The following is a 55,454-nucleotide window of genomic DNA, read 5'->3' as shown; positions in this document are numbered from 1 at the left end:
ACCGACGAGGAGCTGGCACGCGACCGCGAGGCGCTGTGGGCGGGGTTCTTCGCCAAGCCCCAGGCGTGCATGCGGGCGTCCAGCCTGCCCAAGAGGTTCGGATGGGGCGTGCATTTCGACAAGGAGGGCAAGGTCGCGATCTACCCCGTGGAATCCGCCGAGTACGCCGAGCTGGCCACCAGCGGGGAGGTCAAGGTTGTGAAGGGGATGCGGTCGCGACGCGCCTGAAGCCGGGCGTACGGCGCCTGCCCGCCGGCCCTCAGGCGCCGGGAGCGAGAGCGACGTCGAACTCCACGCCGACCTCGTCGCTGAGCCTCAGCGTGCCGAAGAACGCCGAGTAGGGCCGGATCCCCCACCTGCTCTGCACCACGGTCGTAGAACCGCGCACCCGCCCGTCGGCCGCCCGGCCCTCCATGGTGACGGTACGGGTGACCCCAGCGATGGTGAGGTCGCCCTCGACGTGGAACGACTCGACGGTGCCGTCGACCCGTGACGACCGGAACGTGATCGTCGGGTGTTCCCGCGCGTTCAGAACCTTGTCCCGCAGGTTCCGCACGATGTCCGCGCGGTCGGAGTCGCTGAGCGGCTTGATGCCGCCGGTTCCCTCTCTGACCTCGATCGACTCGACATCGACCTCCACCGTGACCGAGGAGCTGGCCGGGTCCGCCACGGTCGCCTCTCCGCGCCATCGCGTGGGCTCAAGGGTGAGATCGTGGCCGGCCTTCGCGCCCAGCCCGGCGCGGGTCGTCCTGATGAGGAGCCGCCCGGACTCGGGACCGATCGTGTAGACACCAGGCTCGATACCCATATATCCACACTAGTCGTTGGGCGTCAGCCGCCGCCGGTCTCCTCGGCGCGGGAGGACACGTAGGCCCCCTGGTCGGCGAGGATGTAGACGAGACCCTCGTCGCTGAGCTCCTGGATCGCCCGGCGCGCGTCCTCAGGCCGCACGCCGTACGACCGCTGGAGGCTCTCCACCGAGGGAAGCGGGCAATCCGGTTCGATGTGGCCGCTCAGGATCTGGTCGCGGAGGATGCCCGCGAGCTGCCGGTGCACGGGCACGGGGCCCTCGTGCTCGATCCTCGTGGCCACGACCCGTAGATGTCCGCCCCGGACGCGTTCCCACGTCCGAAGCGGCAAATATCCGGCAATGTTCTGATACGTCCCGACTCAGCCCTGTCCGCGAAGAACGTATCTTCCACATCTTCGCCTCTCCCGGCCGCTTCGCCGGGCCGGGAGAGCGCATCCCTCGATCGGGTAGGGCGAGCCGTCATGTGCCTCAGGAGGCGGAACCGTTCGCCTTCCCGTTGCCGCCGCCGTTCCCCTTGTCTCCGCCGTTCCCGTTCCCGTTCCCGTTGCCTTGCCCGTTCCCGTTGCCACCGCTGTTGCCGTCGTTCGCACCCGAGGGGGTGATCTTGATGGCGACATGCTGGACGGCGGCCGGATCGACGCCGTTCGTGGCGGTCACGGTGAAGGCGGCCTGCCCCGGCTTCGCCGGCGTGCCCGAGAGCACCCCGATCGCGCCGTCAAGCGTGAGCCCCTCGGGCAGCCTGCCCGCGGTTACCTCGAAGGTCGCCTTCGGGAACGCCGAGGCGGTGAAGGTGTGGGCGTACGCCCGGCCGACCTTGCCTCCTGCGGGAGCCGGGGAGGTGATGGCCGGCGCGCGGTGGAGTTCGCTCTCGTCGCTCACCGGCACGAACGGCGTCTCGCTGTCGCCGGTCCACCGGTGGAGCGTGATGTCGGCGGTCTGCTTCCCATTCTGCGAGCCGTTGCGCGCGAGGTAGAAGAGCCCGTCACCGAGCGACTCCATCCCCACATCCGCCTTCTGGACCCAGCCGCGGATGCCGGTGGGCTCGTGGGTCCGCCCGTCCTCCGCCAGCGCGATCAGGAGGCCCCGGTCTCCACCGGTGCCGACGAGTTCACCCAGCACGGGTTTCGTCGTGGCGTCCACCGCGAAGAGCGTGTAGTTCGGGAAGGCCGGCTTCGCCCCCGCGTACACGCCCATGAACCAGCGCCCCAGGAAGTCGTCGTACTCCAGGTTCTGCACGCCGTAGGTGGTGTTCCCGGTGCGCACGAAGTACTTCCCCGACACGCTCTCCGGGCCGCTGTGGTGGGGAGCCGTCTCGACGAGCGGCTTCTCGTAGCGGGCCCAGTCACTGATGTCGTACTGCAACAGCACCTGGTGGTCGTTGTCCGTGCGATTGAGGTTGGAGTAGACGCCGTAGGCCACCGTCAGGTATCGCGTGCCGTCGGTCCTGCCGAACTTCGGGCCGAAGCTGACGCCGTCGATGCCGCTGCTGCCGTAGCGGTGGTCCGGGGTGTTCGCGGTGTCCCCGTCGAAGACGCCGTTGCCGTCCATGTCGGCGGTGAAGTCGGCGACCACCTCGTCGAGGTAGACGGTCCGCACGATGTCGGAGTTCTGCGCCTGCATCCCGATCTCGTCAATCGCGTCGACGTCGATGACCGCGATGTAGAACGCCTTCTGCGCCTTGTATTCGAGCGAGCCGTAGACGCGGCCGTCGGCCTCGTTGAAGTCGAGGTCGCCGAGGTGCCCCGTGAACCCGCCCACGGTGCCGATGACGTTGCCCTCGAGGTCGGTCTTCACGAGCAGAGTGGTGAACGAGTAGTAGATGTAGCCGTTCGCCTGGTCAACCGCGATGCCCTGCACGTGCCCGGCGTTCCAGGCGCCGCCGCTGAGCGTCCTGCTGAAGCCCTTGATCTTGGGCACGCCCGGTGACGCGTTCACGCTCGCGGGCTCGCCCTTCTTGCCCTCGCTGTTGACGGCGCGCACCCACAACGCGTACGCGCCGGGCGTGAGGCCCGTGAACGTGTGCGAGGTTCCGGCCGCCGGAGACCACGTCAGGCCGTCGGCGGGGGCCCCGGCCGCGCCGACCGCGACCTCGTATCCCGTCACGGTCGCGGGCGCCCCGCCCGGCGTCCTGCCCGCGTCGGCGGGTTCGGACCAGGTCAGCGTGGCCTGGCCGTCCTTCTGCGAGACGCGCAGTCCCCTCGGCGCGCCCGGCGCGGTCGCCTCGGGGGCGAGCTTGGTCACCTTGATGTCGTCGAAGGCGACTGTCGCGTTGTTGATGACGAGGCCGAGGGTCCCGTTCGTACGGAACAGATCGTTCGTGGACAGGTACGCGACGCCGTCGATCGACAGCGTGGCCCGGGTTCCGCGTACTTCGAGCGACAGCGCGTGCGTCTCGTTCGTGTTGAGCGCGATGCCCGCGGCGGCGGTGACCGGCGACGTGTACGATCCTCCGGCCGACTTGTTCACCGCGTATTCGAGACCGTTGCTCAGCTTGGTGTTGCTGCGCACCACGAACACCGAACCGTAGTCCGCGGCACCGTGGAAGTCGGCTGCCAGGTTGAGCCAGCGGGAGCTGTCCGTCACCCGCAGGAAGTTCGCCGTGGCCTCGAGCCGGTAGTTGTCGTAGCTCGTCCCGAACGTGACGCGAGCACGCTGGCCGTTCACGGACGTGCCTTCGAGACGGCCATCCCTGACCTGCCAGGCGCCGAGGTGGCTGGTCCACCCCGCGGGAAGTTCCCCTGACGAGAAGTCTTCGCTGAGGACCACCGTGTCGGCCTGATCGGCGTCGGCCGCCAGGACCGGCGCGACGCCGAACCCCAGTGTCGAGGCGACGACGATCGCCATCGCCGCCACTCCCCCAAGACGGCGCGCCGTCGTATTGCTACACACGCAGAACTCCTTCGGAACCTCGCCCGGACCGTGGCCAGGGCGCTGGGCCACCGTGACCGCAGGCGGTTGATCAACCGCCTGCGCCACAGTGCCCGGGTCGGCTGAACGCGAGCCGTCGCCACAGCGACCGCCCACCGACGAAGCCGACAAGATCCGATGTGATGCGAGCCGTTCAGGGCCTGCACCAAAGTTGGTCAGAGCCATTCGTTGATGACGGCGAGGTCTCCGCCTCACCGCCGACGACCTGGCAGAGCTGTCGGGCCGGTCGCGGGGCCGGAGCGTGGCCACCGAACGGCTCGGCTGACGCACAGCATGAAGCAGCGCTTTCAACCACAGGGTTGACGGATGGTGACCTACGGCCTACAGTCCTTTCAGCCATTGAGTTGAAACCGGAGGGGGCGATGACCGCGGACGCGCTTTCCCGAGTCTTCGCCGCCCTCGCGGATCCGACCCGGCGCGACATGGTGGCCCGGCTCTCGGAGGGCGACGCGACCGTGAGCCAGCTGGCCGAGCCGTACCGGATGACGCTGCAGGCCGTCTACAAGCACTTGCGGGTGCTCGAGGACGCCGGGCTCGTCAGCCGACCGCGAGGGCCGCAGCCCCGGCCGGTGCGCCTGGAGGTCCAGGCCTTCGACCTGATGGACACCTGGATCGAGCGCCACCGGGGCCGCGTCGAGCAGCGCTACCGCCGCCTTGACGCCGTCCTGGCGGAGATGAAGGGAGACGAGCATGAACAGGATCACGGAGACGATCATCGAAGCCGACCCGAGGCTGCCGATCATCCGGACGACTCGTGACTTCGCGGCAACACCCGAGCAGCTGTTGCGCGCCCACACCGATCCCGCGTTGTTCGCCCAGTGGGTGGGCCCCAACGCCCCGGCCACCCGGATCGACCATTGGAACGCGTGTACCGGCGGCAGCTGGCGGTACGTCTCGGTGCACGACGGCACGGAGTACGGGTTCCACGGCTGCTTCCACGAGGTACGGCCGGACCGCATCGTGCAGACCTTCACGTTCGAGGGCGATCCCGACGGAGTCGCGCTGGAGACGTTGTGGTTCGAGGACCTGGGCGACGGCCGTACGCGGCTGCGGACGCAGTCGCTGGTCGACAGCTTCGAAGGCCGCGACGCGTGGCTGCGCAGCGGCATGGAGGTCGGTGTCGACGAGGGTTACGCCAAACTGGACAGGATGCTCATCGATGGCGCTGTCTGACCGCCCCGCCGAGCGGCATCGGCAGGTTGAAAGGCCCGCCGGAATGACCAGCGGGCCTTTCTCAATGATCGCGGTGAACGCCTGTCACTGGATGGCGGTCACCCGGTCGAGTGCGGGCGGCGCGACCGTCTCGCTCTCCGCCAGATAGGCGCGGAACGCCTCGTAGTCGCGGGAGCCGCGCACCGGATCGGTGAACCCGGTGAGCGCGCTGAAGCCGTCCGCCCCGATCAGGGTGTAGGCGAGCCCCGCCACCCGGTAGGTCCGCCCGGTGTCGAGAGGAACGCCGTCGATCAGCACGTCGGCGGGGTTCACCCGGTCGCCCACCGGCTTGGATGCGTCGTAGGAGTAGCGGACGTTGCCGGAAACGGCGAGCGGGCTGAACCGCACCGTTCCGTCGGCCTGGGTCTGCCACTGCTGCTCCAGCGCCTGCTCGATCTGGAGCCCGGTGAGCGACACGGTGAGCACCGGGTTGGCGTATCCGTAGGCGGCGCGGGCCTCACCGAACAGGACGGTTCCGTCGCTGTCCGCCGGATTGGTGCCCTTGGCGAAGCGCAGGTCGCCACGCAGGCTGTTCGAGCCCTTCAGCGGCGCCGTGGCCACCAGCGCCAGGTCCGCGCCCCCGCCGGTCCGCTTGGCGTCCGCGTATTCGACGTCGGCGATGAGGTTGCCCAGGGTGCTCTCACCGTTAGCCGCACGTGCCCGGGTGATGTCTCCGCTGATCTTGCCGACGGGACGGGCGGACGTCTGGTCGGTCCGGGCCATCCAGTAGTCGACGAGCTTCACCATCGCGGGGTCGGCCGTGACATCCCGGGTGACCGGGTGGTTCACCGAGGTGATGGAGGGGCGGATCACGTCACCGGTCTTCGGGTCGATCTTGAGGTTGATCTCGTTGATCAGACGCCCGTGGTTGGCCGCTTCCACCACCAGCCGGGGGTTGCCCTCCGGGTCGGGGATCATGCAGTTGTTGAACAGCGCGTGCCAGTGCCCGGTGACGATCGCGTCGATCTCGGGTGAGGCCTCCCTGGCGAAGTCGAAGACCGGGCCGAACGGCTTGTCGTTGCACCGGTCGTAGATGTCGCCCGCGGACCCGCCTTCGTGCACGTTGGCGATGATCGCCTTGACACCCCGGCGCTTCAGCTCCGCCGCGTACTTGTTGGCGGTCTCCACGAGCGGCAGGTTGTCCAGCTCGGGCTGGTAGGACGTCGAACCGTCAACCGTGGTCGGCGTGGTCAGGTTGATGAAGCCGATCGGGACGCGCTTCTTGCCGGCGTTGACGTACTTGATCACGTAGGGCTTGAGCACCGGCTTGGTGTCACCCTTACGGGTGATGTTCGCCGAGGAGATCGTGTAGTCGGCGCCGTGGAACTTGCGGCCGGTGGAATCGGTGAAGCAGCTGTCCACGTCGACCTGGCCGAAGCAGATGCCCCTGCCCATGTGCTTCTGCAGGAAGTCGAGCGAGATGTCCAGTTCGTGGTTGCCCACCGCCGTGAACTCCACGCCGATCGCGTTGAGGAACTCGACGGTCGGCTCGTCCATGTGGAAGGAGACCTCGTTGGGCCAGCCGCTGAAGTCGTCGCCGGTCGTGAACGTGATGGAGTTCTGGTGGCCCTCCCTCAGGTTCTTCAGGTGCGTGGCGATGTACGGGGCGCCACCCACCACGATGGTCTTGCCCTGAGCATCCTTGACGGTGCCGTTCGCCGCGTCGTTGTGCGGCCGCAGGTAGCCGTGGAGGTCGGTGATGGAGAGGAGCTGGACGTCGATGGGAGGCCCTTGCGCATCGGCGGTGGCCGCCGGCACGCCCGAAAGTGCGGTGAAGGCCATGGCCGCTGTGGCTACCGCCCAACGCCTGAAGCTGGTCTGCACGCTCTTTTCCTTTGCTGATCCGTGCTTGGTCCTGGGGGATTCGATCAGCGTCGGGTGACTTCCAGCAGGCGAATGATCGCCTTGCAGGTGACGATCAGGAGGCCAGGCATGCCTGTGCCCCGGGTGCCTCCAGCCGGGAGGCACCCGAGTCAGGTGGAAGGCGAGCGAGCCGTACGCGAGGCGAACCTCGGTTCGGAGATCACGAAGCTACGGCGAGCCGCAAAGTAGGCACATCAGCGATATCGGCGGGTGGGCCGTGACCGGCGTATCCGGCCGATGTCGGATGGAGAGGCGTGGTCAGCGAGCGCGACGGCGGGCCACTGGGTCGTGCTCGGCGGTGGTGCGGACGGGATTTTTGCCCCTTTACGCCGGCGACCCTAATGAGGGTCGGGGCGTTCGCCAGTGAGGTAGTTCTGGATGGTCGGAGACAGCCAGGCGATGACCTCGTCGTCGGACATGGCCACCGCCGGTGGGAATCTCAGAATGTAGCGGCACAGCGCCATCCCGAGCATCTGGGAGGCCACCAGCGCCGCCCGGGTCTGCGCCTGGCCAGGGTCGCCGACCAGATGGATGATGAGCGGTCCGAGCTGGGCGGCGAAGACGACACGGGTCCTCTCGGCTGCAGCTTCATTGGTCACTCCGGTGCGCAGGAGAATCTGCAGGGCGTCGTCGACTTGCCAGCGAGTGAGGAAATGCCTGACCAGGGCGGTGCCCACCTGGTCTCGCGGAGTCGCGTTCAGATCGGGCAGGTCCAGGTCGAACTCGGCCGCGGCGGCGAAGAGCCTGTCCTTGTTGCCGAAGTAGCGCATCACCATCGAGGGATCGATGTTGGCGTCGGCGGCGATGGCTCTGATGGTGGCCTTCTCATACCCGTCGGTGGCGAAGCGCTCGCGGGCGGCGGCCAGGATGGCCGCCTTGGTGACTTCTGCCGGTCTCCTCATGCCTACAAGTGTAGGCCAACATCTGTTGACTTCGGGATACCGGTCAGCGATAGTTATGCCAACGGCTGTTGGCAATGCTATCGAAGGGGCCAAAGATGTCCAAGACTGTGCTGGTCACCGGCGCCTCCACCGGAATCGGCCGGGCCACCGCCCTGCTGTTGGCGCGCAAGGGGTTCACCATCTACGCCGGAGTGCGCAAGGACGCCGACGGGGAAGCGCTCGGCCCCACCGTTACCCCGATCACGCTCGATGTCACCAACCCTGACCAGATCGCCGACGCCGTCGAGCGCATCGGCCACCTGGACGCGCTGGTGAACAACGCCGGCATCGGCGTCACCGGACCGATGGAGTTCGCCTCACTGGACGCGCTGCGTTGGCAGTACGAGGTCAACGTGTTCGGCCAGGTAGCGGTCACCCAGGCCATGCTGCCCCTGCTGCGCGCCTCGCGCGGCCGCGTGGTCACCGTCGGCTCGGTGGGCAGCTGGATCACCCTGCCCTTCGGCGGCCCGCTGTGCTCCTCCAAGCACGCCATCCGCTCGCTCAATGACGCGCTGCGCATGGAGGTCAAGCCGTGGGGGATCGAGGCGATCCTCATCGAGCCCGGCTCCATCCACACCGACGCCGTCGACAAGCTCGAAGGCGAGGTCGAGCCGCGCCTGGCCTCGCTCGGCGAGCAGGGCAGGCGACTGTACGGCGATGCCTACCGGACCATGGTCGCCGCCGGCCTCAAGCAGGAGCGCGCCGGCTCCAGCCCCGACGTGGTCGCTCGCGCCGTCCTGCACGCCCTGACCGCACGCCGCCCCCGCGTCCGCTACCCCGTGGGCAAGGGCTCCCGGCTGATGAGCGCCCTCGGCCGTTGGCTGCCCCAGCGCGCACTCGACACCCTGCGCATGCGCGCACTCGGCCTGTCTTGAACACCCAGCGCTTCCTGAGGAGACCACAATGACGCAGCAGCAGCTCGCCGGAGCCGACGGCCTCGCGCAACTCGACCCCGTCTTCGCGCAGATGGCCCTGAGTGCGGGCCACAACCTGTGGGGCCTGCCGAACCTGACCACGCGCGAGAAGGCCTTCATCTGTGCCGCAGATCGGCCTTGACCCGCCATAGCAGTTGCGCCCCCGATGCCGACGCGTCCCGCCAGTCGTCGAAGGAGTAGAAGTTGCGATCCGCGACCAGCAGCATGTCCTCATCGAGGTCGTCCCACAACTGGCGGGCCAGCGACTGCTCACCCGAGCCCTTACCGGTGCCGACACCGCCGATCGCTGCGGCGAAGTAGGCGTGTGAGGCGCACTCGGCCAGGGCGACCACGCGGACCTTGGGAAACGCCGACCGCTTGTCACCCGAGCCGGCGTACCCGAAGAACACGGCGTTCTCCCTGCTGTCGGGGATGTCCCATTCCATCCCGTCGATGGTCACCAGCCGCCAGGTCCCCAGGAACGCCCCCGGTGTCAGCATGTCCGCGACAGGCTGGGCGACCTGCGCAAACAGCTGTTTCATTGGCTCGGAGCCGAGACGTTGCCGGGCCTGGGTGATGCCACTCGATCCGGGGCCTCCCAGGCGGTGTCCCAGCAGTCGGTCCAAGAAGCGAGCGTGTCGGTCAGCTGGGCCAGGACCTCTTCGTAAGCCGGGAGGCACCCGGGCCAGGTACTCCTACTGCTGCTGATCGCGCGGCGGGGAGCCTTCTGTCAGCACGTCACCGTGGCCGCGGTGGAGAGCACGCTGTCGGTGAAGTAGCGGTTGATGTGGTCGCGGGCGCAGGAGTTGACACCGTAGAGCGTGTGGCCGGGGCCCTCGTGGCGAACGGTGACGCTGCCCGGCACCTGCTTGAGCACGCGCTGGACCGCGTCGGACTCGCCCCAGGCGCCCGCGCCGAGTATCGGCGGAATGCCCTTGGGCAGCGGGGCGGGCGGGTCGGTGACCGGCACCGGCCAGCCGACGCAGCCGAGGGTCCCGGTCGCCATCGTGTTGGCTGTCCCCGCGTCGGGCGCGACCTTGCGCACCCGGGCGATCAGCGACTCCAACCCGGCGCGGCTGGAAGGACGGGGCCAGTCGAGGCATTCGGTGACGCCGGTCGACTGGTCGGGGTAGCGGAGGCCGCGCTCGGGGATGAATCCGGAGGCGTCACCGGCGGCGGCCGCGCGGATGTCCCGCGCCAGCTTCGGCCATGCCTCGGCGCCCTGCCTGGCGGAACCGACCGCGAAGGCCTGGAGGTCGCGGCCGTCGTACGCGATGCTGGACTTCTTGGCCGGGATCGGCCTGCGGTCGGCCTCGGCGATCAACTTGCGCCACTTCCCGGGCACGTCGCGGCACTTGCCGGCGGCGGCACACCAGTCGAAGAACCGCTCGATGGCCTGCTGGTTGCTCCTGGCCATCTCCTCCAGCTCGCCGGCCCAGTCGGCGGTGCTGTGGTGCCATGTGCCGTCGAGCACCATCGTGCGCACCTGGCCGGGGAAGAGCCGGGCGTAGTCCTGCCCGTAGAACCCGGCGTAGGAGGCGCCGTAGAAGTTGAGCTTGGCGCCACCGAGCGCCTTCCTGATGGCCTCCATGTCCCTGGCATTGTCGGCCGAGCTCATGTTGGCGAAGAGCTCGGGATCCTTGGCGCGGCAGGCCTCGGCGTAGCCGCGGTTGGCGTCGGCGAGCCGACCGAAGTCGGCGTCGTCTTCGGGGAACTTCGGAAGCGGGAGACGGGTCCAGGTGCACGGCAGGCCTGTGCCGAGGCCACCGAACTGCTCGCCGTAGCCCCGGGTGTCCCAGGTGACGATGTCCATGCGCTCACGGAGCCCGGCCCACCAGTCGACGGACTGGGTGAGGGCGATCCCCGGCGCGCCCGGCCCGCCGTACGCCACCAGGACGGAGCCCTTGGAGACTCCGGTGGCCTTGAGCCGGCCCAGCTTCAGCATGATCGTGCGGCCGTCGGCCTTCTGCCAGTCGACCGGGACTCTGAGGTCGGCGCACTCCATCCCTACCTTGTCGCCCGGGCAGGGATTCCATTCGAGCGGATCGGCGGCCTGCGACGCGTGCGCGCCCGAACCCAGCAGGGTCAGGGCGATGGCGATTGACTTCAGCATGCCGATCACGATCTCCGAACCGGCGCCCCGGCCGCGTCAGACCGTGGTCTGGTTCGGGAGACGGCGGATCAGACCAGGGGATGTCATCCCACCGCGCCTCATCCTCGCCGTCATCCGCGATCCCCGCGGGCCGCGGAACACCGTGCGCGGGGTCTGGATCGCGGACCCCGCGCGGGTCACTTCGAGCAGTCCTGCGGCGTCGTGAGCACCTGCTCCCCGTCAGGGGACGCGGCACGCATGACGACGTATCCGTCCCTGGCGAAAACCGTCATGTATCCGCATCGCCGCAGCGCTTCGACGTCGGCCGCCTGTTCCTGGAGCGACGCGAATATCGGCTGCGGGTTCACGACGTCCGCGATGACCCAGGGAGCGCGTCTCGGCATGTCCCGCCAGATCACCACACCGGCCCGGCCGGTGATGTTCGGTCCGAGCGCGTTGGCCACTTCCACCAGCGCGCCGTCCGGGACGCGCGCGAGGGCGGCTTCGGCGGCCTCCTGACGGGGCGACGGCGAATAGAAGGCCGGTGTGAAGAGCTGGGCGAGCGCGAAGAACGGGATCGAGACCAGGCCCACGGCCAGCGTGCCCCACGACCATACGCGCGGGAAATCGAGGTTCTTCGCGCGAAGCCGGCGCGTCACCGCCTCACTCTCCGCGATTCTCCGGGCACCGTCGACCCCGGCGGCGAATATCGCCATGACGACGGCGGAGTTGTAGTGGAAGCCGGTGCTCCACCAATTGGGGAGATCGGTCGCCAGCATCCGCATCGCCAGCATCGGCAGAAATGTCAGCGCGAAGGGCGAAGCGAACGCCGTGAGCAGGGGAAGCACGGCCAGCCACAGAAGAGTCCCGACCTTCGCGACCGGGCTGACGAAGACGCCGGCCGTCTCCAGCGGATGGAGCAGCATGTGTTGAAGAGCGTCCGGCACGTTCGCGCCGATCTTGCTGTACGCCCAGTATCGATGGGAACTGCCACCGGCCGCGGGAATCACGACCTGCGTCGCGACGGCCGTGTAGAGCGCGCCGAGGACGGCGAGCAGCGATCCCATTCGCCGCCATTCGCGATAGAACAGCAGCGCCAGCCCGAATCCCGCCACCAGGAGCCCGACGTCTTCTTTGACGCACAGGAGTAGAAACGCGACCAGGAGCACGTGCTTCTTGCTGCCCGCCTGCCACCGTTCGAAGAGAGGGCGACAAGAAGCGGCATGAACGCGAATTCATGGAAATGGAACGACGCGGCCTCGGCGATCGGCCACGAGACGAGGTAGGCCGTCGACACCGCGTAGGCCGCCACCGCTCCCATCTGGCGCCGTACGAATACCCACAGCGGGATGGCGGCGGCGGAGAACAGCGCCGCCTGCGCGACGAGGAGCGTCTCCGGGCCGTCGTGGATCCAGTAGAGAGGCGACAGCAGCGCCAGGATCGGCGACACATGGTCATTGAAGATCGAGAGTGGCTCCCCCAGATCGTTCCACTGGCCCTTGACCAGGGATCCCGGTGCCCGGAAGCGCGAGTAGTCCCGCACGACCTGATCAAAGATCACCAGGTCGTAGATCCCCGTGCGGAACCTCGCGAATTTAACGATCCCCAGCACCGAATAGGCGACCGTCGAGAACAGGGCGATCAGGGAAATCGATAATATCCGGCCTTTTCCCACCACGTGACCCCCAGTTACAAGAAAACGCGCACACCCCTCGAGAGAAAACGAGGGACGCACCGCGCTCCGCTACCCGACGCCGCGAGGCTTGTCGCGACCGGCATCACCGCGGAAGCCACCAGGGCTGCTTTCATGCGCATGCGGTGCGCACCACAGGACATGGAAATGCCAAGATTTCCGGTCACGGCGCGCCCTGAACGGACTCTGACGATCCTCTCTGACATCACGCAATCCTTGAGACGATCACGCATATCCGTTATCCACGCGTTACAGCACCATGATCACTGATCGCATCGGGAGCGATTCATTCCGCGATATAAGCCGATTGTCACGGAATACGCGTCATCGTGTTCACCATGTCGAATTCGCCGTCCCACCCGGCGCCCGCAGGGGCGAATCCGCAATCCAGGCGCATCGATGCGCTCCCCGGCGGTCACTCGCACCGCGATTCGTTCCTGGTTCCGAGTCCTGAATCCCGAGTCCCAGATTCCGGATGATCAGGAACCGCCCAGGAATCCGGCCGCGTACGCGTCGAGCACCGGCAGCACGCTCTCCGCCGGCGCGGAGGGACGCCGTACTCGGCGACGGCCTGGAACAGCTTCGGCCCGGACGCGCCGCCGATGAACACCGGAGGCCCCGGACACTGGACCGGCTTGGGCCACGACCAGCTCGGGCCGAACCGGACGAACTCTCCGGCGAAGCAGGCGACGTCGTCCCTCCACAGCGCGCGCATGGCGAGGACGTGCTCCCGCGTGATGTCACGCCGACGCGGCACGTCCACGCCGTGGTTCTCCATCTCGTCGTGGTTCCATCCGAACCCGATGCCGAGGGAGACCCGGCCGCCGGACAGGTGGTCGAGGAGCCGACGACCACAACGACGGCCTATCCCTTGTAGTTGAAGATCTGCCGGAGGGTGTGCTCGACCTCGACGAGGTCCCGCTGATCCTCCATCACCTGATCGATCGACTTGTACGCCTCGGGATGCTCGTCCACGAGCGCCGTCGCGCGGTCGGCGTTCCACGTCCGGCCGGCCATCGCCTCGGCGAGCGACTCCGCCGAGAGCCTCCGTCGCGCCTCGGTCCGCGACATGCGGCGGCCCGCGCCGTGGGAGCACGAGTTGTACGACGACGGGTTGCCGAGGCCGCGCACGACGTACGAGCGGGTCCCCATCGAGCCCGGGATCACACCGTGGTCACCGGTGTCGGCCTTGATGGCGCCCTTGCGGGTGATCCACAGCTCCTTGTTGCGGTGGCTCTCCTGCTGCGTGAAATTGTGATGGCAGTTGATCGTTCGCACCCGGTCGCCCGTGCCGACCACGGAGAACAGCGCCGCGGAGAGCACCGCGTCCATCCGCGCGCGCGAGGCCATCGCGTACCGCTGGGCCCACAGCATGTCCCGGATGTAGGCCGTGAACTCCGGGGTGCCCTGCACGAGGTAGGCGAGATCCGGGTCCTCCAGGGTGATGAAATAACGCGCCATCAGCTTCTTGGCCTCGGCGATGTGCCGGGTCGCGAGCTGGTTGCCGATCCCGCGCGACCCCGAGTGCAGCACCGTCCAGACGCGATCGCGCTCGTCCAGGCACACCTCGACGAAGTGGTTGCCGGACCCGAGGGTGCCGAACTGGCAGGCCGTCGTCTTCTCCTGCTTGGTGGAGAGCTCGGTGTGCGGGCGGCCGATCGCGTCGAGCGCGTCGTCGATCGCGGGATCCTCGTGGCCCTTGCCGACACCGGCGGGGATGCGCCGCTCGACCAGCGGCATCAGCGCGGCCAGGCTGTCGGGCAGGTCGGAGGCGGTCAGGGTCGTCTCGGTCGCGACCATGCCGCAGCCGATGTCGACGCCCACCGCGGAGGGGATGACGGCGCCCTGGGTCGGGATGACGGAGCCGACGGTGGCGCCCAGCCCGACGTGCGCGTCCGGCATCAGCGCGACATGGCCCGGGACGAACGGGAGACGCGCGGCCCGGGCGGCCTGCTCGATCGTGCTCGGTTCGATGTCGGTGGCCCACGAGAGCAGGTTCGGGGCGACCCGGTTCGGCATGATTGATCTCCTTTGCGTCACCGCCCAGTCTGCACCGGCTCCGGAGGAAAGATCGACCCGTTTTCAGCGGTGGCGGAGCCGGGCCGCGCGCCCGGTCCAACCCGCACCCTCACCTGAGGCCGGAGAATCCTCATTTTTCCGGGAACTAACTCGCCCGCCCCAACGACATGTCTTTGTGGGGGTCTTTCATCATCCGCGTATCCGGGACCGGTCGCGCGACGGGAGGGGCCGGATGTCGGAGGCAAGGGCGTCGGCATCACGCGGAGACGACGTGCCGACGGCGGTCGCGACCGCGCCCACGTGCCCGGGAACGCACACTCGGTGCCGAAGCGCTGCCACCGCTTCGGCACTCAAACATTGAGGACCCGACAGATGTCAGAGACGGAATTCCCTCTCGTGCAGTTCATGCGGGAGGGCATGGACCCGGTGCCGGAGCTCGGCCGGATCCGGGCCGAGCAGCCGGTTCATCCGCTGCCCATGCCGGACGGCTCCACGGTGTGGCTGGTCACCAGATATGAGGACGTGCGCGCCGTACTCGGCGACCACGGCAGGTTCAGCAACGACTTCGGCAACGTGATCGCCGCCGGCTCCCAGCAGGAGGACCCGGGCGGGCTCGGCTTCCGCGACCCGCCCGAGCACACCAGGCTGCGCAAGTTCCTCACCCCGGAGTTCACGGTACGGCGGCTGCGCCGGCTGGAGCCCCGGATCGAGGCCATCGTGGCCGAGCGTCTCGACGCCATGGAGGCGGCCGGGGCCCCTGCGGACCTGGTCCAGACCTTCGCCCTGCCCATTCCCTCGCTGGTGGTCTGCGAGTTGCTTGGCGTGCCGTACGAGGAGCAGGCCGACTTCCTGCGTCTGAGCACGGGCCGCTTCGACTTCTCGGCCGGGCCGGAGGCGTCGCTCCAGGCGATCAACGACTCGATGGCCTACCTGCGGAAGCTGGTGGCGCGCGAGCGGGAGAACCCCGGCGACGGCCTGCTCGGCATGCTGCTGCGCGAGCACGGCGACGAGATCAGCGACGAGGAGTTGGCCAGCCTCGCCGACGGTCTGCTGACCGGCGGCCATGACACCAGCACGAGCATGCTCGCCCTGGGCACCCTGTGGCTGCTGCAGCACCCCGACCACCTCGCGCTCGTGCGGGACGGCGACGAGGAGCAGGTCGGCCGGGTGGTGGAGGAGCTGCTGCGCTACCTCACGGTCGTGCAGGTCGCCTTCCCGCGCTTCGCCCGCGAGGACCTCGTCCTGGCTGGGCAGCCCATCGCGAAGGGCCAGATGGTCCTCTGCTCGCTGGCCGCCGCCAACCGCGACCCGAACCTCGGCGCCGACATGGAGACCGTCGTCCCGGACCGTGACGCGTCCTCGCATCTGGCTTTCGGGCACGGCATCCACCGCTGCGTCGGCGCGCCGCTGGCGCGGATGGAGATGCGCATCGCCTACCCGGCGCTGCTGCGGCGCTTCCCCGGGCTGCGCCTCGCCGTGCCGGACGAGGAGGTGGAGTTCAGGAAGATCGCCATCGTCTACGGGCTCGACTCCCTGCCCGTCGCGTGGTGACTGGCCCGGGTTCGCCGTCCCGGGCAGGCGCCCGGGGATGAGGACCGCCCGGGGCCGGAGCATCTCCGGCCCCGGCGTCCCACCGCTCGGGCAGGCCGCCCCGTGTCACTCGGGCAGCGTCGTTCGGGCAGCGTCGTCGGAGTCCGCTCGCGCGCTTCGCGTGACCGTCCCCGCTCGCGTCCCGCTTGTTCAGGCCGCCTGTTCGGCCTCCGCCAGCGAGGTGATGAGCTGGCTGCGTGCCCGCGCCACGCGCGAGCGCACCGTGCCCACGGGGCACCCGATCAGCTCCGCCGCCTCGGCGTACGGCAGGCCCATGAGCTGGGTGAGCACGAAGGCGTCGCGCCGTTCGCGCGGCACCTCGGCGAGCAGCCCGGCCAGCGCCACGGCGTCGTCCGGACCGGGCGTTTCGAACGGCTGGCGCCGTTCGGCGGCGGCCCGCCAGTCGGGCACGTCGGCGATCATGGGGCGCACGGCCGCCGAGCGGAACCGGTCGACGACGACCCGGCGGGCGATGGACAGCAGCCATGTGCGGGCGGAGGCCCGCCCGGCGAACCTGGGCAGGCTGCCGAGGGCCCGCACGAACGTCTCCTGGGTGAGGTCCTCCGCCGACTGGGGGTCGGTCAGATGGACGAGGAACCGGCGCACGTCCGGGTAGACGGCGCGGGCGAAGGCCTCGACGTCCGCGGGGGCTCCCGCGCGTGCCGCCAGGGCGAGCACCGTCAGCCGTTCGTCGTCGGCCGCTCGGTGATCGGAAACAGACCTCATGATGATCTTTCTGCTCGGCTCGATCTCCTCGGCGCCGGAGCCGGGGCGTACGCGGCGGGAGGGCCGGGGTGGGAGCGGGAGACGATCCACGCCCCGGCGGCCGGCATCACGATGCCGCGGACGGTGCGCGGCGAAGACGCACGTCAGCGGCGCGAGCTCCGCGCGGAGGAATCCCGGCCATGCTGGGCGACGGTCGGAACGGCGCGTCCGCGCGGTGCGGAGCGCCGGAACACTCGGGCACACCGGCCACCGGAGCGCTGCTGCCTCCTTCAGCCGGCGTGACACGGCACGGGCGGACCGCGCCTGGGGATCGCCGGCGCGATCTCGTGACCGCGGTGCGGCTCCGCCTCGGAGGGCGGCACGGCCTGCCGTAGTGGACGGTGGCTCTCCTCCGGGACGGCGCGGAGCCGCCGCGGCAGGGGGAAGGGCGGCGCGCCCCACAGGCGGAGCATGAGCCAGACCGCGTCCTCGCCCCGGCACAGCCACCAGCCGCTGACCAGCGCCACCAGGAGGTGGACCAGCAGCATGCCGACGCCGAGGTGTCCGTGCGCGGAATGGACCGCCGGAGCCGACGCCGACCAGGTGAAGAGCTCGTGGAGGAGGTCCTGCGCGGCGACCGTCGCCGCCATGACGGCCTCGGGGCCTCGCTCGCGCCCGTTGAGGACGTAGGCGAGCGTCAACGCCCCGAGCGCGCCCGCCGCCAGGACGCCGGGCGCGACGGGACCGCCTCCGGCGAAGAAGTGCCCGGCCGCGGAGACGAGGACGCACACCGTCGCGAAGACGGCGGCTCGTGCCAGGCGCAGGCCCGGCTCCTCGGGGGACACGACCCTCATCCTCGCAGCCAGAGGGGTCGGTGCGGAGATCGCCCCAGCTGGATCATGGGGTCGCCGCGGCGCCGATCACTTTCCCGGTGCTCGGACGGCTCCCTGGACGAAGGCGATGACGGTCCGCTCCGCGTCTTCCAGCGTCACCGCGCCGCCGACGAGGGGGATCCGCTCCGCCCCGATGACGGCCAGGACGCTGCGGGCGGCGGCGTCCACGTCGAGCGGGCGGAACTCCCCCGACTCGATCCCGCCGGCGAGGATCTCGCACAAGATCTTGTGCATGGGCGCCACATGGCCCGCGAGCGCCTGGTACGCGTCGGGTCCCAGCGCCGCGGTGATCTCGGCGGCGCCCGGGTGGGGGTGGGCGACGAGGCCCTTCAGCTGGAGCCGGACGAAAGACTCAAGACGCGAGCCGGCGCTGGCACCCTCGGGCAGGTCCTGCTCGAAGAGGTCGACGAAGTAGTCGGTCACCCGCTGGCTGAACGCGAGCAGCAGCGCGGCCTTGTCCGGGAAGTAGTTGTAGAGGACGGTCCGCGCCACGCCGGCCTCCGCCGCGACGTCGGTCATGGAGATCGCGTCGATGCCTCGATCCTTGGAGAGCCGGGCCACCGCGTCGATGATCCGGTTCACTGTCTGCGCGCGGTGCTCTCGCAGGTTCGGGGCAGAAATCCTAGGCATATCGGCATTTTCGCACGCAGCGGGCATGCCGTCAGCGTTCCCGCCTTTCACAGCGGCCGGGAAACGTCGTTTCGCTCTGTTGTTTTGACGACAGTTTGTCGTTATCTTTAAGGCAACTCGTCGTAAAACGGAGGACAGGCGTGAACACGAACACCGCCCAGGACCGCGAGCCGCTGTCCAAGCTGCTCTACCACGGGACGTCCGAGGCGCACCGCGAGGCCGAGAACACTCCCTACATGCTCGCCCTGTTCCAGGGCAGGCTGACCAAGGACGCCTACAGCGCGTGGCTGGTCCGGTTTCACGCTGTGTACTCCGCCCTGGAGCGGACGGCGGAGGCCCTGCGGGAGGACCCCGCCGTCGGCGCCCTGTACCTGCCCCAGCTCAACCGCGCGGAGGCCATCGAGCGCGACCTCGCGTACTTCCACGGCCGCGACTGGCGGGACTCCCTGCGCACCTCTCCGGCCACCGACGCGTACGTGGCGCGGCTGCACCGCGTCCGCGACGAGTGGCCACTCGGCCTGGTCCCCCACCACTGGATCCGCTACGCCGGTTACCTGCACGGCGGGGCGACGCTCGCCAAGCTGCTCACCACGACGTACGGCCTGAGCGACGGCGCCGGCGTGGCGTTCTACGACTTCGCGGAGATCGAGGACAACCGCGCCTTCATCTCCGACTATCACGCGCGGATGAACGCGGTGCCTGTCACCGAGGAGGACCTCGAGCCGCTGGTGGAGGAGGGCAGTCACGCCTTCCGCGGCAACGCCGCGATCACCGTCGAGCTGGGCGAGGAGTTCGGCGTGGCCTGACAGAGAGGGCACGCAGGGACGGCACACAGGGACGGCACGCGGCAGGCGCCCGGAACACGAAAGACACGAGGAAGCGCGAACGAACGCGAAGGCCGCCCTCCTGGAGAGGGCGGCCTCGTCACACCGTCCTGATGGCCTGCAACGGACACGCCTCGACGGCGGCCTCGGCGCCCGCCATGTGCTCCGGCGGGACCTCATCCACCAGAACCTTGCCGTAACCCCACTCGTCCAGCCCGAACACCTCCGGAGCGAAACGCTTGCAGTACCCCTTGCCGTCGCACACGGCGGCGTCGATCACAACCTTCATGGTTCCTCCAGAGAGATGCGAAACTTCGTGTCCGCGGTGACAGGGGAGACGGCGCACCGCTCGCACTCCGCGTCCACGTGCGCGCCGACGAGATCGCGGTGATGCAGGAAGAGCGAGCCGACCAGGACCGTCACGGCGTCCGGCGTCGCGCAGTTGCCCCGCCCGGCCAGCGCCTGCCCCCACCGTTCCAGCCGCGCGACGTCGCTCCACGTCGCGGAGCGTACGGTCAGCCCGGCGAGCACGTCCGCCACGCCCGCCGTGCCCGTGACGCACGGCCCGCACTGCCGCGCGTTCTCCCGGTCGAAGAAGGCCGCCACGTCGGCGGCCACCCCCACCGGGCACTCCCCGGCGAGCAGGACGAAGGCGCCGCAGCCGAGCGTGCTGCCCGCAGCGGCCAGCGCGGCGTGGGTGAGCGGAAGGTCCAGGGCCGAAGGAGGAAGCAGTCCTCCCGCGAAGCCACCGGCCAGCATCCCGGTCACCCCGGCGGCCGTTCCCCGGTGGGTGGTCACCAGCTCACGCAGCGGGACACCGTACGGGACCTCGTACAGGACGGGGGCCTGACCCGCGCCCGACAGCGTCACCAGGAACGTGCCTCCGGACTCCGGGGTGCCGAGCCGGCGGTAGGTCTCCGGTCCGAGCCGGACGGCGAGGGCGAGCTGGGCGAGCGTCTCGGCGTTACTCACCAGGGTGGGCGCTCCCCCCAGGCCCGCCTGCCAGGGCCGGGGCGGTTTCGCCGTGGGCAGGGCCGGTCCGCCGCCGACGGCGCGGACGACCGCGGTCTCCTCCCCCGCCACGTATCCGGGCGTCACCCGCACGACGTCGACGAGGTCGCCGCCGCGTGCCCCGGCGAGGCGGCGGGCGGCGGCCGGATCGCTGACATACGCGTAGGAGCGGTCGGCTCCCACGGCCCGGGCGGCCAGCGCGAGACCGCGGAGCACGAGCTCCGGACGCTCGCGGAGCAGGAACCGGTCCTTGACGGAGGCGGGCTCGCCCTCCTCCCCGTTGGCGATCACGAAGCGGGTGGAGCCGGCCGCCGATGCGACCGAGCGGAGCTTTTTGGCCAGCGGGAAGCCCGCGCCGCCGCGCCCGCGCACGCCCGCCGCCTCGGCGATCTCGATGATCTCCGGCCCCGAGGGGTCTGGGCCGCGCGGCGCCCCGTCCGGCTCCGGAGCGAGCAGGCGCGCGTCCCGGAGCGGGCGGACCGGCAGGGGAAAGCTCATGCCACCAGGTACTCGGGCAGCCGCTTGCCGATCTCGACGATGACCTCGGTGTTGAGCTGGTAGGCCAGCACGGTCTCGCCGATGATCCTCCTGGCCTCCACCTCGTCCGGGTTCAGCGCGTTGAGCCGGTCCCGGTAGTCGACCTTGAACGCCTTGAGGTCCGGGATGCCGGGGAAGAGGTAGAACCGCACTCCCGCCGCGGCGCCGAACTGGTACGTGCGCTCGGCGACCTTGCGGATCACCTGCCCGCCGGAGAGGTCGCCGAGGTAGCGGGTGTAGTGGTGGGCGATGAACCCGCCCGGCCAGTCGGCGATCTGGTTGATCCGCGCGACATAGGTCAACGTGGGCTTGGACGGCGTGATCTTGTCGCGCCAGTCCTTTCCGTACAGCTCCTCCAGGTCGGCCTCCAAGGCGGGCAGGCGCTCAAGCTCCGGGCTGACGAACGGGCCCGCGACCGGGTCGTCGGCGAGGGCGCGTCCCGCCTCCTCCAGGGCCACGTAGGCGAAGTAGTGCTGGGCCACCATCTCGGCGTACCCCTCCCGGGAGACGCGCCCACCCATGAGCGCTTCGAGGAAGGCGGTGTGCTCCGCATCCTCGTGGTCGCTCCAGGTCGCCTTCTTGAGCTGCTCGGCGAAGCTCTCGGTTGCAGTCATGCCTGGACTCCATTGCGTCGGAATGCCTTTTAACGACAGAGTGTCAGCAAGAGCGATGATGGTCAATACTTTTACGACACATCGTCGCGAACTTCGCTGCGCCGCGCAACGCGACCGCCCCGGCCCGGCCGGCCACCACCGCCGCCACCACCGCCGCCACCATGGCCGCCGCCATCGCCGCCACCATGGCTGCCGGCCGCCGGCCGCCGAGGGCCCGGCCTGCCCGCGGGCGCGCACCAGGCAATCCATCGTTCGGATGATGACGATCTGTCGCCAAAACCCTTCCCGTCACAGGAAGGGCGATCTACTATTCCGTGCACATATACACAATTCCGGATAGCGGAACACTGAGAGAGGTGGTTCGCCATCGTCTCCTATCTCCTCCGGCGTCTGATCGCACTCGTGACCACCGTCTTCGCGGTGATCTCGCTGGTGTTCGTCCTCCTCCGGTTGTCACCGGGCAGCCCGCTGTACACCCTGCTGGGATTCAGCTACAGCGAGGAGGGCAGGGCCGCGGTCGCCGCGCGGCTCGGCCTGAACGCCTCCATCCCCGAGCAGTACGCGCGCTACCTCCGGCAACTGGTCGGCGGGGATCTCGGCACCTCGGTGTTCTCCGGGCAGTCGGTCGGGGAGCTCATCTCCCAGCGGCTGCCCGTCTCCCTCGAACTGGGGCTGGTCGCCGGAGCGGTCTGGATGACGCTGGGCGTCCTCGCCGGCGCGCTCGCCGCGCTCCGGCACGGCTCGCCGCTCGACGGGTTCGTCCGCGTCACGAGCGTGGTGGCGCTCTCGGTACCGAGCTTCTGGCTGGGCCTCGTCTGCGTGCTGGTCTTCGGCGTCTACCTCACCGGGGTGCTGCCGATCAGCGGGTACGTCCCGATCTCCGAGGGCGCGGCCGCACACCTGCGCAGCCTGGTCCTGCCCGCCTTCGTGCTCGGCCTGCCCGCGTTCGCCGTCGTGGCCCGCACGTTCCGCGCCTCCGTCCTGGAGGTGCTCGACCGTGACTACGTCGCCTTCGCCACGTCGATGGGCATGCGCCGCCGCCGGCTGGTCCTCCGGGTGGCGCTGCGCAACGCGGCGATCCCCCTGGTCACCGTCATGGGACTGATGCTGGGCATGCTGGTCAGCGGCGCGATCCTGGTGGAGAACGTGTTCGGCGTGCCCGGCCTGGGCCAGCTCATGGTCGACTCCTTCCGCCGGCAGGACTATCCGGTGGCCGCCGGCTGCTGCCTGGCCGTGGCCGTCCTCTACCTCCTCACCAATCTGGTGGTGGACGTCGCCCAACTGGGGATCGACCCGCGGATCCGCGAGGGCGTGCTCAACCGAGGTAAGGCCCGGTGAGCGCCGTCCTCCCGGCCACGCGCCGCGTCCGGTTCCTTCCTCGAGACGGCCTGACCTGGTTCGGCGTCGCCTGCGCCGGGCTGTTCTGCCTGCTCGCCGTCGTGGGGCCGCTGGTGTCCGGTGACCCGAACGCCGCCGGCCCCGACGTGCTCGCGGCCCCGAGCCCGGCCCACCCGTTCGGCACCGACCAGCTCGGCCGCGACCTGTTCGCCCGGACCGCGGCGGGCACCCAGGTGTCGCTGGCGGTCAGCCTGGCCGCCGTGGCGCTCGGCCTGCTGCTCGCCCTGCCGCTGGGCATCCTCGCCGGCTACCACGGCGGCCGTCTCCTCGACGACCTGATCATGCGGGTGCTGGAGATCGTCCAGGCGCTCCCGATGTTCGTGCTGGCGATGTTCGTCATCGGTCTCAGCGGTACGGCCACGGCACACCTGGGGCCGATCCCGATCACCATGACGACCAAGGTCGTGCTGCTGCTCGGCGCGGCGTTCGTCCCCTATTTCGCGCGCGTGGCGCGCGCCGCGACCATGGCGGAGACCGGCCAGGAGTACGTGTCCGCGCTGCGGGTGGTGGGCGTGCCGCGGGTCCGGATCCTCTTCGGCGAGCTGCTGCCCAACGTCGCGCCCGCCATGCTGGTCCAGGCGTTCCTCGCGATGGCCCTGGCGATCTTCGCCGAGGGCGGGCTCGGCTTCCTCGGGCTGGGCGTCCAGCTCCCGCAGGCGACGCTCGGCAACCTCACCGGCGGCGGCACGGGCTACCTGCCCGCGGGCATCTGGTGGTACTCCGTCCTGCCCGGCGCGATCATGCTCGCCGGGATCCTCGGCTTCAACCTGATCGGCGACGCCCTGTCCGACTCCCTCAGCGGGCGCGGCACGACTCACGTGGAGACGCGATGACACCTCCCCCCTTCTGGTCCCGACGGCGTTTCCTCGGGCTGCTCCCCGCCGCGTCGCTGGTCGCCGCCTGCTCGCCCGCCTCCCCGGCGAGCGGCGGCGGGACGCTCAGGATCGGTGTCGCCGCGGGGCCGAGCAACCTCAACCCCCTCGACTCCGGCAGCGAGGTCACCCGGTGGATCGCCGAGCCGGTGATGGAGACGCTCTACGACTACGACGAGCGGCTCCGGTCGGTGCCGCTGCTCGCGGCGGCGGAGCCGGCGGTCTCCGGCGACGGGCTCACCTGGAGGATCCCGCTCAAGCAGGGGGTGACGTTCCACAACGGCGACGCCTTCACAGCCGAACACGTGGTCGCCTCGCTCGACCATGTGGCCGCGTTCGCCAGCGGCAGCGAGTGGGTCGTCTACTTCCTCGGCTACTACTCGGGGGCCCGCGCCGTCGACCGGAACACGGTCGAGATCACCCTCAAGCGGCCCTACGGCCTGCTCCGCTCGCACCTGACCAACCTGCCGATCACGCACCGGGCGTTCGCCGACCGCAAGGACACGATGATGGGCACCGGCCCCTACAAGCTGGAGCGTGTCTCGCCCGGGCTGGGTTATTCCATGGCCGCCCATCACGGGTATCACGGCCAGCCCCCCGCGTACGCCCGGCTGGAGTTCCAGATCATCCCGGACGGCTCCACGCGGGCGGTGAACCTGCGCGCGGGCAACGTGGACATCGCCACCGAGCTGCCCGTGGCCGCGTTGACGCTCCTCATGGGGCAGCCGCAGGTCACCGTCCACCGGGTAGACGCCCCGATCGACATCCTCACCTACGTCAAGGCGGGGGACCCGCCCTTCGACGACGTGAACTTCCGCCGCGCGGTGGCCTACGCGTCCGACCGCCAGGGAGTGAACGAGAAGGTCTTCGGCGGCTCGGCGACCCTCGGCCAGGGCCCCATCGGTCCCGCCGAACGCGGATACGACCCGAGCCTGCGCGTCTTTCCCGCCCGGCCCGACCCGGCCCGGGCGCGCCGGCTCCTCGACGGGGTCGCGAACCCCTCCTTCACCCTCACGATCAGCGCCGGACAGGTCATGGAGGACATCGCGCAGATCCTCGTGCAGGGCTGGGCGCAGGCGGGCATCACCGTGAAGCTGGAGGTGCTTCAGGGCGGCCCCTGGGCGCAGCGCTGGATCTCCGGCGCCTACCAGATGATCATGAACCGCTTCTCCAGCGGCTTCACCAGCGGCGACGCCAACTATCTCGCTCTCTCCCCCGCCCAGTCCAGGAGCGTTCTGGCCTGCGGCTACGAGAACGCCGCCGTCGACACCGCGCTCGACCGCGTATGGGCGACCTCCGACCAGGCCGAGCGCGACGGACTGCTCCGCCAGGTCAACGCCGCCCTGACCGAGGACGCGGTGATGTTCCCGCCCGTCTACCCGAAGATGATCGTGGGGCAGCGGGCGAGCGTGAGCCCCCTGGACCCGGGGCGGATGCGGATCAGCAGGCTGGGCACCCCGAACCTGCGCCCCGGGGGGAACTCCGGTGGCTGACCTGCTGACCATCGCGGACCTGGACGTGGCCTACTCGGGCCGGCCCGCCGTACGCGGCGTCTCCCTCACCCTGCGCAGAGGGGAGATCCTCGGCCTGGTCGGAGAGTCCGGCAGCGGCAAGACGAGCCTGTGCTCGGCGATCACGGGGGTGCTCCCGGCCGGCGCGAGCGTCCGCGCGGCCGGACTGCGCTTCGACGGGCGGGAGCTGACCGAGCTGTCCCACGAGGAGATGCGGCGGCTTCGGGCCTCCCGCATCGGCCTGGTGCCCCAGCGGCCGATGACCTCGCTCAGCCCCTCCTCTCCGGTGCTGCGCCAGCTCCGCTGGTACCACGACGGGCCCGACCTCGCCGACCTGCTCGGCCAGGTGGGCCTGCGCGCGGTGATCGACCGGCCGCGCGACCACCCCCACCGCTTCTCCGGCGGGCAGCTCCAGCGTCTGCTCATCGTGCTCGCCGCACTGGCCAGGAAGCCCGATCTGCTCATCGCCGACGAGCCGACCACCACGCTGGACGCCACCGTGCAGGCGCAGGTGCTCCGCCTCCTGCTCGACCTGCGCGACCGGCTCGGGCTGGCGATGCTCTACGTGACCCACGACCTCGCGGTGGTGGCCCAGATCTGCGACCGGGTCGGGGTGATGTACGCGGGTCGGCTAGTCGAGTCGGGCACCGTGGACCAGATCTTCACCGCACCCCGCCACCCCTACACCCGGGCCCTCCTGGCGGCGTTGCCCGGCCGTACCGAACCCGGGCGGCGCCTCGGCACGATCCCCGGGGACGCGCGGGCCCGCTCCGCGGGATGCGCGTTCGCCCCTCGCTGTCCCGACGCGTTCGCCCGCTGCGGTGAGGAGGAGCCGATGCCGATCACCATCGGAGCGGACGTGGTCCGCTGTCATCGCGCCGAGGAGGACGCATGACGCCACTGCTCGAACTCGACCACGTCACCCGGCGCTTCCCGCTCGGACGGCGCCAGGCGGTCCACGCGGTGGAGGACGTCTCCCTCCGTCTCGACCCCGGCGAGACACTCGCCGTCGTCGGGGAGTCCGGCTGCGGCAAGTCGACGGTCGCCCGGCTCGCCGTCGGCCTGATCGCCCCCACGCGGGGCACCGTGCGCATCGGCGGCACTCCCACGAGCACGCGCATGGACCGGGCGACGCGCCGGCACGTGCAGTTCGTGTCGCAGAACCCCTGGTCGGCGCTGAACCCGCGCAAGACCATCGGCCACAGTGTCGGCCAGCCCCTCGCCGTGCACGGCCTGTGCCCGTCCCGCGCCGAGCGGGCCGCGCGCGTGGCCGAGCTGCTGGAGCAGGTCGGCCTGCCCGCGCATTACGCCGCCCGCCGCCCAAGCGGGGTGAGCGGCGGGGAGCTGCAGCGGGTGACCGTGGCCAGGGCGCTCGCCGCCCGGCCGCGCGCGATCGTCCTGGACGAGCCGACGGCCAGCCTGGATGTGGGCGTCAAGGCGACCGTGATCAATCTGCTGCTGGATCTGCGGGCCTCGCTCGGCCTGAGTTACGTGCTCATCACGCACGAGCTCGACATCGCCCGGCACCTCGCCACCCGGATCGCCGTCATGTATCTCGGCAGGATCGTCGAGCAGGGTCCCGCCGAGCAGGTCTTCACCGCGCCGCGCCATCCCTACACGCGCATGCTGCTGGCCGCCGTGCCGGTGCCCGATCCCGCCCGACGGGGCCTGGTCGCCCTCACCGGAGAGGTCCCCTCGGCCGTCCATCCGCCTCCCGGGTGCGCCTTCCACCCTCGCTGCCCGTACGTCGCGGACGGCTGCAGGGAGCGGGTCCCGCCCTTGCTCGCCGTCGGCGACCGGCCCAGCGACCGGCACAGCGCCTGCCTGCGCGACGGCGAGATCCCCGTAATCCCCGTACAGGCGTAGGGGCGGGCCGGCGTCCACCGGCCCGCCCGCGATGTGCTTGCTAGTGCCGCGCCGCGCGGCCCCGTACGAAGAGGACGACGGCCACGGCCACCACGAGGAGCACGACGGCGATGACCACGATGAGGACGACGGAGGGCGCCCCGCCGTCGTCCGCCGCCGCGGAGGCGGTGGAGGGGGTGGACTCCGGAGCGGAGGCGGGGGGCTCGGCGGGCGCCACCGACGCTGCCGGGCTCGCGGCGCCGGCGGCGAAGGTGAGAGGAAGCTGCGTGAAGTTGGTGATGTCCCGCGGGTTGGCGGGGTCGTTCGTCATGAGGGCGCAGGTCGTCGCGGCGCAGTCCGTGGAACCGAAGACGGCGACCGGCGTCATCGTCGTCTCCAGCCGGCCCTCGGCGTCGGTGGTGACCCGGGCGAAGTTCCCCGTGTCGCACGCCTTCCCGGGGGGCTGCTTGGTGTCGCAGAGAGCGACGAACAGGGTCGTCTTCGGCGTGAACCCCGTTCCGGTCACCGTGATCTCGGTTCCCGGCGTGAGGTCGGCGCTCTGGCTCGCGGTCAGCTTCGGCTTGCCCTGCGCGGTGGCCTCGCCGGCGAGCGGGAAGGCGAGGGCGAGGATGACGGCCAGTGCGGTGACCAGCCATGCGCGCGGTGAACGGTTGCGGGGCATGAGTGCCTCCCTTGATCCGAAACGATCCCGATCGAGTCCCCGAGTCACTTGCGGAACACTGTTTCACGACATAGTGTCGTAAAACAAGAGCTTGCACGCCCCCCGATTTCCCGACCTGCGTCCCCTGGCAAGGCAGGCGGAAAGGATGCATATGAGCGTGGAAACGGCCCTTCCCCCCGTCGAGAAGCACCAGCACCACCGCGACGTCACCGGCGGCTGGCTGCGGCCTGCCGTGTTCGGCGCGATGGACGGGCTCGTCTCCAACTTCGCCCTCATCAGCGGCGTGGTGGGCGGCGGCGCTCCCAACGCGATCGTGGTGGTGACCGGGCTGGCCGGGCTGGCGGCCGGCGCCTGCTCCATGGCCGCGGGCGAGTACACCTCGGTCGCGTCCCAGACCGAGCTGATGCGGGCCGAGATCGACATCGAGAAGGCCGAGCTGGAGCGCAACCCCGACGGCGAGCTGGCCGAGCTCATCGCCCTGTACGAGGCGCGCGGACTGGACGCGGACACCGCGGAGCGCGTCGCCAGGCAGCTCACCGAGCAGCCCGAGCTGGCCTGGCGCGTCCACGTCCGCGAGGAGCTGGGCGTCGATCCGGACGACCTCCCCTCGCCCTACGTCGCCGCGTTCTCCTCTTTCACGGCCTTCGCCCTGGGGGCGATCATCCCGGTGCTGCCGTTCATACTCGGCGCGACCGGGCTGGCCGTGGCCGCGGTGGTCAGCATGCTCGGCCTGCTCGGCGCCGGCGCGCTCGTCGCCCGGCTGACGGCGCGCCCCTGGTGGCGGGGAGCGCTGCGCCAACTGCTGCTGGGCGGGATCGCCGCGGCGGCCACCTTCGGCATCGGCAGCCTCGTCGGAGCCGGCCTCTCCTAGCGAAAGGATCACCATGGGCATCAGGGAAGAAATGCCGCTGCTCGCTCGGCACGAGGGCGAATGGGAAGGCACCTACATCCACGTCGACCCGGCCGGGAAGATCATCGACTCGCACCGGTCCCGGCTCACCTGCACCCTGGGCGACGGAACCGAGGGATGGGACTACAACCAGGTCAACGTCTACACCTGGGACGACGGCAGGACCGAAGAGCACCGCTTCCCGGGCACGTACCTGGGCGGAGGCCGCTGCGCCTTCGACACCGACCGGCTCAAGGGCGAGTTCTGGGGCGTCGACGACAGCACGATCTATCTGTCGTGGATCTACAAGGAAAGCGGCACCGACCTGCGGCTGTTCGAGCTGATCGTGCTGAGCGAGGACGGGAACAACCGGAACCGCGTCTGGCAGTGGATCAGCGGCGGCACCTGCGTCCAGCGCACGCTGATCAACGAGACGCGCGTCGTGGCATGAGAGCCCGGCCCGCCTCCGCTCCTGCCTCACCGGCTACAAGATTCCCAAAACCGTGCCCTACGTGCTGAAACCGTCGCGCGACAGTGCCGGGAAGGCTCTCAAGCGCGAGCTCGGAAAGGATGCCTGAATGCGCCCGCACGTCGAACTGATCCATGACGACGACTACGTCTGGCATGCGGCCGAACTCGTCGGCGGCGAGGGACGGGCCAGTGAGCGCCGGCTTTCGGTGGACGAGGAGGACGGCTCCTCGTCGCTGCGCGTCGACTTCCACACCCGCTGGGGTCGCGGCCCCGGGATCCACCACGCCGACACCGAGTACTACGTGCTCGACGGCTCGATGACGTACGGCGGCCGCGAGATCGGCAAGGGCGGGTACGTCCACGCGCCCAAGGGCGTGCCCACCGACGCGATCACGTTCGCCGAGGGGACGCGGATCCTGCACTACCGCGAGTACGGCGACGCCGGATTCGACCCCGTGGACGATGTGAACGCCCCGCGCTGGGCCGGCGCGCGGGAGGACGTCACCGTCATCGACACCGAGGCCATGACGTGGGACGCGGTACCGAACCCCGGTCCGATGCCCGGACTTTTCATCAAATATCTGCACGTCGATCCAGTCACCGGGTTCTACACCCGGCTGGTGTACTGCCAGGAGGGCTGGACCGACCACCGCCTGGCCCACCACCCCTGCTACGAGGAGGCGTACACCACGCAGGGGCACATGGAGTACAACTTCGGCACCCTCGACCAGGGCAGCTACTTCTTCCGGCCGGCCCGGGTGAAGCACGGCCACTTCACCACCATGGAGGGCGGCATGACCATGCTGCTGCGCTCCGACGGCGAGCTGTTCAACTGGTACACCCAGAACGAGTGGATCCGCTGGGGCGGCGAGGCGGTCAACTACGGCCCGGGCGGCACCCGGATGCGCTGGTCGCAGTCGTCGCACGACCTCGGGAAGGGCTCGGCCCGGCGCAGCGAGCGCGACCTGGCCGATCTCGCCGCGTCCGTGCGCTACCAACGGGAGCAGGGTGCGGACGACGCCGACTACGTCCCGAGCGGCGAGGGCGTCGACAAGAGCCTGATCGCGATGGCCAAGGCCCTCGACGCCGCCGGTCTCCAGGGCGGCCACGGCGGTGAGCACGGCCACCACCATGAGCACGATCATGAGCACGGCCACGACCATGACCACAAGCACAGTCACGAGCACGAGCACGACCACCACGAGCACGAGCACGACCACCACGAGCACGAGCACGAGCACGGTTTACGAGCGGGCTGGGGCGCCGACCCCGGTTCACTGGAGCATCGGGACGAGCGCACCGACGCCGGCGCGCACAACCGGGGCCAGGGCCGCCCCTGGAAGCCCGGCGACCCCATTCCCGCCCCGATCATCTCCACGCTTCCGGTCCGCAGCCGCTCCCGCGGCCGCTGGGACTCCGACGGCATGTAGGACGGCATGGAGTAGGGCGAGCGCCCTCGTGGGCACCCGGCCGGGCCCGCGGCGTCGGAGCGTCGCGGGCTTCGCCGTACGCGACGGGCGAGCGTTTCACGCATGGGGCGGCGCGGGGGCTCGGGCGGGGCTGCGTGGAGTCACGACATGGAGAGATGGCTGGAGAGATGGCGTGGGGGCGGCGGCCGCATCACAGCAGGACGCGTGCGGCCGACGCGGGCGTCACTTCGTTCCGGCTTGGAGGTGGCCCATCTGGGCCGAGATCCGGTTCGTCGACTCGAGCAGCGCCTCGGCGCACTGCTCCGCCTCGTCCCTGAACCGCTCCAGCGGCCCGCACACGCTGACAACGCCGGCCGGCCGGCCGTGGTGGTCGAAAACCGGCGCGGCGACCGAAGCCGAACCCGGCTGACGTTCGGCGTTGGATTTCGCGTACCCGCGGTCGCGAATGCCCGCTATCTCCTTGCGCAGCACATCGGCGTGGACCAGGGTGCGTTCGGTCAGCCGGGCCAGCGGAACGGTTCTCAGGTACGTGTCGATCTCCTCGTCGGAGAGGAAGGCCAGAAACGCCTTGGAAGACGCGCCGGCATGCAGTGGATAGGGGACCCCGAGAGAGACCGACATGATCACTTCCCGGCTCGGGGTCACCTGGTCCACATAGACCCGCGTCGTTCCGGTGCGAATCGACAGCGTCGCCGTCTCGGACAGCGACCTGGACAGGGTCAGCAGTTCGGGCGCCGCCAGCTTGCGCACGTCGATCCTGTCGAGGTAGGCCAGCCCGAGCCGCATGGCCGTCACCCCGAGCGAGTATCGCCGGGTGCTCTCGTCCAGGTCGATCAACCCGTGCAGGCGAAGCGAGGCCAGGATCCGATGAACCGCTGCCTTGGACATGCCGAGCCGCTCCGCGATCTCCGTGACGCCGAGCGTGACGGATCCCGGGGCGGCGAAGAGCACGAGCACGTCCGCGGCACGTTGGACGGTCGCGACCGTCTGACTGGAGGATTCCGCCGCACGACTGTGCAACGGCTTGATGGTGTCCATCGGAATCTCAGCCCCTAACTGGCGCCGGCACGTTCAGTCCCGCGAGAACCCCACGGGAACGGGCGTGTCGGTGACGATCCTTGTGTCAAGGAAATCCCACCACGATTCCTGGGACACCCGCTCCGTCTCCCATGAGTCGTCCGCCTTCAGATCGGCCAGCGCGGCGCGGTAGGCCCCCCAGCCCGCCTCGTCCTCGAAGGCCGCCCAGTTCTCCAGAACGTAGACGTCGCCGACGACGCTGTAGTACCAGCGCACCTCTTTGACCATCGGCAGGTCGCGGTAGAACCAGCTCTCCCGCTGTTCCAGCCACTTCCAGAACGCCTTCATGTCCCGCCGCGCGCTCTCGGTGAGCCGCATCCGATAGACGAGATAGATCACGCCTGCTCCTTCGCCGTTCGCCTGTACGGGTCTCGCGGAGATCCCCCGAACATCACCCGGCCGCCCATTTCTCCCTCAGTTTGAAACATGTTTCCTCTGAATGGAACAGGCGTGTACGGGAGAGGCCCGCGCCGTACGTCCCGGCCGGCACCGGGACGGGCCGCCCTGCTCGCCACTTCTCTCCACGGCTGATGCCGCATCGTCCGAAAGATGGATTTCTCTCCGGATCAAAGGAAGGTCGCGGCCCGACCGTCCGTACGACGCCGGGGAAAGGGGTGCACCCGGATGCTGGACGACGACAGATCAACCGACATCCGACGGGGGAACGCGCTGTGTTCGTGGCGCTCAGGGACCTACGTTTCGCGAAAGGACGCTTCGCTCTCATGGGCGCCGTCGTCCTGCTCATCACGCTGCTGGTGACCATGCTGTCCGGCCTGACCGCCGGTCTCGCCCAGGAGAACATCTCGGCGGTGACCGGACTGCCGAGCGACCGCATCGTCTTCTCCGTCGCCGAGGGTCCGGACGGCAAGCCCGGCAAGCCCTCCTTCTCCGACAGCCGGATCAGCGAGCAGACGTGGCAGGCGTGGAAGGAGGTGAAGGGCGTCTCCGCCGAGCGACTCGGCGTCAGCATGGGCCGGCTCACCTCCGGTCCGGACGGCCGACAAAGCACGGCGGCCGCGCTGTTCGGCGTCGAGCCCGGCGGCGCGCTGGCCGGCACTGCGGGCGGCACTGCGGGCGGCACGTCGGGCGGCACTGCGGGCGGCGCCGTGGACACCGGAAAGATCGTGCTCTCCTCGGCCCTGGCGAAGGACAGCGGGCTGGCCGCAGGGGCCAAGGTGCAGATTTTCGGCCGGGACTTCATCGTCGCGGGAACCGGTCCCACCGCCTCCTACAGCCACACCCCGGTCGCCTGGATGAGCATCGGCGACTGGCAGTGGATCAGCCGCCAGAGCGAGGCGGACACGGTCGCCACCGTGCTCGCCCTGCGCACCACCGACGCCTCGGGCCTGGCCGCCGCCGACCAGCGGGCGGGCACCGTCACCGTGCCGCTCTCGGACGCCCCGGCCGCGATCGGCTCCTTCTCCTCGGAGAACGGGTCGCTCCAGCTCATGCGGGGATTCCTGTTCGCGATCTCCGCGCTGGTCATCGGCGCGTTCTTCACCGTGTGGACGATCCAGCGCCGCGCCGACGTCGCCGTGCTGAAGGCGCTCGGCGCGAGCACGGGCTACCTGCTGCGCGACGCGCTCGCCCAGGCCGTCATCGTGCTGCTGCTGGGCGCGGGGATCGGCGGCGCGCTCGGCGCGGGCGCCGGCGCGCTGGCCAAGGGAACGGTGCCGTTCGTGCTGTCCGCCGCCACGACGGCCGTCCCCGTCGCGGTGATGATCCTGCTCGGTGCCGCCGGCGCCGCGCTGGCCATCCGCAAGATCACCTCTGTCGACCCGCTGACCGCCCTTGGAGCCTCGCGATGACCCTCCGGCTCGACGACGTCGTCCTCACCTACCCGGACGGCGACCGCACCCTGACCGCGCTCGACCATGTGGACCTCAGCGTGGCGGCCGGCGAGTTCACCGCCGTCGTCGGCCCGTCGGGCTCGGGCAAGTCCAGCCTGCTGGCCGTCGCCGCCACGCTCATCACCCCGGCCTCGGGGAAGGTGTCGGTGGCCGGGCACGACGTGACCTCGGTCGGCCAGGCGGCCAGGACCCGCGTCCGCCGCGACCACATCGGGATCGTCTTCCAGCAGTCGAACCTGCTCGCCTCGCTCACCGCGCTGGAGCAGCTCCTGGTCATGGCGCACATCTCGGGGTCCTCGGTCCGCGAGGCGACCGTACGCGCCCAAGAGCTGCTCGCCGCCGTGGACATGGTGGACAAGAAGCACAAGCGGCCGCACCAGCTCTCCGGCGGCGAGCGGCAGCGGGTCAACATCGCCCGCGCCCTGATGAACCGGCCGGAGGTGCTGCTCGTGGACGAGCCGACCAGCGCGCTGGATCACCGGCGCGGGGAGCAGGTCGTCTCCCTGCTCGCCAAGCTGACCAAGGAGAACTCCCTGGCGACCGTGATGGTCACCCATGACCTGGCCACACTCGGCCTGGTGGACACCGTTCTCACGATGGTCGACGGGAGGCTCACCAGCGAGCGCCCCTGAGCCCGGGGTTCGTCGGGCCCGATCGTTCATCGGGCCCGGCCGTCGTCCTGGCTTCGCGCTTCCCCCCATACGCACCGGAATGCTACTTTCCGTAGAGAGGAACGCGGTTTCATTTTTGGAAGGCCAGTGGTGAACCTCTCGTATCGCGCGCTCGCACTCCAGACCACCACCCATGCGGTGAGCGGGATGTCCGTCGACGACGCCCGCGCGGCCATGAAGGCCGCCGTGTCCCGGATCGCCGTCCAGGTCAGGGGCTCCAAACAGTGGATCGGACCGGACCTCCGGCTGGTCGTGCTCCCCGAGTACGCGCTGACCGGATTCCCGCTGGGTGAGTCGATCCCCGCCTGGCGGGAGAAAGCCGCGCTGGCTCCGGACGGCCCGGAGTACGAAGCGCTCGCCGCCATCGCCCGCGACCAGGACGTCTACCTCGCGGGCAACGCGTACGAAACCGATGAGCACTTCCCCGATCTGTACTTCCAGGCCTCGTTCATCATCGACCCGGCGGGTGACATCGTGCTGCGGTGCCGCCGGCTGTACTCGATGTACTCGCCCACGCCGTACGACGTGTGGGACCGCTACCTCGACGTTCACGGGGCCGACGCCCTGCTGCCGGTCGCGCGCACCCCGATCGGCAACCTCGCCGCCGTCGCCTCCGAGGAGATCCTCTACCCCGAGCTGGCCCGCTCCCTGGCCCTGCGCGGGGCGGAGGTGCTGTGCCACCCCACCTCCGAAGCGTCCAGCCCGATGCTCACGCCGAAGGCGATCGCCCGCCGGGCGCGTGCGCTCGAGAACCTCTCCTACGTGGTGTCGGCCAACAGCGGCGGCCTCACCGGCATCCCGATCCCCGCCGACTCCACCTCCGGCGGCTCCGAACTGATCGACTTCGAGGGGCGCGTGCTGGCGCAGGCCGGGCCGGGAGAGAGTCTGGTCGCCAGTGCCGAGCTGGATCTCGGCGCGTTGCGCCGCTTCCGGAGCCGTCCCGGCATGGGCAACCTGCTCTCCCGCGCCAAACCCGCACTGTGGGCGGCCGAGTACGCCCGCCACGAGGGAGAGCGGCCCAACGAGCTCGATGGAACGGTGCCGGATCGCTCGTGGTTCAAAGAGCGCCAGGCGGCGACGATCGCCCGGTTGCGCACCGCGGGCGTGATCGCGTGACCGGCGGGACGTACCAGGTCCGGGATCCGCGCACCGGCGAGATCCATCGCGAGCTGTGCCCGCCCGCGCCGGCGGAACTGGCCGAGGCGGCGGCCCGCCTCCGCGCCGCACAGCCCCGCTGGGCGGCCCTCCCCGCCGAGCGGCGCGCGGCGGCTCTCCTAACCTGGCGGGAGGAGATCGCCGGGGCTCAGGACGAGCTCGTGGCGGCGCTGACCTCCGACACCGGACGGCTCACCGAATCCGTGCTGGAAGTCGGCAGCGTCCTCGGCATGCTGGAACGATGGGCCGGTCAGGCCCCGGAGCTGCTGACGCCGCCGCCTCCGCTCCAGGCGGCGATCCCCGGCATCGAGATCCGCGGCGCCGGTGTTCCCTATCCCCTCGTCGGCGTGATCAGCCCGTGGAACTTCCCGCTCCTTCTCGGGTTGATCGACGCGATCCCCGCCCTGGCCGCGGGCTGCGCGGTACTGGCCAAGCCGAGCGAGGTGACGCCCCGTTTCATCGCTCCGCTGATGAAGACCGCCGCCCAGGTGCCCGACCTCGCCGACGTCATCACGATGGTCGAAGGCGACGGAGCCACCGGCGCGAGCATCGTGCGCCTCGTGGACGCCGTCGCCTTCACCGGCAGCGTCCCGACCGGGCGGATCGTCGCCGCCGCTGCCGCCGAGGCGTTCATACCGGCCTTCCTGGAGCTGGGCGGCAAGGATCCCGCGATCGTCCTGGCGGGCGCCGACCTCGACCGGGCCAGCTCGTCCGTCCTGTGGGGGGCGACGGCCAACGCGGGTCAGTCATGCCTGTCGATCGAGCGGGTCTACGTTGAGGAGGCCGCCTACGAGGAGTTCCTGGACCTGCTCGTCCGCAAGGCCGGGCGGCTCACGCTGGCGTATCCGGGGCCGGGTGACGGCCAGATCGGCCCGCTGATCGATCCCGCGCAGGCGGCGGTGATCGAGCGTCATCTCACCGACGCCCTGGAGAAGGGGGCCACCGTCCGGTGCGGAGGGCGGATGGAACGTCTCGGCGGCGGCCGGTGGTGCCTGCCGACGGTCCTGACCGACGTCGATCACGGCATGCTCGTGATGACCGAGGAGACGTTCGGTCCCATCGTTCCGGTCATGCGCGTCCGCGACGCCGATCACGCGGTGGAGCTGGCGAACGACTCCTCCTACGGGCTGTCGGCGGCGGTGTTCGCCTCCGATTCCGCGAGCGCGCTGTCGGTCGCGGACCGCCTCCTCGTCGGAGCGGTCAGCGTCAACGACTCGGGGCTGACCGCGTTCGTCCACGAGGGCGAGAAGAACTCCTTCAACTCCTCCGGGCTCGGCGGTTCGAGGATGGGGCCCGCTTCCCTGAGCCGGTTCCTCCGCCGCCGCTCATACCTGATCAACAACTCGACCGGGCCCGACCCGTGGTGGCACTGACCGGCCGACCGCGGTGACCGGCTGACCGGGTGGACCAGGTGACCAGGTGGACCGGGGCGACCGTGCGGCCGGGTCGGGGAGACCCGGCCGGGGTACCGGCGCCGCTCCGGCCTACGCCACCGCCGAGCCGTCCGCCACGGCCGGCCGGTCCGCCGCGTCCTCGGCGGACTTGGGGAAGAGGCGGCCGCGCAGGCAGACGAAGAAGAGAATCAGGGCGACGGTGAGCAGGATGTGTCCCAGCCCGGCGATGCCCGCGAGCGCGGCACCGGAGGTCTTGCCCAGGACGGTCAGGGTGCCGTGCACCGTCATGATCGTCACCGTCATCACGAGCCCGGCGTTGTAGATCCAGAAGAACCAGCCGAACAACCTGCTCTTCGACAGGGCGAACGCCCGCTCGAACAGGATCATGATGAGGAAGAAGAACATGCCCAGCACCAGCAGGTGGGTGTGGACGACCCCGAGCTGCGTCTGACCGGTGAAATCGTTCGCCTTGGTCAGATCGCGGTAGTACAGCCCGCCGGCCAACCCGAGCGCCATGTAGACGAGGGCCGCATAGTAGAGCTTCTTCATCGTGTTCCTTTATGAGAGTTGATGGAACCCGCCCAGGTCATGGGCGGAGTTTCGACTGGTGATCACCGGTGGGTGCGCCGCTGACCGCCCACGAAGGCCACGCCGTACAGCTTGCCGGGGGCGGGAAGACCGCCGGGAGGGCGGCCGGGGTTCGGGGGCCGCGTCAGGTCCGCGCCGGAGACACCGGAGACAAGGCAATGACGGGTATCGCGGTGTCCATGTCTCGAGGGTCCCACCCGGCGCATCATAGGCGCATCCGCCCCCGGGAGTGTTCCGCCCTACCACCACCGCGGTATGCGCGGTGGTGCCGGGCGGCACCGCTTATTTCGGATGCGGTCACCGGGTGGAGCCCGTTAGCCTGTCCGTTATGTCTACGCCCCGGATTTCCTAGCTCAAGGACCCGCTTCCACGCCACCCGTGTGTCCTTTTGCTTTTCCGGAGCGTTATCCCATGATCACCGTTCGCGACCTCGACGTGCGCGTCGGCGCCCGTCTGCTGCTGTCCGAGATCTCCTTCCACATCGCCCCCGGCGACCGGATCGGCCTGGTCGGCCGCAACGGCGCGGGCAAGACCACCCTCATGAACATCCTGGCCGGGCAGGCGCAGCCCGCCGCCGGGACCGTCGTCCGTACCGGCGCGGTGGGCTACCTGCCGCAGGACTCCCGCGCGGCCGATCCCACGGCCACGGTCACCGACCGGATCCTGTCCGCCCGGGGCCTGGACCGGGCCGTCCGCGCCCTGCGGGCCGCCGAGACGGCGATGGCCGACGCGACGAGCCCGGCGGCGCAGGAGTGGGCGATGAACGCCTACGCCCGCGCGGAGGCCGAGTTCCAGGCCCGCGGCGGGTACGCGGCAGAGGCGGAGGCGGCCCGCGTCGCCGCCGGCCTCGGGCTGCCCGCGCGGGTGACCGACCAGCCGGTGGGCGCGCTCTCCGGCGGTCAGCGGCGCCGGGTGGAGCTGGCCCGGATCCTGTTCGCCGACCACGGCACGCTGCTGCTCGATGAGCCGACCAACCACCTGGACGCCGACTCGGTCGCCTGGCTGCGCGGGTTCCTGCTCGACCACCGGGGCGGACTGGTGGTAATCAGCCACGACATCGACCTGGTGGCGGGCGTCGTCAACCGGGTCTTCCACCTCGATCCGCACCGCGCCACGGTAGACGTGCACAACACCGGATGGGCCGCCCACCTCGCCCAGCGTGACGCCGACGAGCGCCGCCATACCCGGGAGCGGGCGAACGCCGAGCGCAAGGCCGCCGCCCTGCACGCCCAGGCGGACAAGATGCGCTCGAACGTGGCGACGGCCGTGGCGGCGAAGAACATGGCCCGCCGCGCCGACCGCATGCTGGCCGACCTGGAACCGGTCCGGCACGCGGAGAAGGTGGCCCGCATCCGGCTGCCCGAGCCCGCCCCCTGCGGGAAGACGCCCCTCGGCGCGATCAGCCTGACCAAGGCGTACGGCAATCATCGGGTCCTCACCGGCGTCGACCTGGTCGTGGACCGGGGCGGCCGCTTGGTGATCCTCGGCCTGAACGGCGCGGGCAAGACCACCCTGCTGCGCATCCTCGCCGGGCACGAGAAGCCCGACGGGGGGCGCGTGGTGCACGGCCACGGCCTGCGCCTCGGCTACTTCGCCCAGGAGCACGACACCCTCGATCCGGCGCTGACCGTACGGGAGAACCTCGCCGCGGCGGCTCCGCACCTGACCGACGGCGAGGTGCGCCGGGTGCTCGGCGCGTTCCTGTTCACCGGCGACGACGCCGACAAGCGGGCCGGGGTCCTGTCCGGCGGCGAGAAGACCCGTCTCGCCCTGGCGGGCCTGGTCCACTCCGGCGCGAACGTGCTGCTGCTGGACGAGCCCACCAACAACCTCGACCCCGCGTCCCGGGGCGAGATCCTCGCGGCGGTCGGCACCTACCCGGGGGCGATCGTCATGGTCACCCACGACGTGGGCGCGATCGAGGCGCTGCGCCCGGAGCGCGTCCTGCTGCTCCCGGACGCCGACGAGGACCTGTGGAGCGAGGAGTACCGGGATCTGGTCGCCCTCGCCTGAGGTCGCGCCGAACCGCCGGGACAGCGGGCCACCGGTCCGCGTCGCGGCACCCGACGTGCCGTGCCGCGGACCGGCGCCGCGATCGCCCACGGTCCGTGACCGGGGGCGATCAGGGCCCTCAGGAGGTGAGGATCGGCTCCAGGAAGCGCAGCTTCCCGGCTTCGGTGTCGAGCTGGGCCTTGACGCCGATGGGGTAGGTCTGCATCGAGATCCCGTGCCCGATGTCGGCCCCGGCGAGGACCGGCACCCCGAGATCGCTCAGCCGCTCCACCAGCATGCGCTCCACGTCGCGCGGCTCGCCGCAGTTGGTGAACGTGCCGAGCAGGATCCCCGCGACGCCGTCGCTGTACGTGGCCCGGCGGAGCTGGGTGATGTAGCGGTCCATCCGGAACAGTTCCTCGTCCACGTCCTCGAGGAAGAGGATCGCCCCTCGGGCGGGCAGCGAGGTGTCGGTGCCGAGCGAGGCGGCCAGCAGCGTGGCGGTTCCGCCCAGCGTGTGGCCCTCCGCGATGCCGGGCACGACGGTCCTCGCGTCGGGGAAGACCAGCTCGGTCACCGTCTCCGGGTGGAAGAGCAGCTTCATCAGCTCGTCGAAGTCGTACTCCCCCGGCCCCTGGTAGAAGCCGTCGCAGGCGACCATGGGCCCGAACAGCGACACCCAGCCGAGCTTGACCGCGATCGCCTCCAGCAGCGCGGTCACGTCGGAGTAGCCCACCACGACCTTCGGCTTGGTCGCGTCGATCTTCGACCAGTCGACCAGCTCCAGGGTGCGCTGCATGCCGTACCCGCCGCCGGCGCAGAAGACCGCGTCGAAGGCCGGGTCGCCGAGGGCCTTGGTCAGGTCGCTCGCCCGCAGGACGTCGTCGCCCGCCAGGTAGTCGTACTCGGTGCCGCCGACCCGCGAGGAGGCGAACACCTCGGGCTTGAGGCCGACCTCCTCCATGGCGGCCAGGCCGCGGTCGAGGTTGGCCTGGTTGGGCGGGCTGCTGGCGGCGATGACGGCGACGCGGGCGCCGGGTCGCAGGGCGGGCGGGTGGAGGAAGTCGGTCACAGAGAGAGTCTCCTTCACTGGACGAGGTGGCAGGCGGCGAGGCTGGACGCCGACGGGTCGCCGGTCAGGACCGGCAGGTCCTCACCGTCGCATCGCGCGTCCTTCTCGGCCGCCCTGAGCGGGCATCGGGGGTGGAAGCGGCAGCCGCCGGGGACGGAGGTCGGGTCCGGCGGCTCGCCGGTGAGCAGCACGGGCGGTTCGCCGGAGTCCGGCAGCACCGACAGCAGGGCCCGCGTGTACGGGTGCTTGGGGCGCAGCAGGACCTCCTCGACCGTCCCGGTCTCGACAATCCTGCCGAGATACATGACGGCGACGCGGTCCGCAATGTTCCAGGCTAGGCCGAGGTCGTGGCTGACGACCAGCGCGGACAGGCCGAGCGAGTCGCGCAGCTCCAGGATCAGCTTGAGGATCTCGCCCCTGACGGAGGCGTCGAGCGAGGCCACCGGCTCGTCGGCGACGATGACCGACGGTTCGAGCGCGAGCGCGCCCGCGATGACGACGCGCTGCTGCTGCCCGCCGGACATCTCGTGCGGGAACCGGCCCGCGAACTGCTCGGGCGGCCGCAGCCCCGCCTTGGCCAGCGCGGTGTGCACGCGCTCGCCGAGCTGATCGGTCAGGCCGTGCAGCCGGGGCCCTTCCGCGACGGCGTCGAAGACGTTCTGCCTGGGGTTGAGCGCGCCGCCCGGGTCCTGCAGCACGAGCTGGGTGTGGCGGCGGTAGGCCTTCAGCGCGGCGGCGGAGTAGCCGAGGGGCTCGCCGTCGCTCAGCACCTGTCCGCTGGTGGGCTTCACCAGCCCGACCAGGGCCCTGGCCAGCGTGGACTTGCCGCATCCCGACTCGCCGACGAGCGCGACGATCTCGCCCTGCCGTACCTGCAGGTTCACTCCGTCGACGGCGCGCGCGGGCGGGGCCCCTCGCCGCGCCGGGTAGGTGACCATCAGGTCGCGAACTTCCAGCACGGGCTTCACGCGCCGCTCCCTTCCAGCACGCGCAGGCACGCGGCCTCGCGCCCGGGGCCGCTCGGCCACAGCTCCACGGTCTCGGTACGGCAGGCGTCCACGGCCTCGGGGCAGCGCGGCTCGAAGGCGCAGCCCCTGCTCTCGTCCAGCTTGGCCAGCTCGGACGGCGTGGGCGGATCGCCGGGCAGCCCGGCGGGCGCGAGCCGCGAGGCCGGGTCGCCGATCGTCGGGAAGGCCCGGCCGAGCGCCCGCGTGTACGGGTGCCGGGGCTCGGAGATGAGCTGCTTGGACGGGCCGATCTCGGCGATCTGCCCCGCGTACATGACGGCCAGCCGCTCGCACATGTGCGACAGCACCGACAGGTCGTGGCTGATCATGATGACGCCGATGCCCGACTCGCGTACCAGCTCGCCGAGCAGGTTCAGCACCTGCGCCTGGACCATGACGTCGAGCGCGGTGGTCGGCTCGTCGGCGATGATCAGATCGGGCCGGCAGGCCAGCGCCATCGCGATCATGATGCGCTGGCGCTGGCCGCCGGAGAACTCGTGCGGGTAGGAGCCGAGCCGCCGCGACGGCACGCCGACACTGTCGAGCAGCTCGGCGGCCCGCGCACGCGCCGCCTTCTGACCGATCTTGTCGTGCAGCAGGATGGGCTCGCAGATCTGCTCGCCGATCGTGCGCACGGGGTTGAGCGCGCTCATCGCACCCTGGAACACCACGGAGGCGGCCGACCAGCGCACCGCGCGCAGCCGCGCCCACTTGGCGGTCAGCAGGTCCTCGCCCTCGAACAGAACCTGCCCGCTCACCTCGGCGGAGGACGGCAGCAGCCGCAGCAGGCTGAGCGCCATCGTCGACTTGCCCGATCCCGACTCCCCCGCGATCCCGAGGGTCTGGCCCCGGTCGAGGGTGAAGCTCACCCCGCGTACGGCGGGCATGGCCCGCTCGCCGCCTCGGTAGCTCACCCGCAGGTCGCGGACGTCGAGCATGGGGACTCCGGCCCGCTCCTCCGTCGCCTGACTCCGATCCGTCGCCGTCATCGGCCCACCATCCTCGGGTTGAGCACGTGCTCGACGGCGCGGCCGACGAGCGTGAAGCCGAGCACGACGATGAGGATCGCGATGCCCGGCGGCATGAGGTACCACCACGCGCCCGCCGTCACCGCGCCACCCAGGAACGCCGCCTGGAGCATCGATCCCCAGGTCACGCTGGTCGGGTCGCCGAGGCCGAGGAAGGTCAGCGTGGCCTCCGACAGGATCGCCGAGGCGACGGTGAGCGTGCTGGAGACGAGGATCAGCGGCATGACGTTGGGCAGCACGTGCCTGATCATGATCTGCGTGTTGCCCGCGCCCAGCACCTTCGCCCGTTCGATGAACGGCCTCGCCTCGACGGCGAGCGTCTGGGCGCGGACGAGACGGGCGGTCGCGGTCCACGAGGTGACCGCGATGGCGATCGTGATCGACGCCGCGCCCTGGCCGAGCACGGCCGAGAGCGAGATGGCCAGCGGCAGGCTCGGCAGGGCGATGAACCAGTCGGTCACGTGCATGAGGATCTTGCCGATCCAGCCCTGGTAGTGCCCGGCCAGCAGGCCGACCGCGCTGCCGAGGACCACGGTGAGCGCGGTCGCGATGAGGCCGATGCTGAGCGACTCGCGCGAACCCCAGATGACCAGCAGCAGGACCGAGCGGCCCGCCTGGTCGGTGCCGAGCGGGTAGCCGTCGACGGGCGGCGACAGCTGCGGGCCGTCCACCTTGATGACGTTGAGCTGGTCGTCGCCGATGAACAGCGGCGCGACCAGGGCGAGCACGCCGAACGCGACGAGCAGGCCGAGCCCGGCCAGGCCGGCCGGGCGCTTGGCGAAGGCGCGGCAGAACCGGCTGAACGCGTGGTGGCGCGGGACGTCGAGCGCGGCCGGGGCGTTCGTGGCGGCGCTCATCGGCCACCACCCCGGTGAAGACCTCGCTGAGTGTCCTGATGAGTGTCCTGATGAGTGTCCTGATGAGTGTCCTGGTGAGGGCCCTGGTGAAAGCCCTGGTGAACGCGTCTCATTGGGCCCGCACTCTCGGGTCGAGGAAGCGGTAGACCACGTCCGCCAGGAGGTTCATGATGATCACACTCGCGCTGAAGACGATGAAGGTGCCCTGAAGCAGGGGCAGGTCGGGGATCCTGAGCGCCTCGTAGGTCAGGTAGCCGAGTCCGGGCCAGGAGTAGACGGACTCGACCGTGATCGCGCCGCTGACCAGGATGCCGAGGTGCATGAAGATCATCGTGACCGAGGGCAGCAGCGCGTTCGGCACCGCGTGGCGGCGCCGTACGGCGTCGTCGGTGAGGCCCTTGGCCCTGGCGGTCAGCAGGTACGGGCTGCCCATCTCGTCGATGATCGAGGTGCGCATCACCGTGACGTACTGGGCGAAGACCACCAGCACCATGGTCAGGGAGGGCAGCACCAGGTGCTTGGCCACGTCGACGACGTGGGCCCAGCCCTCCTGCGGCAGCGAGGGGTCGCTCATGCCGCCCGCGGGCAGCAGGCTCGGGATCGGGCCGATGCCCACGCTGAAGGCGACCAGCAGGATCATGCCGAGCCAGAACGTCGGCACCGACCACAGCATGAGAGAGGTGCCGGAGGCGATCCGGTCGAACAGGCTGCCGTGCCGCCAGCCGCTGCGGATGCCCAGCCACAGGCCCAGCGCGATCGACAGGACCGTGGCCGTGCCCGTGAGGAGCAGGGTCGGCCCGAGCCGGTCGAGCACCAGTGACGAGACGGACTGCTGGAACTGCCAGGAGTAGCCGAGTTCACCCTTGAGCGTGTTGCCGACGAAGGTGAGGAACCGCTGCCAGATCGGGTCGTCCAGGCCGAGCTGGAGGCGTATCTGGACGAGCTGCGCCTCGCTCGTGGGGCGGCCCCTGGTCAGGGTGCGGACCGGGTCGGCCGGCATCAGGCTGAAGAGGACGAAGCCGATGACCAGCGTGACCATGAAGCTGACCAGGGCCGCGGCCAACTTGGAGCCGAGGTAGGGCAGGAGGTCGGATCGCTTGACCCCCTGCCCCTTGGCCTTGGCGAGGCCCGCGGCGGTGAGACTACTCACGGTCGTCCGCGCCTGAGCGGCGCTTGAGCGCGATCCCGCCGCCGACGAGGACGACGAGCAGGACGGCGCCGCCGATCCACAGCGCGCTGCCGCCGCTCTCCTCCTTGGCCGCGGTCACCTTGGCGGTGGCCGGCGTGGCCTTGAGGTAGCCCCAGAACGCGTAGCTCTGCGCCGGGTACATGCCCTGCGCGTCCGGCTGTCCGATGATCACCCCGGTCACGGTGTCGGTACGGACCACATCGAGGTGGTTGGCGTTGAAGTGCATCTGGTTGACGTCGGCCTTGTAGAGGATGCTCTGCATCTCACCGACGGTCTTGGCCCGCTCGTCCAAATCGAACGTGGTGAGCTGCTTCTTGAACAGCTCGTCGTAGTCCTTGTCGCAGAAGAACGAGTCGGTGTTGCCCGCGGTGCCGTCGTCCTTGGGAAGCGCGGCGCAGGTCTGGATGCCGAGCAGGAAGGTCGGGTCGGGACCCGTGGTCCAGCCGTCCATCAGCAGGTCCCAGTCGCCCTTGGCCAGGTCGCTGTTGAGCGCGCTCATGCTCAGGGTCTGGATCTTGAGCTTGACACCGATCGTCTCCAGCCAGCCCTTGAGGTAGTTGGAGATGCCCGCGTCGTCCGTGTCGTCGGAGTGGATGCCGAGGCGCAGCTCCAGCGGCTTGCCGCTCTTGGGGTCGACGCGGACGCCGTCGCCGCCCTTGGTGTAGCCGGCGTCGTCGAGGATCTTGTTCGCCTGGTCGAGGTCGAACGGCGTCTCCTCGCCGGGGGCCGGCTTCCAGACCCACTGCGGCCAGGCCGGGGGCAGGTAGCCGGCGCCGACCACGGCCAGGCCGTCGCGCACCTTGTTGACCAGCGTCTGCCTGTCGGTGGCGAGCGCGATCGCGTGGCGCAGCACCGGGTCGCCCAGCGCCGGGTGGCCGGTGCCGATCTTCTTGCCGGTGCGGGTGCGGGCGTTGTAATTGATCTCCAGGCCGGTCCAGCCGTTGCCGACCTCCTGGATGGTCAGCAGGCTCTTGTCCGCCTGGAGCGCCTTGAACTGGGTCGGGTTGACGCCGTTGATGTAGTCGAGCTGGCCGCTGCGCAGCGCGGCGACCGCGGCGTCCACCGACTTGAAGCTCTGCTGGACCATGTGGTCGAAGCCGGGCTTGCCGAGGATGAAGTCCTTGTTGGCGTCGAACTTCGCGTACTGCTCGGGCTTGTAGTCCGTGAGCGTCCACGGGCCGTAGCCGACGACCGGGAAGGTGTCGTTCTTGTAGTCCTTGAGGTGCTCGGCCTGCGACTCCCAGATGTGCTTCGGCACGATCGGGATGCCGCTGCGCGGGACGCTCACGTAGGTGACGTTGGCCTGCGGCTCCTTGGTCTTGATGACCAGGGTCGTCGCGTCGGGCGCGGTGACCGATTCGAAGTTGCTGACCAGCGAACCGTTGGCTGTGCCCGCGACCGCGTCGGTCGTGATCAGGTTCAGCGTCCAGGCGGCGTCCTCAGCCGTGAGCGGCGTGCCGTCGCTCCACTTCAAGCCGTCCCGGATCTTGAACGTCCAGGTGAGCTTGTCGTCCGACTGCGTCCACGAATCCGCCAGGTACGGGCCCGGCTTGCCGGTCTCGTCCAGCGAGTTCAGCGTCGGGTAGATCGCGGCGAAGACGTCGTAGGCGCCGTCGAAGAAGGCGAGGAACGGGTTCAGCGTGTCGACGCCCGAGCCCGACATCTTCACCCGCAGTGTGGTCTCTTGCGACGCGGCGGAGGCCGACGCCGCCGACGCGGCTGGTCCGGCGGCGAGGGCCGTACCGGCCAGCAGGGATCCGCTCAGCGCGCAGGCGGCCAGTGCCGCCAGCTTGTGCCGCGAATTTCCTGTCCCCATTGATATCTCCTGGGTGGTTCGGCATGCATGTGAGGAGGAATGTTGGCGATCACGGATCACATCCCCAAGAGCCGTGAGGCTTTACGACTCTCAGCATCGAAAACCACGACGGTTCTGTTTCTCCGGCCTCGCGGGGGCCTACTCTGAGCCGGTACGAGCGCCGCTTCCGGAGACCCCGGGTCAGTGCGGTAGCCGTACCGGGAGAGCCTGGTCAGCGGCGTCTGGCGAGCAGGAGCCGTCCGCTGGGGCCGGGCCTCAGTCCGGGCCGGTGTCGCCGGACGACACGCCGCGCGGTTTCGCGCGGACGTGCATGCGTTCGCCCTGCGGCCCGAACAGGCTGAGGACCTCCACCGGCGCCTCCCCTGTGCTGCCGAACCAGTGCGGCAGCCGGGTGTCGAACTCCGCGGCCTCCCCCGTTTTGAGCACGATGTCGTGATCGGCGAGCACCAGCCGCAGCTTCCCGCTCAGCACGTACAGCCACTCGTAGCCCTCGTGCGTACGCGGGTCGGGCGTGCTGCGGGTGGCGTCGATGATCATCTTGAACGCCTGCGGCCCGCCGGCGTGCTGGGTCAGCGGCATGATCGTCGAGTCCCACTGCTTGATCGGCTTCAACCGCACCCGCGGGTCACCGACCTGCGGCGCGCCGACGAGCTCGTCGAGCGGCACCTGGTAGGCGCGCGCGAGCGGCAGCAGCAGCTCCAGGTTGGGTCTGCGCTCGCCGGACTCGAGCCGGGACAGGGTGCTGGCCGAGATCTCGGTGGCCTCCGCGAGCTGGGTCAGGGTGATCCCGCGCTCCTTGCGCAGCGCGCGCAGCCGCGGGCCTACGGCGGCCAGGACCGCGGCGTCGTCGTTGTTTGCCATATCGGCAAGATAACTTGTCGCCCCAGCAGGCGGGAGAGCACCGTTGCGCCCACGAGCGAGAGGAGTCCCACGGTGGACGAGACGTACGACGTGGTCGTGGTGGGCGGCGGCGCAGCCGGGCTCAGCGGCGCCCTGACGCTGGCCCGGGCGCGGCGATCGGTGCTGGTGGTCGACGAGGGACGGCCGCGCAACGCGCCCGCCGGCCACGTGCACAACTACCTGGGCCGGGAGGGCACGCCGCCCGCCGAGCTGGCGGCGGCCGGGCGGGACGAGGTGACCCGGTACGGCGGGCAGATCGTCAGCGGGCGGGCCGCGGCCGCCGCGAAGGACGGCGACGGCTTCCTGGTGACGCTGGACGACGCGCGCCACGTGCGGGCGCGGCGGCTCCTGGTGACCACCGGCCTCGTGGACGAGCTGCCGGACGTGCCGGGGCTGGCCGAGCGCTGGGGTCGTGACGTGTTGCACTGCCCGTACTGCCACGGATGGGAGGTCCGCGACCGGCGCGTCGGCGTCCTGGCGACCGGGCCGCTGGCCTGGCACCAGGCGGAGCTGTGGCGGCAGTGGAGCCCGGACGTGCTGGTCCTGCTGCACCACACCCCGCCGCCGGACGCGGAGCGGGCCGAGCGGCTGGCGGCGCGCGGGATCGTCGTCATGGACGGCCCGGTCGCGGGGGTGGAGACGGCCGGCGACACGCTCACCGGCGTACGGCTGGCCTCGGGCGAGGTGGTCGCGCTCGACGCGGTGGTGGTCGCGTCGCGGCTGTCCGCCCGCGCCGACGTGCTGGAGTCGCTCGGGCTGGAAACGGTCGAGGTGGAGATCGGCGGCCACGTCATCGGCACCCGGGTCCCCGCCGACCCGACCGGGGCCACCGCCGCCCCCGGCGTGTGGGTGGCGGGCAACGTGGCCGACGTACAGACTCAGGTGATCGCGTCCGCCGCCGCGGGCCTGACGGCCGGCGCCGCGATCAACGCCGACCTCATCGCCGAGGACACCCGCGACGCCGTCGAGGCGTACCGGGACCAGGCGCGGACGATGTTCGTCCCCGGCGCGAGAGCCGGACGGACGACGCCTACTCCCGCTCCGGGATCGCGGCCAGGTTGAGGACGTCGTAGTCGTCACCGGGCTTCGCGTCCCAGAAGAAGACCTGGGTGGGCGACGACGAGGCGCCCTGCCCGTACGAGCCCGACCTGCCGTCCGGGCTGGGCGCCGTGATGCCGCCCGCCTTCCCCGTGGCGAGGTCATAGATCATGCTCGTCGTGTCCCGGTACACCTCGACGAAGCGGCCACCGTAGACCTCCGGCTCGGTCATGGTCCACGGCACGCGCCGCAGGTCCGAACCGTCGACGCGCATGGCGACGGCTCCCCCGCCCTGACGGCCGACGCACCACTCCCTGGAGCAGCGCAGGCCGGTGGCGCCCGGCGGCGGGATGATGTTCTGCCGCACGCCGCTGCGCAGGTCGGCCAGCACGTTCTGGTTGGCGTCCAGCAGCCCCGTCTCGATGTCGCTCTCCGCCGGAACGTTGCGGGCCCACGGCCACGACGCCAGCCACAACCCGTCTATTCCCGGGATCTTCTCGGCCTCGCCGCCGCCGATCGGCATGCGGTAGACGCCGCCGCCCTCGGGCGACCAGACGACGTGGTCCCCGCCCACCCCGAAGCGGTCGATCCCCGCGAGATCGCCGGTCACCTCGCCGACCCGGATCGGATCCCCGCCCTGGCGGGGGGCCACCCAGAAGTCCGCCCAGCTCCGCGGGTTTCGCGGCCTCCTGCCGTACCACGCGATGTAGTCCTCGCCCACCTCCACGGCGCCGTGGACGTATCCGTCACCTCCCGGGACCAACGTGGTGAGGGTCCGGATCCGGCCCGTCTTCATGTCGTAGACGTCTAACCGCTTCGGCTCCTCGAACGACGGCCCCGCGGTGAGGAGGATCTCGGTGGGTCCGAGCGCGGTGACCGGCCGATAGCCGAGTCCGTCCGCGGACGTCTTCGGGAGCGACGCGACCGCCTCCGGCCACACCGTCCGCGCGTCCCGGACCCGCCCGTCCCGGACCTGCTCATCGGCGGCGCCGGCCGACCGCTCCGCCGTACCGGGCGTCACCGACCCCGCGCTCTGCCCGGGAACGTCGGCCCGGTGGCCGGCGCGGGCGACGGCCACGGCCCCCGACGCGACGGCCACGACACCGATCACGACCAGGACCACCCGCCCGCGGGTCCCGACTCCACGGCGCCGGGCGCGGGCGTCGCCGAGGCCGGCCGGTCCGGACGCTCCGGGCGGGTCCTGCTCCGTTCCCACACTTCCTCCATCACGATCGCTCTGCGGTCATCATCGGTGTTGGGGCGGGGGCCATCGGGGCGAGGCCGAGGTCGGCGAGCGCGGCCGCGCCGCCGGGCCTCAGCCAGACGGTCGCGAGCGCCGGGGCTCCCGGCGAGCACGGCGGCCTCGGCGCGCAGCGCGACATACCAGTGGTGCCAGATCCAGGTGGCCCGTTGCCACACCGGGCCGGGCTCAGGCGCCATCCGCTCCAGCGCCTGCGGTGCCTGCCCGCCACTTCTGCCGCCACTGCCCCAGTTTGCCGCATCCGCTCCACGGCCCCATCCGTGGTGACCACCGCCCGCGATCCGTGCTGTCGATCCGTGCTGTCGATCCGTGGGCGGCTCCGTGGTCGCCACGGATGTGGAGCGGACGGGGCGAAAGCAAAGCTGTGAATGTCCACACGGCGGGTCGATGTGACCCACGACGAACCCACCTCGCGAAAAGGACCTGCCATGACCTCCTTCGAATCCGTCACCCTGGAAGTTCCCGACCCCGCGGCCGCGGCCGCCTTCTACGAAGCGTTCGGTTTGGGGTCTTACGTGAACGTACGCGCCTCGGATGCGCCGACGACCGGCTTCCGTGGGTTCGCGCTGTCACTCGTGGCGTCCCAGCCGGGCAACGTCGACGCCCTCATCAGCGCCGCCCTCGACGCCGGCGCCACGACGCTGAAGCCGGCCACGAAGGGGTTCTGGGGCTACGGCGGCGTCGTACGCGCCCCGGACGGGACGATCTGCAAGATCGCGACCTCGAACAAGAAGGACACCGGCCCTGCCGCCCGGCACATCGACCAGGTCGCGCTCCTGTTGGGCGTGGCGGACGTCAAGGCGAGCAAGCGGTTCTATGTCGACCGCGGCCTGGCCGTGGCGAAGAGCTTCGGCGGCAAGTATGTCGAGTTCGACACTCCGTCGTCGGCCGTCACGCTGGCGCTCTACCCGCGCCGCGCCCTCGCCAAGGACACCGGTGTCTCCCAGGAGGGCGCCGGATCGCACCGGATCGTGATCGGCGGCGGTGCCGGGCCCTTCACCGACCCGGACGGGTTCGTCTGGGAGACCGCATCCGTCTGAGGCAGGCGGCGGTGCGACCTCGACAACGTCGCCACAGTCAGCTTCTCGGCCCTGAAGGGCCAAGCTCGCAGCTCCTCGCCGTACCTGGCGGGTACAGGTCAGGCCGCGTCGTCGGCAGCGTGACTCACTGCCCAACCCACGACACCGCGCGAGGCGATGTTGCGGGCCGCGTTGACGTCGGCGTGCTCAGCGAAGCCGCACGACGTACACGAGAAGGTTGCCTGGCCCGGCCGGTTGGCCTTGTCCACATGCCCGCAGGCCGAGCAGGTCTGGGAGGTGTAGGCCGGATCCACATGGATCACGGCGACCCCGTGCCGGGCCGCCTTGTAGACGATGAAGCTCCCCAACTGGTGGAAACTCCACGAGTGCAGCGTGACCCGCTGGGGCTTGCGGAGCCGTACCCGGTCACGGATGCCGCCCAGGTCTTCCAGGGCGATGCCGCGTCCGGTGCGTTCTGCCTCGGTCACGATGCGTTTGGCGATGCGGTGATTGGTGTCGGCGGCGAACCGCGCCTCCTTGCGGCGGCGCTTCTTCAGCAGCCGTTTGGCGGACCTGGTGGCCTTAACCTGCAACCGGCGGCGCAGCTCCCGATTGCGGTGGCGCACCGCGTTCAGTCCCTTACCGCAGTGGCGGGCGCCGTCGCTGGTGGTGGCGATGTTGGCGATGCCCAGATCCACCCCTATGAACCCGTCGGGTTCGGTGACCGGAACATCAGGGATCTCACAGGTCGCGTACAGAAACCACATGCCGTCCCGGCAGACCAGGTCGGATTCGCCCTTCCGGTACAAGGCGAGCGTCTTGAGCTGGTCGGCCGACCCGGCGAACGCGACATTCTTCACCCTGCCGGCCGTGGTCCAGATCGACACCGTGTGGGCGGTGTGATCCCAGGACAGGCACCGGTCATCGAACGGCTGCGCGGCACCGGCGCGGAAGACGATCGGTTTGCCCTCGGCCCGCGTACGGCGCCGGGAGCCTTCCGATCCCAGGTTCCCGGCCCGGATGTTGGCCTTCAGTGTGGTGTAGGCGTCGGCGACCTTCTTGATCACATGCTGGGCGGCCTGCGCCCCCAACCCGCGCGCTTTCACCTCGCGATAGGTGTGCTTGCGCAACGCGTACTCACGCCGGTCCCCGGTCGTGAACGCCGCCACCGAGGCGAAGTTCGCGGCGTCGTTGCAGGCGCGCAGTGTCGCCTCCAACGCCGCCGCCTGCTCGGGCGTCGGCCGCAGCCTCACCTGCACCACCAGCTTCACATCGAACACATTATCGGCTGGTTCATGTCGCCGTGATGGAAACCGAAACCGGATATCCGCAGACGTCGCAGTGTGATCTACAGGCCTACAGCCTCCACGCGCATTCGGTCTTCCCCACCAAGTACCGAAGGCGGCCATTTCTGGTCACCGTCGCCCTTCGCGGCGTCCTGCGGCGACGGCCCACTGTCGATCATCAAGTACATCGAGAACCAGAAACGCCCGGACTAGCGTCCGGGCGAGGCGAGGGAAGCGATTCCTCCCGGGCGTGAACGCCCGGGGTTCCTCGCTATATACCGCTGAAAGGTGGTGGCGACGTTGTCCATCGATCCGGGGCGGACGATGGCGGCCACCGCCGGTCACGGCGCTAGCGGCGGCTGAACAGGGCCATCCGGCTGATCATGGCCTCGGCGGCGAAGTGGTAGCAGAGCGTGACGCAGCCCAGAACCTCGCGGGGCGTGGCGAAGGTAGCGGCGAGCGTCTTGTCGGCGATCCTGCGCACGCCCGGGATCTGCGCCCCCATCTCGGCCGCGGGCGTGCTCGGCATGTCGATCTCCAGCTCCAGGGTCTCGGGCAGCTGGAGCGGCGCCAGCTCCCCGGCCCCCCGTACGGTCTCCGCCGCCGCCTCCCGGATGAGCCGCCTGGCCTCGGCCGGGGAGAGGCTGTCCGCGGCGGTGTGCCCGTGCGCGATCTTGACGGCGACCGTACGCACGCCGGGGAAGGCCTTCTCCGCGACGTCGCAGATGACGTCGTCGCCGGTGAGCAACCCGACCGGGACACCGACCGCCGCGGCCTGCAACGCGTTGACCTCGGCCTCCGACACCGGCCGGCCGTTCAGTCGTACCTCGTAGAAGTGCGAGGAGAGGTGTGGGCGAGCACGCCGGGCGAGCCGGCGGCGGCGTGGTAGCCAAGGAACATGGCCACGTCGTGCTCGGCCGAGATGCCCTCGGCCATGCAGTCCAGCTTGGGACTGCCGAAGATCAACCGGGCCCGCGGGTCGAGTTCGTCGTGCAGCAGGTTGTCCATGGTGCCGTGGCTGTCGTTGATCAGCACGCTGTCGGCTCCGGCCTCGAACGCGCCCTCGATGGCGGCGTTGGCCTCGCCGGTCATCAGCCGCTGCGATCGCGGATACCCGTGGCCGCCGCGGACGATCTGGTCCATGGTGGCGATGCCGCCCACGCCCTCCATGTCGATGGAGATGTAGACCCGCACTGGCTACTCCTTACCTCGTCCTTGGCCGTCGTTCACAGGGTGTCACCCCGGGGGACGGCAGGCTTTGGCGTCGAGACCGAAGCTGAGTGCCCGCCTTGGGTGTCCCGCACAGCGCGGGGAGCAGCATCCTCGGCGGGCGGCGGCCGCCACGCCCGTGGGTGCTTCCCCCGATCCGACCGGCCCGGCACCGTGGAGCCAAGTCCGGAGGGTCTCTTCCAGCAGCGACAGCTGGCCATGGCCGCCTGTACGCGCACGCGGTGGCGCGTCCTGCGACCACAGCGCCGGGCGAGGGACTCGCCGAGGTCGGCCGCTTCCGGTGCGCTCTCGGATGAAACCCACCGCGGCGCTCCAGCTCGTCGGCGAAACCCCCGCCGCTGCACCCCCTCCTCATCCCCGGCGAACAGAGATGCCGTGGCGGTGCTCCCGTCGTGCGTCTCCCGGCGTTCCCGAGGCGCATGCCAGCCGTGCGTGTCATGTGCCGGAGGCGCGCGACCGTGAACGAACCGTCAGCCCCGTACCCAGGCGAGAGCGCCGGGCAGCACCGATCCGACGGAAGCCACCCGGGGATACCAGGTGCGCTCCCACTCCAGGGACACCCAGCCCCGGTACCCCTCCCGCACCAGCAGCCGCCGTATTTCCGCGAGCGTGTCCACCGGGCTCTCGCCGTGCCGCCACGGGTGCAACGCGTCCCAGATCGCGCCGGTCACGTCGGGTACGCCGGCCGCGTCCAGCAGGCGCCGCACGTCCCGGCCGGTCGGGTGGGAGTCATGGGTCTCGACCAGCAGCCGCACGCCCGCCACCCGTGCCCGGTCGGCGACCGCGTGCAGCCGCCGGGCCTGCGCACGCTCCGCCTCCTCCATGCCCACATGCACGCCGGTGTCGGGGTGGGCGCGCAGTTCCAGCCCGGCGCAGCCTGCGTCCCGAGCGGTCCGGCACGCCTCCGCGAGGTCCGCGCCCGGCAAGGTCGGCCATTGTCTGGAAGCAGCGAAGATGACAGTGAGACCCGCCCCGGACCTGGGCACTGTCAGTTCGACGGATATCGAAGTGCCAGCGTTTGCGTCATCGAAGTTGACAGTACGGAGCCGAAGATCAACTGTGAACGTACTCGCTGCAGGGATGCTGTGACTGAGCGCTTCAGATGGCCAGTTCGCGCTTGAGACGGCCACTCGGTGCTTCGACGCGTGTCTGCGATGTGGCTGTGAGCGATAGTTGGCGGAGCCGACGCCAGGCAGCTCGCAACCTGAGCCCACCGGCGCAGCCTGACAGAATCGTGACCCATGATCGACGATTTCGCGAAAGACAATCTGCACGGGAGACTGCGGCGGGACCGCAAGGCGCTGCTCTGGAAACTCGACGGATTATCCGAATACGACGCCCGCCGACCTCTGACAGCGACCGGGACCAACCTCCTCGGCCTGGTCAAACACGTGGCCAGCGTCGAGGCCAGGTACTTCGGCGAGGTCTTCGACCGCCCATCCCCGGAATCCCTGCCCCGGTGGCAGGACTCCAACGGCAGCGATCTGTGGGCGACCGCGGACGAGACCCGCGATCAGATCATCGGGTTCTATCGGCGCACGTGGGAACACTCGGACGCGACGATCAACGAGCTTCCCCTCGACGCCCCCGGCCACGTGCCGTGGTGGCCGGAGCCTTATCCCAACACGAACCTGTTCGCCGTCATGGTCCATGTCCTCGGCGAGTCCAACCGGCATGCCGGGCACGCCGATATCCTGCGCGAGGGCCTCGACGGCCGGACCGGGGTGCGCCCCGAATACGAGAAGCAGATCGACGAGGAAGCTCGTGCAGCCTACTGCGCGAAGATCGAACTGGCCGCCAGGGCGGCCGCACCAATCAAGGCTTAACCACGATCGCGCCACCGTGGCCCCGCCAAGGGCGGGGGCCACGGTTCACCTCCGCCCCCCACCAGCAAGATCACTTAAACGCCAAAACTCTCATTCCGCCAACTATCGTTCACAGCCCATGCGATCAGAAGCACGCTCGGTGTCAGTGCAGTGCCGTCGTGAAGGCAAGGCGGTTGGCACTGGTGTAGGCGTGTTCGCGTTCGGACCATGCGATGCGGGAGGTGATCTGTTCGGGACTGGCCAGGTGGCTGGAGTCGGTCTGAGGTGCCCCGGGTTTTGAGGTGCCCCGGGTTTCGTGGAGACCTGGCTAACCTGCGACGCAGGGTGCTGGTGTGATGACAGAAGCGTAGTATGCGGCCTCGTACTCCGCAGGGGATTTGTCCTCGATCGCGCTGTGAATCCGCTCGTTGTTGTACCAGCCGACCCAACCGGCGATCTCCACCTCCAGCTCGGCCCGGCTCTCCCACCTGCGGAGATGGATGAGCTCGGCCTTGAATGTGCCGTTTAGCGCCTCGGCCATCGCGTTGTCGAACGAGTCCCCGACCGTGCCGATGGACCGGACCACACCGAGGTCCTCCAGCCGGACGGAGTAGCGGATCGAGGTGTACTGCTCGGGTTCAAGGAGTCGTTGCAACACTGCCTGTCATCGAGCCTAGATGCTCGTTGAACGCCTCAGCGGGAGTACGCCAGCCGAGCGTCTTGCGGGGGCGACTGTTGAGCGCGGCGGCGACTGCGTCCAGATCGTTTCGGCTGTGCCTGCCCAGGTCAGTTCCCTTGGGAAAGTACTGTCGCAGCAGGCCGTTGGTGTTCTCGTTGGTGCCGC

General features: G+C 70.2%; 56 protein-coding genes and 2 pseudogenes (1 of these 58 running past the window's edge). 23 read left to right on the top strand and 35 right to left on the bottom strand.

Annotated features, from left to right (window positions below; genetic code table 11):
* Positions 1-228, top strand: partial view of a DUF6157 family protein gene (locus tag QSK17_RS33220; RefSeq protein WP_285710069.1) — the 3' portion only. Its footprint begins 186 nt before the window's first position; 228 of the gene's 414 nt are visible here — the last part of the coding sequence; its start codon lies beyond the left edge, outside the window; it ends in the stop codon at positions 226-228.
* 31 nt (positions 229-259) lie between these two features.
* Here the strand turns inward: QSK17_RS33220 and QSK17_RS33215 are convergent, their stop codons facing one another.
* The 3 genes from QSK17_RS33215 to QSK17_RS33205 form a co-directional block, all read right to left on the bottom strand.
* Entirely contained in the window at positions 260-808 is a 549-nt protein-coding gene (locus QSK17_RS33215) for a YceI family protein (protein ID WP_285710067.1), read from the bottom strand.
* Between the two features lie 23 nt (positions 809-831).
* Positions 832-1,092 carry a GntR family transcriptional regulator gene (locus QSK17_RS33210; protein ID WP_285710064.1) on the bottom strand — a complete coding sequence of 87 codons (261 nt, stop codon included), beginning with the start codon at positions 1,090-1,092 and terminating at the stop codon, positions 832-834.
* A 187-nt stretch (positions 1,093-1,279) separates the two neighbouring features.
* Positions 1,280-3,700 (bottom strand): putative Ig domain-containing protein, encoded by a 2,421-nt coding sequence (locus QSK17_RS33205; RefSeq protein ID WP_285710061.1) that lies wholly within the window; start codon positions 3,698-3,700, stop codon positions 1,280-1,282.
* Between the two features lie 401 nt (positions 3,701-4,101).
* On the opposite strand from QSK17_RS33205, the gene QSK17_RS33200 reads away from it, so the two are divergent.
* Both QSK17_RS33200 and QSK17_RS33195 read left to right on the top strand, forming a co-directional pair.
* The gene (locus tag QSK17_RS33200) at positions 4,102-4,497 is read left to right on the top strand and encodes an ArsR/SmtB family transcription factor (RefSeq protein ID WP_285710059.1); all 396 of its coding nucleotides are present in this window, start codon (positions 4,102-4,104) and stop codon (positions 4,495-4,497) included.
* Positions 4,430-4,912, top strand: a complete 483-nt coding sequence (locus QSK17_RS33195) for an SRPBCC family protein (RefSeq protein WP_285710057.1) — start codon at positions 4,430-4,432, stop codon at positions 4,910-4,912. The genes QSK17_RS33200 and QSK17_RS33195 overlap by 68 nt, the downstream gene beginning before the upstream one ends.
* Positions 4,913-4,996: 84 nt before the next feature.
* Here the strand turns inward: QSK17_RS33195 and QSK17_RS33190 are convergent, their stop codons facing one another.
* Both QSK17_RS33190 and QSK17_RS33185 read right to left on the bottom strand, forming a co-directional pair.
* On the bottom strand, positions 4,997-6,775 hold the full coding sequence (locus QSK17_RS33190; protein ID WP_285710056.1) for a bifunctional metallophosphatase/5'-nucleotidase: 1,779 nt from the start codon (positions 6,773-6,775) through the stop codon (positions 4,997-4,999).
* Between the two features lie 377 nt (positions 6,776-7,152).
* A complete protein-coding gene (locus QSK17_RS33185; RefSeq protein ID WP_285710054.1) occupies positions 7,153-7,716 on the bottom strand; it encodes a TetR/AcrR family transcriptional regulator in 564 nt (187 codons plus the stop codon).
* 95 nt (positions 7,717-7,811) lie between these two features.
* On the opposite strand from QSK17_RS33185, the gene QSK17_RS33180 reads away from it, so the two are divergent.
* Positions 7,812-8,630, top strand: a complete 819-nt coding sequence (locus QSK17_RS33180; protein WP_285710052.1) for an SDR family oxidoreductase — start codon at positions 7,812-7,814, stop codon at positions 8,628-8,630.
* A 28-nt stretch (positions 8,631-8,658) separates the two neighbouring features.
* Positions 8,659-8,811, top strand: a complete 153-nt coding sequence (locus QSK17_RS33175; RefSeq protein ID WP_285710050.1) for a hypothetical protein — start codon at positions 8,659-8,661, stop codon at positions 8,809-8,811.
* On the opposite strand, the gene QSK17_RS33170 is transcribed toward QSK17_RS33175, so the two are convergent.
* The 6 genes and pseudogenes from QSK17_RS33170 to QSK17_RS33145 all read right to left on the bottom strand — a co-directional run bounded on the left by QSK17_RS33170 (position 8,786) and on the right by QSK17_RS33145 (position 14,473).
* Complete coding sequence (locus tag QSK17_RS33170; protein WP_352231886.1) at positions 8,786-9,211, bottom strand: hypothetical protein; 426 nt, start codon at positions 9,209-9,211, stop codon at positions 8,786-8,788. The genes QSK17_RS33175 and QSK17_RS33170 overlap by 26 nt on opposite strands.
* A gap of 188 nt (positions 9,212-9,399) precedes the next feature.
* Positions 9,400-10,782 (bottom strand): alpha/beta fold hydrolase, encoded by a 1,383-nt coding sequence (locus QSK17_RS33165; RefSeq protein WP_285710047.1) that lies wholly within the window; start codon positions 10,780-10,782, stop codon positions 9,400-9,402.
* Between the two features lie 176 nt (positions 10,783-10,958).
* Positions 10,959-11,930, bottom strand: coding sequence for a DUF2079 domain-containing protein (locus tag QSK17_RS33160; RefSeq protein WP_352231885.1), 972 nt, complete (start codon positions 11,928-11,930; stop codon positions 10,959-10,961).
* A gap of 35 nt (positions 11,931-11,965) precedes the next feature.
* Positions 11,966-12,373, bottom strand: a pseudogene (locus tag QSK17_RS36345) (DUF2079 domain-containing protein); the annotation flags it as partial.
* Between the two features lie 496 nt (positions 12,374-12,869).
* On the bottom strand, positions 12,870-13,286 hold the full coding sequence (locus QSK17_RS33150) for an LLM class flavin-dependent oxidoreductase (protein WP_285710078.1): 417 nt from the start codon (positions 13,284-13,286) through the stop codon (positions 12,870-12,872).
* Positions 13,287-13,318: 32 nt separating this feature from the next.
* The gene (locus QSK17_RS33145; protein ID WP_285710040.1) at positions 13,319-14,473 is read right to left on the bottom strand and encodes an RtcB family protein; all 1,155 of its coding nucleotides are present in this window, start codon (positions 14,471-14,473) and stop codon (positions 13,319-13,321) included.
* A gap of 372 nt (positions 14,474-14,845) precedes the next feature.
* Between QSK17_RS33145 and QSK17_RS33140 the strand changes: the two genes are divergently transcribed.
* Positions 14,846-16,024, top strand: a complete 1,179-nt coding sequence (locus QSK17_RS33140) for a cytochrome P450 (protein ID WP_285710037.1) — start codon at positions 14,846-14,848, stop codon at positions 16,022-16,024.
* A gap of 189 nt (positions 16,025-16,213) precedes the next feature.
* Here QSK17_RS33140 and QSK17_RS33135 read toward each other — a convergent pair whose 3' ends face one another.
* The 3 genes from QSK17_RS33135 to QSK17_RS33125 form a co-directional block, all read right to left on the bottom strand.
* Positions 16,214-16,789: a sigma-70 family RNA polymerase sigma factor gene (locus tag QSK17_RS33135; protein WP_285710034.1), complete on the bottom strand. Its 576-nt coding sequence runs from the start codon at positions 16,787-16,789 to the stop codon at positions 16,214-16,216.
* Positions 16,790-17,058: 269 nt separating this feature from the next.
* Positions 17,059-17,613: an MFS transporter gene (locus QSK17_RS33130; protein ID WP_285710031.1), complete on the bottom strand. Its 555-nt coding sequence runs from the start codon at positions 17,611-17,613 to the stop codon at positions 17,059-17,061.
* 75 nt (positions 17,614-17,688) lie between these two features.
* Positions 17,689-18,291: a TetR/AcrR family transcriptional regulator gene (locus QSK17_RS33125; RefSeq protein WP_285710028.1), complete on the bottom strand. Its 603-nt coding sequence runs from the start codon at positions 18,289-18,291 to the stop codon at positions 17,689-17,691.
* Positions 18,292-18,431: 140 nt separating this feature from the next.
* Here QSK17_RS33125 and QSK17_RS33120 point away from each other — a divergent pair, with 140 nt between their 5' ends.
* A complete protein-coding gene (locus tag QSK17_RS33120; protein ID WP_285710027.1) occupies positions 18,432-19,097 on the top strand; it encodes a biliverdin-producing heme oxygenase in 666 nt (221 codons plus the stop codon).
* Between the two features lie 118 nt (positions 19,098-19,215).
* Here QSK17_RS33120 and QSK17_RS33115 read toward each other — a convergent pair whose 3' ends face one another.
* From QSK17_RS33115 to QSK17_RS33100, 4 genes are read right to left on the bottom strand one after another with little or no spacing between them, the layout of a single operon-like run.
* A complete protein-coding gene (locus QSK17_RS33115) occupies positions 19,216-19,404 on the bottom strand; it encodes a ferredoxin (RefSeq protein WP_285710025.1) in 189 nt (62 codons plus the stop codon).
* Complete coding sequence (locus QSK17_RS33110; RefSeq protein ID WP_285710023.1) at positions 19,401-20,624, bottom strand: NADH-ubiquinone oxidoreductase-F iron-sulfur binding region domain-containing protein; 1,224 nt, start codon at positions 20,622-20,624, stop codon at positions 19,401-19,403. The genes QSK17_RS33115 and QSK17_RS33110 overlap by 4 nt, the downstream gene beginning before the upstream one ends.
* A complete protein-coding gene (locus QSK17_RS33105) occupies positions 20,621-21,277 on the bottom strand; it encodes a biliverdin-producing heme oxygenase (RefSeq protein WP_285710020.1) in 657 nt (218 codons plus the stop codon). The genes QSK17_RS33110 and QSK17_RS33105 overlap by 4 nt, the downstream gene beginning before the upstream one ends.
* 43 nt (positions 21,278-21,320) lie before the next feature.
* Positions 21,321-21,452, bottom strand: a complete 132-nt coding sequence (locus tag QSK17_RS33100; RefSeq protein ID WP_285710017.1) for a hypothetical protein — start codon at positions 21,450-21,452, stop codon at positions 21,321-21,323.
* Positions 21,453-21,643: 191 nt separating this feature from the next.
* On the opposite strand from QSK17_RS33100, the gene QSK17_RS33095 reads away from it, so the two are divergent.
* Genes QSK17_RS33095 through QSK17_RS33075 form a run of 5 tightly spaced genes read left to right on the top strand, consistent with a single transcriptional unit; the run spans position 21,644 to position 26,924 of the window.
* The gene (locus tag QSK17_RS33095; protein WP_285710076.1) at positions 21,644-22,615 is read left to right on the top strand and encodes an ABC transporter permease; all 972 of its coding nucleotides are present in this window, start codon (positions 21,644-21,646) and stop codon (positions 22,613-22,615) included.
* Entirely contained in the window at positions 22,612-23,508 is an 897-nt protein-coding gene (locus QSK17_RS33090) for an ABC transporter permease (protein ID WP_285710014.1), read from the top strand. The genes QSK17_RS33095 and QSK17_RS33090 overlap by 4 nt, the downstream gene beginning before the upstream one ends.
* Positions 23,505-25,040 carry an ABC transporter substrate-binding protein gene (locus QSK17_RS33085; protein ID WP_285710011.1) on the top strand — a complete coding sequence of 512 codons (1,536 nt, stop codon included), beginning with the start codon at positions 23,505-23,507 and terminating at the stop codon, positions 25,038-25,040. The genes QSK17_RS33090 and QSK17_RS33085 overlap by 4 nt, the downstream gene beginning before the upstream one ends.
* Complete coding sequence (locus tag QSK17_RS33080) at positions 25,033-25,953, top strand: ABC transporter ATP-binding protein (protein ID WP_285710008.1); 921 nt, start codon at positions 25,033-25,035, stop codon at positions 25,951-25,953. Before QSK17_RS33085 ends, QSK17_RS33080 begins: the two co-directional genes overlap by 8 nt.
* Positions 25,950-26,924, top strand: a complete 975-nt coding sequence (locus QSK17_RS33075; RefSeq protein WP_285710004.1) for an oligopeptide/dipeptide ABC transporter ATP-binding protein — start codon at positions 25,950-25,952, stop codon at positions 26,922-26,924. The genes QSK17_RS33080 and QSK17_RS33075 overlap by 4 nt, the downstream gene beginning before the upstream one ends.
* A 40-nt stretch (positions 26,925-26,964) precedes the next feature.
* Here the strand turns inward: QSK17_RS33075 and QSK17_RS33070 are convergent, their stop codons facing one another.
* Positions 26,965-27,585 carry a neocarzinostatin apoprotein domain-containing protein gene (locus tag QSK17_RS33070; RefSeq protein WP_285710002.1) on the bottom strand — a complete coding sequence of 207 codons (621 nt, stop codon included), beginning with the start codon at positions 27,583-27,585 and terminating at the stop codon, positions 26,965-26,967.
* 151 nt (positions 27,586-27,736) lie between these two features.
* On the opposite strand from QSK17_RS33070, the gene QSK17_RS33065 reads away from it, so the two are divergent.
* The 3 genes from QSK17_RS33065 (at position 27,737) to QSK17_RS33055 (ending at position 30,375) form a co-directional block, all read left to right on the top strand.
* A complete protein-coding gene (locus QSK17_RS33065; RefSeq protein WP_285710000.1) occupies positions 27,737-28,456 on the top strand; it encodes a VIT1/CCC1 transporter family protein in 720 nt (239 codons plus the stop codon).
* Between the two features lie 13 nt (positions 28,457-28,469).
* Complete coding sequence (locus QSK17_RS33060) at positions 28,470-28,925, top strand: DUF3598 family protein (RefSeq protein WP_285709997.1); 456 nt, start codon at positions 28,470-28,472, stop codon at positions 28,923-28,925.
* A gap of 127 nt (positions 28,926-29,052) precedes the next feature.
* A complete protein-coding gene (locus tag QSK17_RS33055; protein WP_285709994.1) occupies positions 29,053-30,375 on the top strand; it encodes a DUF4437 domain-containing protein in 1,323 nt (440 codons plus the stop codon).
* A gap of 222 nt (positions 30,376-30,597) precedes the next feature.
* Here QSK17_RS33055 and QSK17_RS33050 read toward each other — a convergent pair whose 3' ends face one another.
* Together QSK17_RS33050 and QSK17_RS33045 are read right to left on the bottom strand one after the other, a co-directional pair.
* Positions 30,598-31,413, bottom strand: a complete 816-nt coding sequence (locus tag QSK17_RS33050; RefSeq protein ID WP_285709992.1) for an IclR family transcriptional regulator — start codon at positions 31,411-31,413, stop codon at positions 30,598-30,600.
* A gap of 33 nt (positions 31,414-31,446) precedes the next feature.
* Positions 31,447-31,791 carry a hypothetical protein gene (locus QSK17_RS33045; RefSeq protein ID WP_285709990.1) on the bottom strand — a complete coding sequence of 115 codons (345 nt, stop codon included), beginning with the start codon at positions 31,789-31,791 and terminating at the stop codon, positions 31,447-31,449.
* Positions 31,792-32,123: 332 nt separating this feature from the next.
* Here QSK17_RS33045 and QSK17_RS33040 point away from each other — a divergent pair, with 332 nt between their 5' ends.
* The 4 genes from QSK17_RS33040 to QSK17_RS33025 all read left to right on the top strand — a co-directional run bounded on the left by QSK17_RS33040 (position 32,124) and on the right by QSK17_RS33025 (position 36,501).
* Positions 32,124-33,260, top strand: a complete 1,137-nt coding sequence (locus tag QSK17_RS33040) for an ABC transporter permease (RefSeq protein ID WP_285709989.1) — start codon at positions 32,124-32,126, stop codon at positions 33,258-33,260.
* Entirely contained in the window at positions 33,257-33,934 is a 678-nt protein-coding gene (locus QSK17_RS33035; protein ID WP_285709987.1) for an ABC transporter ATP-binding protein, read from the top strand. The genes QSK17_RS33040 and QSK17_RS33035 overlap by 4 nt, the downstream gene beginning before the upstream one ends.
* Before the next feature lie 129 nt (positions 33,935-34,063).
* Positions 34,064-35,089 (top strand): nitrilase-related carbon-nitrogen hydrolase, encoded by a 1,026-nt coding sequence (locus QSK17_RS33030; protein WP_285709985.1) that lies wholly within the window; start codon positions 34,064-34,066, stop codon positions 35,087-35,089.
* A complete protein-coding gene (locus QSK17_RS33025; protein ID WP_285709983.1) occupies positions 35,086-36,501 on the top strand; it encodes an aldehyde dehydrogenase family protein in 1,416 nt (471 codons plus the stop codon). The genes QSK17_RS33030 and QSK17_RS33025 overlap by 4 nt, the downstream gene beginning before the upstream one ends.
* 111 nt (positions 36,502-36,612) lie before the next feature.
* Here QSK17_RS33025 and QSK17_RS33020 read toward each other — a convergent pair whose 3' ends face one another.
* Positions 36,613-37,071 (bottom strand): DUF2871 domain-containing protein, encoded by a 459-nt coding sequence (locus QSK17_RS33020; RefSeq protein ID WP_285709980.1) that lies wholly within the window; start codon positions 37,069-37,071, stop codon positions 36,613-36,615.
* Between the two features lie 450 nt (positions 37,072-37,521).
* On the opposite strand from QSK17_RS33020, the gene QSK17_RS33015 reads away from it, so the two are divergent.
* Entirely contained in the window at positions 37,522-39,123 is a 1,602-nt protein-coding gene (locus QSK17_RS33015; protein WP_285709977.1) for an ABC-F family ATP-binding cassette domain-containing protein, read from the top strand.
* 118 nt (positions 39,124-39,241) lie between these two features.
* Here the strand turns inward: QSK17_RS33015 and QSK17_RS33010 are convergent, their stop codons facing one another.
* From QSK17_RS33010 to QSK17_RS32980, 7 genes are all read right to left on the bottom strand, one after another.
* Positions 39,242-40,174 (bottom strand): S66 peptidase family protein, encoded by a 933-nt coding sequence (locus QSK17_RS33010; protein ID WP_285709975.1) that lies wholly within the window; start codon positions 40,172-40,174, stop codon positions 39,242-39,244.
* A 14-nt stretch (positions 40,175-40,188) separates the two neighbouring features.
* Positions 40,189-41,142 carry an ABC transporter ATP-binding protein gene (locus tag QSK17_RS33005; protein ID WP_502889338.1) on the bottom strand — a complete coding sequence of 318 codons (954 nt, stop codon included), beginning with the start codon at positions 41,140-41,142 and terminating at the stop codon, positions 40,189-40,191.
* Positions 41,139-42,170, bottom strand: a complete 1,032-nt coding sequence (locus QSK17_RS33000; RefSeq protein ID WP_285709973.1) for an ABC transporter ATP-binding protein — start codon at positions 42,168-42,170, stop codon at positions 41,139-41,141. Before QSK17_RS33000 ends, QSK17_RS33005 begins: the two co-directional genes overlap by 4 nt.
* The gene (locus QSK17_RS32995; RefSeq protein ID WP_285709970.1) at positions 42,167-43,066 is read right to left on the bottom strand and encodes an ABC transporter permease; all 900 of its coding nucleotides are present in this window, start codon (positions 43,064-43,066) and stop codon (positions 42,167-42,169) included. The genes QSK17_RS33000 and QSK17_RS32995 overlap by 4 nt, the downstream gene beginning before the upstream one ends.
* A 109-nt stretch (positions 43,067-43,175) precedes the next feature.
* Complete coding sequence (locus QSK17_RS32990; protein WP_285709967.1) at positions 43,176-44,216, bottom strand: ABC transporter permease; 1,041 nt, start codon at positions 44,214-44,216, stop codon at positions 43,176-43,178.
* Complete coding sequence (locus tag QSK17_RS32985; RefSeq protein ID WP_285709964.1) at positions 44,209-46,071, bottom strand: ABC transporter substrate-binding protein; 1,863 nt, start codon at positions 46,069-46,071, stop codon at positions 44,209-44,211. The genes QSK17_RS32990 and QSK17_RS32985 overlap by 8 nt, the downstream gene beginning before the upstream one ends.
* A gap of 255 nt (positions 46,072-46,326) precedes the next feature.
* Complete coding sequence (locus tag QSK17_RS32980; RefSeq protein ID WP_285709962.1) at positions 46,327-46,932, bottom strand: helix-turn-helix domain-containing protein; 606 nt, start codon at positions 46,930-46,932, stop codon at positions 46,327-46,329.
* A gap of 72 nt (positions 46,933-47,004) precedes the next feature.
* Between QSK17_RS32980 and QSK17_RS32975 the strand changes: the two genes are divergently transcribed.
* Positions 47,005-48,033: an NAD(P)/FAD-dependent oxidoreductase gene (locus QSK17_RS32975; RefSeq protein WP_285709961.1), complete on the top strand. Its 1,029-nt coding sequence runs from the start codon at positions 47,005-47,007 to the stop codon at positions 48,031-48,033.
* On the opposite strand, the gene QSK17_RS32970 is transcribed toward QSK17_RS32975, so the two are convergent.
* Positions 48,002-49,225, bottom strand: a complete 1,224-nt coding sequence (locus QSK17_RS32970; protein ID WP_285709959.1) for a hypothetical protein — start codon at positions 49,223-49,225, stop codon at positions 48,002-48,004. The genes QSK17_RS32975 and QSK17_RS32970 overlap by 32 nt on opposite strands.
* 473 nt (positions 49,226-49,698) lie before the next feature.
* Here QSK17_RS32970 and QSK17_RS32965 point away from each other — a divergent pair, with 473 nt between their 5' ends.
* The gene (locus tag QSK17_RS32965) at positions 49,699-50,310 is read left to right on the top strand and encodes a VOC family protein (protein WP_285709957.1); all 612 of its coding nucleotides are present in this window, start codon (positions 49,699-49,701) and stop codon (positions 50,308-50,310) included.
* A gap of 98 nt (positions 50,311-50,408) precedes the next feature.
* On the opposite strand, the gene QSK17_RS32960 is transcribed toward QSK17_RS32965, so the two are convergent.
* The 3 genes and pseudogenes from QSK17_RS32960 to QSK17_RS32945 all read right to left on the bottom strand — a co-directional run bounded on the left by QSK17_RS32960 (position 50,409) and on the right by QSK17_RS32945 (position 53,731).
* A complete protein-coding gene (locus tag QSK17_RS32960) occupies positions 50,409-51,560 on the bottom strand; it encodes an RNA-guided endonuclease InsQ/TnpB family protein (RefSeq protein ID WP_285709954.1) in 1,152 nt (383 codons plus the stop codon).
* A gap of 364 nt (positions 51,561-51,924) precedes the next feature.
* A pseudogene (locus tag QSK17_RS32950) lies at positions 51,925-52,718 on the bottom strand (M55 family metallopeptidase).
* A 557-nt stretch (positions 52,719-53,275) separates the two neighbouring features.
* Positions 53,276-53,731: a sugar phosphate isomerase/epimerase family protein gene (locus QSK17_RS32945; RefSeq protein WP_285709952.1), complete on the bottom strand. Its 456-nt coding sequence runs from the start codon at positions 53,729-53,731 to the stop codon at positions 53,276-53,278.
* 315 nt (positions 53,732-54,046) lie between these two features.
* Between QSK17_RS32945 and QSK17_RS32940 the strand changes: the two genes are divergently transcribed.
* Positions 54,047-54,631, top strand: coding sequence for a DinB family protein (locus QSK17_RS32940; RefSeq protein WP_285709950.1), 585 nt, complete (start codon positions 54,047-54,049; stop codon positions 54,629-54,631).
* Positions 54,632-54,938: 307 nt separating this feature from the next.
* Here the strand turns inward: QSK17_RS32940 and QSK17_RS32935 are convergent, their stop codons facing one another.
* Positions 54,939-55,268 carry an integrase core domain-containing protein gene (locus QSK17_RS32935; RefSeq protein WP_285709948.1) on the bottom strand — a complete coding sequence of 110 codons (330 nt, stop codon included), beginning with the start codon at positions 55,266-55,268 and terminating at the stop codon, positions 54,939-54,941.
* Positions 55,249-55,454: transposase (locus QSK17_RS32930; protein WP_502889337.1), on the bottom strand; the 206-nt coding region annotated here is incomplete at its 5' end. The genes QSK17_RS32935 and QSK17_RS32930, both read right to left, overlap by 20 nt.

The organism is Microtetraspora sp. NBRC 16547 (genome assembly GCF_030268965.1).
Classification (GTDB): Bacteria; Actinomycetota; Actinomycetes; order Streptosporangiales; family Streptosporangiaceae; genus Microtetraspora.
This window is presented reverse-complemented; position numbering and strand designations above follow the sequence as displayed.

Coding starts and splice junctions, on each gene's coding strand:
- QSK17_RS33215 (WP_285710067.1), bottom strand. CDS start 808: ATGGGTATCGAGCCTGGTGTCTACACGATCGGTCCCGAGTCCGGGCGG.
- QSK17_RS33200 (WP_285710059.1), top strand. CDS start 4,102: ATGACCGCGGACGCGCTTTCCCGAGTCTTCGCCGCCCTCGCGGATCCG.
- QSK17_RS33195 (WP_285710057.1), top strand. CDS start 4,430: ATGAACAGGATCACGGAGACGATCATCGAAGCCGACCCGAGGCTGCCG.
- QSK17_RS33185 (WP_285710054.1), bottom strand. CDS start 7,716: ATGAGGAGACCGGCAGAAGTCACCAAGGCGGCCATCCTGGCCGCCGCC.
- QSK17_RS33180 (WP_285710052.1), top strand. CDS start 7,812: ATGTCCAAGACTGTGCTGGTCACCGGCGCCTCCACCGGAATCGGCCGG.
- QSK17_RS33175 (WP_285710050.1), top strand. CDS start 8,659: ATGACGCAGCAGCAGCTCGCCGGAGCCGACGGCCTCGCGCAACTCGAC.
- QSK17_RS33170 (WP_352231886.1), bottom strand. CDS start 9,211: ATGAAACAGCTGTTTGCGCAGGTCGCCCAGCCTGTCGCGGACATGCTG.
- QSK17_RS33165 (WP_285710047.1), bottom strand. CDS start 10,782: ATGCTGAAGTCAATCGCCATCGCCCTGACCCTGCTGGGTTCGGGCGCG.
- QSK17_RS33145 (WP_285710040.1), bottom strand. CDS start 14,473: ATGCCGAACCGGGTCGCCCCGAACCTGCTCTCGTGGGCCACCGACATC.
- QSK17_RS33140 (WP_285710037.1), top strand. CDS start 14,846: ATGTCAGAGACGGAATTCCCTCTCGTGCAGTTCATGCGGGAGGGCATG.
- QSK17_RS33135 (WP_285710034.1), bottom strand. CDS start 16,789: ATGAGGTCTGTTTCCGATCACCGAGCGGCCGACGACGAACGGCTGACG.
- QSK17_RS33125 (WP_285710028.1), bottom strand. CDS start 18,291: ATGCCTAGGATTTCTGCCCCGAACCTGCGAGAGCACCGCGCGCAGACA.
- QSK17_RS33115 (WP_285710025.1), bottom strand. CDS start 19,404: ATGAAGGTTGTGATCGACGCCGCCGTGTGCGACGGCAAGGGGTACTGC.
- QSK17_RS33110 (WP_285710023.1), bottom strand. CDS start 20,624: ATGAGCTTTCCCCTGCCGGTCCGCCCGCTCCGGGACGCGCGCCTGCTC.
- QSK17_RS33105 (WP_285710020.1), bottom strand. CDS start 21,277: ATGACTGCAACCGAGAGCTTCGCCGAGCAGCTCAAGAAGGCGACCTGG.
- QSK17_RS33100 (WP_285710017.1), bottom strand. CDS start 21,452: ATGGCGGCGGCCATGGTGGCGGCGGTGGTGGCGGCGGTGGTGGCCGGC.
- QSK17_RS33085 (WP_285710011.1), top strand. CDS start 23,505: ATGACACCTCCCCCCTTCTGGTCCCGACGGCGTTTCCTCGGGCTGCTC.
- QSK17_RS33075 (WP_285710004.1), top strand. CDS start 25,950: ATGACGCCACTGCTCGAACTCGACCACGTCACCCGGCGCTTCCCGCTC.
- QSK17_RS33070 (WP_285710002.1), bottom strand. CDS start 27,585: ATGCCCCGCAACCGTTCACCGCGCGCATGGCTGGTCACCGCACTGGCC.
- QSK17_RS33065 (WP_285710000.1), top strand. CDS start 27,737: ATGAGCGTGGAAACGGCCCTTCCCCCCGTCGAGAAGCACCAGCACCAC.
- QSK17_RS33060 (WP_285709997.1), top strand. CDS start 28,470: ATGGGCATCAGGGAAGAAATGCCGCTGCTCGCTCGGCACGAGGGCGAA.
- QSK17_RS33055 (WP_285709994.1), top strand. CDS start 29,053: ATGCGCCCGCACGTCGAACTGATCCATGACGACGACTACGTCTGGCAT.
- QSK17_RS33050 (WP_285709992.1), bottom strand. CDS start 31,413: ATGGACACCATCAAGCCGTTGCACAGTCGTGCGGCGGAATCCTCCAGT.
- QSK17_RS33035 (WP_285709987.1), top strand. CDS start 33,257: ATGACCCTCCGGCTCGACGACGTCGTCCTCACCTACCCGGACGGCGAC.
- QSK17_RS33020 (WP_285709980.1), bottom strand. CDS start 37,071: ATGAAGAAGCTCTACTATGCGGCCCTCGTCTACATGGCGCTCGGGTTG.
- QSK17_RS33015 (WP_285709977.1), top strand. CDS start 37,522: ATGATCACCGTTCGCGACCTCGACGTGCGCGTCGGCGCCCGTCTGCTG.
- QSK17_RS33000 (WP_285709973.1), bottom strand. CDS start 42,170: ATGACGGCGACGGATCGGAGTCAGGCGACGGAGGAGCGGGCCGGAGTC.
- QSK17_RS32995 (WP_285709970.1), bottom strand. CDS start 43,066: ATGAGCGCCGCCACGAACGCCCCGGCCGCGCTCGACGTCCCGCGCCAC.
- QSK17_RS32985 (WP_285709964.1), bottom strand. CDS start 46,071: ATGGGGACAGGAAATTCGCGGCACAAGCTGGCGGCACTGGCCGCCTGC.
- QSK17_RS32980 (WP_285709962.1), bottom strand. CDS start 46,932: ATGGCAAACAACGACGACGCCGCGGTCCTGGCCGCCGTAGGCCCGCGG.
- QSK17_RS32965 (WP_285709957.1), top strand. CDS start 49,699: ATGACCTCCTTCGAATCCGTCACCCTGGAAGTTCCCGACCCCGCGGCC.
- QSK17_RS32940 (WP_285709950.1), top strand. CDS start 54,047: ATGATCGACGATTTCGCGAAAGACAATCTGCACGGGAGACTGCGGCGG.